The sequence below is a fragment of the Neohoeflea coraliihabitans genome (assembly GCF_019334345.1).
Classification (GTDB): domain Bacteria; phylum Pseudomonadota; class Alphaproteobacteria; order Rhizobiales; family Rhizobiaceae; genus Pseudohoeflea; species Pseudohoeflea coraliihabitans.
Window position 1 is genome coordinate 512,306 of record NZ_JAHWQX010000001.1, and the last position, 57,671, is coordinate 569,976.

The following is a 57,671-nucleotide window of genomic DNA, read 5'->3' on the forward strand; positions in this document are numbered from 1 at the left end:
AGGCCGCAGATGATCGAGATCAGCGTCGTCTTGCCGGCGCCGTTCGGTCCGAGCAGCGCCAGGATCTCACCCTCTTCGATGCTCAGATTGACATCATCGAGGGCGCGGAAGCCGCCATCATAGACTTTCGAGACGTTCTCGACCTGGATGATGGAAGCCATAAAGTACCGGGGATTGTCGTTTGTCGGGGGGCGAATGCAGCGCCAATGTAACCGCTCGCCGGCGCGAAGCAAAGCACGATCGCAACAGCCGGGCCATGCGCCGCGAATTACCAGAAATCGGCATGCGGCGCGCCATCGCGCAACTCGTCAATCCGCCGCCGGGTGGCCGGCGTGACGCCCTCGGGCAAGGCATCGGGCGCGAAGAACCGTGCCTCGATGATTTCCCGGTCGGGCATCTTTTCGCGGATCTGCCGCACCGCGCACCGATAGAAGACGACATGGTCGCGCCGCGACATGCGCGCATTGAAGAACACCGCCAGCATCTCCGGTTCTCCGACAATCTCGAGGCACCCTTCCTCCAGAAGCTCCCGCCGCAGCGCCGCTTGGGCTGTCTGGCCGCGCTCGACGCCGCCGCCGGGCATGTGCCAGCCTCCCACATAGGAATGGCGCACGAGGAAGATCCGCCCCTGCGCGTCAAAGCACGCGGCCCGCACACCCAGCGTCATGCCGCGCGAGACGAAGAACCATCGATGCAGCACGAAGGTCAGCAAGCGTGCCCCCAGGCTGCGCTTCTCCGCCGGTGCCGACGCTGCATGTTGAGCGCTATCGCTCATATCTCCGGAAGACGCCGCTTGCCGCACGCCCGGCCCCCCGCTATGTGACGAAGCATGTTTCGGCTGGTTCATATCTCCGACGTTCATCTTGGTCCTCTTCCCCGCATCTCGCTGGCCGAATTGGCATCCAAGCGGATCACCGGTTACGTCAACTGGCGGCGCAACCGCCGCAAGCACATGTTCGGCACGACGCTCGAGGAACTGATCGAGGCGCTGGCTGAAACCGAACTCGATCATGTCGCCATTACCGGCGACCTCGTCAACCTCGCCACCAGTACCGAGATCGAGACGGTCACCAAGTGGCTTGAGACCAATTTCCTGCCCGAACGCACGACGCTGGTGCCCGGCAATCACGATGCCTATGTCCCCGGCGCGCTGAAACATGCGGTGAAGGCCTGGCGCCCCTGGTTGCTGTCGGGCGCTGAAGCGGAGCACAAAAAGCCGCTGTTTCCCTCGCTGACCGTGCGTGACAATGTCGCCCTGATCGGCATCTCCAGCGCCAATGCGTCGCTGCCCTTTCTTGCCACCGGCGATCTCAGCGCCAAGCAGGCGCGCCGCGCCGGCAGACTGCTCGCCGAAGCGGGCGAAAAAGGCCAGTTCCGCGTGGTTCTGATCCATCATCCGCCGGTCGAGGGCGCCGCCAGCTGGCACAAGCGCCTGAAGGGCATCAGGCGCTTCCGCCGGATGATCCGCAAGAACGGCGCCGAGCTCGTGTTGCACGGCCATACCCATCTCAATTCTCTCTACCACATCACCGTACCCGGAGGGGCGGAGGTGCCGGTTGTCGGCATCGCCTCGGCCAGCCAGTCGCCGGGGGCCCGCAAGCCGGCCGCCGCCTTCAATCTGTTCGAGATTTCAGGCAGTCCCGGCGCCTGGGAGCTGCGCCATCGCCGCTATTCGCTCGCGGAAAACGGCGTTGCCGTCGTGGAGAACACCACGGATCCGCGTACCGGCAGCGCCGATCCGCTGCTGCGCTGAGCATGTCCGCACCCCGCCACGGCGCCGATGCCGCCGGCCGTGTCAGCCAGTGCCGGATTGCCCGGCACGCATCGCATTGAGCAGGTCGGCAACGTCTTGGGGACATTCTTCCGGCAGCATGTGGCCGGCACCGGGCAGCAGGGTCACGCGGAAACTCGCCGGCAGCGTCTCGCGTTCCGGACAGGGCAGAACGCCATCGGCGGTGCCCCACAAGACTGCAACCGGCATCGCCAATGCGTCCAGTTGCGCGCGCGGCAGCACCCCCTGGCCGCGCTCGGGCCCGTCCGGAAACATCGCCGCGTAGGTCGCCTGCAGCGCTTCCAGCGCCCCTGGCCGACGTCGCCGCTCCACCTCGGCGGCCACGCCCGCTTGCGGCCATGCGACATTGCCTCCGGCCATGGCGGTCAACAGGGACTTCAGCGTCTCGCCGTCATCGGCCCGGGCAAACTGCTCCAGCAGCACGGCGTCGATCTCCGGCGCCATGCCGCCGGGCGCAATCAGGCTCAGCGAGACCACAGCCTCCGGCGCCCGCAGTGCAATCAGCGCCGCCACGGCGCCGCCCATCGAATGCCCTGCGAGGTGAAAGCGCTCGATCCCCTCCGCCGTCAGGGCCGCGAGGATCGCCTTGGCCATGCGGCCGGCACCGCCCGCGCCATCCGCGTTCAGCGACTCGCCGTGCCCCGGCAGATCGAACAGCACCAGTCCGCCATCGTCGCCAAGCAGCGGCAGGACGCGGTCCCACATCTGCATCGAGCCGCCAAAACCATGCAGGAGCACCAGGGGAACCCCCTGGGGCGTCCCCCTGCGGCAGAAATACGGCGCTGTCATAAACTCTCCTTCCACCGGCAATCACAAACTCTGTCATGTCCGGTGCAGCAACGAAACCCGGGGAAAATCGGGAGCTGTTGGCCCCCGACGCGCCCGGCGCCCGCCTGTCAGCCGGCTGACTGCCGTGCCAGGTAGAGATTGGCAGCCGAGATGATCGCCGCCAGCGACGCTGCCACGATATTGGTGTCGATGCCGACACCGAACAATTTGCCGGCCGGCGTTTCCATCTCCACATAGCTGATGGCCGCCGCGTTCGACCCGTGCTGCAGCGAGTGCTCGGAATAGTTGGCGACCGTCAGTTCAATTCCGAGATAGGCCGACAGGCCGTTGACGAATCCATCGATCGGGCCGGTGCCGCGCCCTTCGATCCGCACGCTCTTGCCGCCATCGGTGATCTCCGCTTCGACCATCCGCATCTGCTTGTTGCCCGCATCCGTATGCGACGTGTGCTCCGAAAACCGCAACCGCGCCTCCGGCTGATCGACATAACGTTCGATGAAGCGCTCATAGATCCGCTGCGAGGACAGCTCCTTGCCCTCCTCGTCGGTGATCCTCTGAATGTCTTCGCGAAATTCCGCCTGCAGCGCCCGCGGCAGCGACAGGCCGTAATCCTCCTGCATCAGATAGGCGATACCGCCCTTGCCGGACTGCGAATTGATGCGGATGATCGCCTCGTAGCTGCGCCCGACATCCTGCGGATCGATCGGCAGATACGGCACTTCCCAGTGCGGATCATTGGCCTTGCGGATCGACTTCATGCCCTTGTTGATGGCGTCCTGATGCGATCCGGAGAATGCCGTATAGACCAGTTCGCCGACATAGGGATGCCGCTCGGGAATCGCCATCTGGTTGGAATACTCATAGACCGCCTTCATGCGCTCGATGTCCGAACAATCGAGCTGCGGATCGACCCCTTGCGTGTACATGTTCAGCGCCATCGTCACGATGTCGACATTGCCGGTACGTTCGCCATTGCCGAACAGCGTGCCTTCAACCCGGTCGGCACCGGCCATCAGGCCCATTTCCGCCGCCGCGATGCCGGTGCCGCGGTCATTGTGCGGATGCAGCGAGATGATCAGATTGTCGCGCTGGTCGAGATTGCGGCACATCCACTCGATCTGGTCGGCATAGATGTTCGGCGTCGACATCTCGACGGTCGACGGCAGGTTGATGATCAGCTTGTCTTCAGCCGTCGGCTGAATGACCTCGATCACGGCATTGCAGATCTCCGCCGCCACCTCCAGTTCGGTACCCGTGAAACTTTCCGGCGAATACTGGAAGCGATAGCCGCCACCGGCCTTGGCCGCCATGTCGGTGATCATTTTCGCGGCATCGACGGCAATCTGCTTGATCCCCTCGACATCCTTGCCGAACACCACCCGGCGCTGCAATTCCGAGGTCGAATTGTAAAAATGCACGATCGGACGATGCGCCCCCTCGAGCGCCTCGAAGGTCCGGGTGATCAGTTCGGGCCGGCACTGCACCAGGACCTGCAGCGAGACATCTTCCGGCACATTGCCGTCCTCGACGCACCAGCGCGCGAAGTCGAAATCGGTCTGCGAGGCGGAGGGGAAACCGATCTCGATCTCCTTGAACCCCATTTCCAGCAACAGCTGGAACATTCGCGCCTTGCGCTCGTGTCCCATCGGATCGACCAGCGCCTGGTTGCCGTCACGCAGATCCACCGAGCACCAGATCGGCGCGTTTTCGATCTGCCGGGCCGGCCATGTCCGGTCATGCAGACCGACCGGCGGATAGGCGCGGTACTTGGCGCTGGCGGTCGGCATGCCGCGCCCTTCACTCATGGATCGTTGGGTCATCTCTTCTCTCGCTTTCGCTTCCGGGCCGGAGCCGCGCCTGCGGCTCGATCACGCCTCGGATTAAGGAACAATATTGGGAACGTGGCTTGCGAGGAGCTTGCACCTGCGGCACTTCGACCGCCGGACGCTCCTCAACGGGCCCGGCGATCGCCGCTAAGCGAGAGAAGAAGCAGGCCGCCGGGAAGAGCGCGCGCGGCTGCCACGGCCTGGGCGGCACGGGCAGCTGGGGCGGTCAATATGGCGACTGCGATCGTCAACATGGCAAAAAGTGATAGTTCAAACCGCCTGCCTGCGCAAGCCGCAAGCCGCAAGCCGGTCAGCGCCGGTGAAGCGCGGTCCTCTGCGCCCGCCGCGCCAATTCATCGGCGGTGGCGTGGGCAGGCGAGTTCAGCTGTCGAGCACCGAGGGGTTGGTGGTGATCGTGTAACGCAGCCCATCCGGGTGATATTCGATCTGCGCCGTACCGGAAAAATGCGCCGCGACATTGTCCTCGATCAGCCGCCTGCCGAATCCGGTCTGCGCCGGCGGGGTGACCGGCGGCCCTCCCGCCTCGCGCCAGACAAACGAGAATGCCTCTGCGTCGCGCCCCCACGAAATGTCGATGACCCCATCTTCCGTGGACAAGGCCCCGTATTTGATGGAGTTGGTCATGAGTTCATTGAGCGCCAGCGCCAGGGACAAGGCCTTGCGCCCCTGCATATGGATCTCCGGCCCGGCAGCATGAACGCGCTCGGCGGCGCCCAGCCGGTCGACCACCATATTCGTCACCAACTGCCGGATGGTTGCATCGGGATGCAGCTCCGAAAGCAGCAGTTCCTGCGCCTTGCCGAGCGTTTCGAGCCGCCCTTCAAACACCTCGAGCCGGTCTCCGATGCCGGGTACCGTCTTGAAGGTCTGCCGCGCCAGCGTCGAGACCACCGCCACCAGATTGCGCATGCGGTGATGCAGTTCGGCGTTGATCGCGACCTCGTCGCGCTGCGCGCGGACCGTCTCGGTGGTCTCGATAACCGTGTCCATGAAGCCGCGAACCACACCCTCGCCATCACGGATCGGACTGTAGCAGAAGGTAAAGAACGCCTCTTCGTCGTGCCCGCGCCGGTTGATGACCAGCGGGAAATTCTCGATGAAGGTGGCCTCTCCCGCGAACGCCTTGTCGGCAATCGGGCCGATCGTCGGCCAGGCTTCCTGCCAGATCTCGCGGAATGAACGGCCGATCGCCGCCGGCTTGTCGCCCAGCAACGGCTTGAAGGCGTCATTGTGCAGGGTCGTCAGCGCCGGCCCCCAGACGATGGCCTTCGGGAAATGTGAGCCGAGCATCAGCCCGACGGCGATGTTCAGCGCCTCCGGCCAGGCTTCAACCGGCCCGAGCGGGCTCTGCGCCCAGTCGAAGTGGCGAATGGCTTCACCAGCCTCGCCGCCGTCTCTGAGAAACGCCGGATGTGTCGCGCCCATTGCTGTTAAAGCTCCTGTTGACCGGCCCTCACAATACCCGTCGCCTCAGGCACATCTATTAACAATGACAGGCCAGGAGAACTATTTTTCATCCTTGTTTTGCCTAAAAACAACCTAGGAAACACTGCGTGCGGATTCTAACGAAAAAAGGCTCCCGGATCGCTCCGGAAGCCTTGTCATTCAGATTGCGCAGATCCGATCAGGCGGAAGCGACTGCCGGCCGCTGCCCACCGTTCTGACCACCGGATTTGCGGCGCTTCGGACGACGGTTCAGCTTGTTGCCGGGCGCGCCATGCGCCGCGCGGCCACCCTCGCCTGTGCCTGCGTTCGCCTCACCTGGCTTGCGCGGACCGCCTGGACGGCGATGCTTGTGCGGCCCCTTGTTGCCGCCGGCATTGTTGCCGGGGCGGCCATTGCCGCGGCCACCGCCGTTGCGTCCCTTCGGACCGCGACCCTGACGGGGCGCCGGCATGTCGGCTTCAGCGGCAAGATCATCGGACTGCAGGCCTTCCGGCGCCGGTAGCACCGGCACCGACAGCTTGATCAGCCGTTCGATGTCGCGCAGCTGCGACCGCTCGTCCGGCGCGCACAGGCTGATCGCCTCGCCCGAAGCACCGGCCCGGGCCGTCCGCCCGATGCGGTGGATATACACTTCCGGCACATCCGGCAGGTCATGATTGACCACCAGGCTGACACCGGGGACATCGATACCGCGTGCTGCGATGTCCGTGGCAATAAGCACCGGGATCGAACCGCGGCGAAAGCCTTCCAGCGCCCGCTCGCGCTGGCCCTGCGACTTGTTGCCATGGATCGCTGAAGAGCGGATTCCGGCCGCTTCCAGCCGCTGCACGACCTTGTTGGCGCCATGCTTGGTGCGTGTGAAGACGATCACCCGATTGCCGTCATGCGCCTCGATGACCTTCGTCAGGGCCGTCGTCTTCGCACGGTTGGAAATGTGAATGACGCCCTGCTCGATGCGATCGGCCGTGCGCGTCGCAGGCACGACTGAAATTTCCACCGGCTCACGCAGATATTTCTGCGACAATTGCCGGATTTCCTTCGGCATCGTCGCCGAGAACAGCATCGTCTGGCGCCGTTGCGGCAGCATGCCGAACACCCGGCGGATGGCCGGCATGAAACCGATATCCAGCATCTGGTCGGCTTCATCGAGCACGATCAGATGCGTCTCGTCGAGCGAGACGGCGTTCTGCCGGATCAGGTCTTCCAGCCGCCCGGGCGTGGCAATGAGGATGTCGGCGCCGCCGGCAAGAAATTTCATCTGCGGACGGATCGACACACCGCCGACCGCCAGAACGCTCCGCAGTTTCAGTCGCCGCGAGAAGTCACGGATGCTCTTGTGGATCTGCGAGGCCAGTTCGCGCGTCGGCGACAGGATCAGCGCCCGCGTCTTGCACGGCGCGGCGCGGCCGCCGCTCGACAGCTTTTCGAGGATCGGCAGCGAAAAGGCCGCCGTCTTGCCGGTGCCGGTCTGCGCCAGGCCCACCAGATCGTGGCCGGCGAGCGCCGTCGGGATCGCCTGCTCCTGAATCGGAGTCGGCGTTGTGATGGAGAGCGCGGTCAGCGCGTCGAGGATCGGCCGTGACAGGCCGAGTGTATCAAAGGACATGCGTATCTTTCCTTGGGGGAAGGCACAGCTACGCATTCGACTGCGTCACAGCTTCGCCTCGCCCGAAACGGGGTTACCCCGGCTGCCGGCATGGCAGTCGGTGATTTCGGGTTGGCGCACCGCCGCTGGATACGCGTCAATTTCATCGTGGAATGCGGGGGAAGTCAGAACACGCGGGCAAGGATCATCGTTTGATCAAGGTAGCGCGTGCAGCGGCCGAGTTGGCCCCCATCCGGTCTGCCGCCATAAGCCTGACATTGACACCGAAGTCAAGCTGCATTCCGCACATCTCCCCCGCGTCACGTGCATGGCTGCCCCAACACGGTCGCCGCAACCCGCTGTTTGCCCGTGGTTTTCTCCCATTCTGCCGCAATTGGGGCGCGGTGCAGCTCTACACCGCGCGCGTCAAACCACCGTCAATGCGCAGGTTCTGCCCCGTCATATATGCGCCTTCCTTCGAGGCCAGCCAGGAAATCAGCGACGAGACCTCATCCGCATGACCGTAGCGGCCCATGGGGATACGCGCTTTCCGGTCCTCGGTTTCCGGCAGGCTGTCGATAAAGCCCGGCAGCACATTGTTGATGCGGATATTGTCGCCGGCATATTTGTCGGCATAAAGCTTGCTGAACGCCGCCAGGCCGGCACGAAATACGCCGGAGGTGGGAAACAGCGGATCCGGCTCGAACGCGGCGAAGGTCGAGATATTGATGATCGCGCCGCCACCCTGCTTCTGCATGATCGGCGTGACGAGCCGCGTCGGCCGCACGACATTCATCAGATAGACTTCCATGCCGCGATGCCAGTCCTCATCCGAGATCTCCAGGACGGGACCCTTGGGCCCATGCCCGGCGGAGTTGACCAGAACATCGATCCGTCCCCAGCGCTCTCTGGCGCCATCGACCAGCGCCTGCAGGTCCTTGGGCTCAAGATTGGAACCGGTGACGCCGAAGCCGCCGAGCTCATTGCCGAGCGCCTCGCCCTTGCCCGACGAGGACAGGACGCCGACCTTGAAGCCGTCAGCGGCCAGCCGCCGCGCCGCATCGGCACCCATGCCGCTGCCGCCAGCCGTGATGAGAGCTACTTTTTCTGCTGACATGCGATGTCTCCTTTGCACGTTTCATGGCAAGACATATCCGGTATCATCCGCAAAACCCAACCATGTTTTCATCACGTTGATTGTAGAAAAATTACTGCCATGAATCAGCCACTGCCATCGTTGAATGCCTTGCGGGCCTTCGAAGCCGCCGGCCGAAATCTCACTTTTCGCGCCGCTGCCGCGGAACTTGGCGTCACCCAGGGCGCAGTTGCCCAGCAGGTGCGTGCCCTCGAAGCCACCCTCGGCGTGCCACTGTTCAAGCGCCACGCCAAGGGACTGGCGTTGACGACGGCCGGGCGCGGCTATCATGGCCGAATTGGCGAGGCGTTTGCGACCATCCGTGAAGCCACCGCAATGCTGCAGCCGGGTATCGACCGGGTCATGATCAGCGTCACCCCGACCTTTGCCGCCAAGTGGCTGATTCCGAATTTGCCCGCCTTCAGCGCCGCGCATCCGGAGATCGATCTCCGGGTCCTGGCCACAGAGAGCCGCTCGAGCTTTCACGGGGACGGCATCGATCTCGCCATCCGCCAGGGCAGCCCGCCCTTCGGCGCCAGCCTGCACAGCCATCTGATGTTTCGCAACACGATCATCGCCGTCGCCGCACCAGCCTTGCTGACGGGAAAGGCACCGATGACCGCCGAAGCGCTGGAAAGTCTCCCGCGTCTGCATGACGGCCATGATCTGTGGCCCCGGTTTTCTGCCCGGCTGGGCCTTTCGCCGCACGATTCCGAGCGCACCGCACGCGGCATGCGCTTCAATCAGACGGCCCTGACCATCGACGCGGCGCTCGCCGGCCAGGGCGTCGCACTCGCCAGCCGTTTTCTCGTCGAGCGCGATCTCAACGCCGGCCAGCTCGTGCAGCTCACACAGGAGAGCCTGACCGAGGAAACCGCTTTTTACCTGATCCTGCGGCGTGGCCCGCAACGCAGCGAGGCGATCGAGAAGGTTGTTGCCTGGCTTCTGGCCAGGGCGGCGCCGGATGCATGATCGGGCTGGCGCGGCTACAGAACCACGCCCTCGTCCTTTGCCTTGTGTCCGGGTTCAACATGAATGGTCACCTTGACACCGGGAACCTCGCGCCGCAGCACATTTTCCAGCCGGTCACAGATCTGGTGCGACGTCTCGACCGTCATGTCACCATCGACCACCAGGTGGAACTCGACGAACGAGGCATAACCGGCGCGGCGTGACTTGATGTCATGCGCTTCGATCGCCCCGGTCGCATGCGCGGCGATCAGCTGGCGGATGCGCTCTTCCTCATCCGGCGCAACGGCGCCATCCATCAGCCCGGCCACCGACGATCCGATCACCTTCCAGCCCTGCCACAGGACATTGCCGGCCACCAGCAGCGCCAGGATCGGGTCGAGAATCGGCACATCGAGCCACAGAGCCAGCACCAGACCGACGATCACGCCTCCGGAACTGATCACGTCGGTGAGGATATGGCGGCCATCAGCTTCCAGCGCCGGTGAGCGGAAGGCGCGCCCCTCACGGATCAGCACCATGGCCCAGACGCCGTTGATCAGCCCCGCAAAGATGTTGACGGCGATGCCTTCCACCGGGGCCGTGATCAGCCCGGGTGACACAAGCGCCGCAACAGCCTCACGCACGATCAGCAAGGCCGCAAGCACAATGAGAACGCCTTCGATGACGGCGGAAAAATACTCGGCCTTGTGGTGCCCGAACGGATGATCGGCATCCGCCGGCTTCTGCGCATAGCTGACCGCCACGAACGCCACCATCGCCGCGATCACGTTGACGATCGATTCCAGGGCGTCCGAGAAAAGCGCCACAGACCCGGTCAGTTGCCAGGCGATGAATTTCAGACCCATGACCGCAAGCGCCAGCGGAATCGACCAGAAGGCCAGCCGGCGCACCGTTGTCTCGCGCGAAGTCATGCCGCCTCACTTTCCGGCTCGAAACAGGGCCCTCAGGCGGCCTTGATGTCCTTGCGACGCGCCAGATGCGCCACGACATTCTCGATCATCCGCATTCCGGCATCCTGCCCCAGCGTCATGATCGATTCGGGATGGAATTGCACCGCCGCGATTGGCAATTCGCCGTGTTCGATCGCCATGATCACGCCATCGTCCGTCTCGGCGGTGACGCGAAACTCGCGTGGCAATGTCGCATTGTCGGCGAAGATCGAGTGATAACGCCCGACGGTCACCTCGTTCGGCAAGCCGGAAAAGATGATGCCATTGCGCGCCACCTTGATGCGTGATGGCTTGCCATGCATCGGCAGCGCCAATTCGCGCAGATCGCCGCCGAAACTCTCGGTCAGCGCCTGCAGGCCGAGGCAAACGCCGAACAGCGGCAGGTCCTTCTCGCGCGCCGTGGCGATGGTTCGCGCACAGTCGAAATCCTTCGGACTGCCCGGTCCCGGCGACAGCACCACCAGATCGGGTGCCAGCCGGTCGATGAGCGCAGCATCGATCGGACCGCGAACCGTCGTCACGCGCGCCCCGGTCTGGCGGAAATAGTTGGCCAGCGTGTGCACGAAACTGTCTTCGTGATCGACCAAGAGGATGTTTATCCCCTCCCCGACCGCGGCGCTGGCACGCCCCGCGACATCGGCATTGCCGCGGCCCGCATCGCGGATCGCCGACAGCATCGCCGAGGCTTTCAGCTCGGTCTCGGCTTCTTCGTCCTCCGGCACTGAATCGTAGAGCAATGTCGCACCGGCGCGCACTTCGGCAATGCCGTCCTTGACGCGGATGGTGCGCAGCGTCAGCCCGGTATTCATGTCCCCATTGAAATTGACCATGCCGATGGCGCCGCCATACCAGGCACGCGGGCTCTTCTCGTTGTTCTCGAGAAAACGCATCGCCCATAATTTCGGGGCACCGGTCACGGTCACCGCCCAGGTGTGCGACAGAAAGGCGTCGAACGCGTCCATGCCGTCGCGCAGCCGGCCCTCGATGTGGTCGACCGTGTGGATCAGCCGCGAATACATCTCGATCTGACGCCGCCCGATCACTTTCACCGAGCCCGGCTCACAGACCCGGCTCTTGTCGTTGCGGTCGACATCGGAGCACATCGTCAGTTCCGACTCGTCCTTTTTCGAGTTCAGCAATTTGAGGATCTGTTCGGAATCGGAGATCGCATCATCACCGCGCTTGATCGTCCCGGAAATCGGGCAGGTCTCGACGCGCCGGCCGTTGACCCGCACGAACATCTCCGGTGACGCACCGATCAGATATTCCTGTTCACCCAGATTGATGAAGAACGAATAGGGCGATGGATTGATGGCCTTCAGCCGCCGCGAAATGTCCGACGGCTTGCTCTCGCAACGCTCGAAGAACGTCTGGCCGGGAACCACCTCAAACAGATCGCCGCGCTTGAAATGCTCCTTGGCGCGCCGCACCAGTTCGGCATATTCGCCCGGTGTGTGATCGCCCTTTGGCGGCAGCGTATCGCTCGGCCGGAACGGCGCTTCCGGCAGCGTGCCGTCCTGGCCTTCGGTCGACACATCTCCGAGCGCAAAATCGTAGCGGTCGATCCACGCTTCCGCCGAATAGTGATCGACCACCAGGATCTCATCCGGCAGGTAAAGCACCAGATCGCGCTGCGTCTCAGGCCGCTTCAGCTTGAAAGGCACCGGGTCGAACTGGAAGGTCAGGTCATAGCCGAAGGCGCCATACAGCCCGATATTGCCGTCTTCCGCGGAATAAAACAGATCGACAAGCACGCGCAGCACCGAAAACACGGTCGGCGCCTTCGAGCGCTCCTCTTCCGTCAGCCCGCCCTTCGGTTCGGCGATCGTGATCTCGATCCGCCGTGCCGCGCAAGCGGTGACGCGAAAATCAGCATGGCCTTCAAGCCGGGGCGCCAGCATGGCAATCAGCGCCGCACCGCGGTCGTTATACGCCTCGATGGTCAAGGCGCGGCCATGCGAGGTGATGCCGAGCGGCGGATCGACGATCGCCGTATCCCAGCGGGTGTAGCGGCCCGGATATTCGTAGTTCGACGAGAACACCGCGCCGCGCCGGCTGTCGAGCGCATCGATATAGCTCGATATCGCCTCGCCGTAGGCGGTTGGCCGGCGCCGTCGGGTGACCGTGACACCGCCGCGCGTCTGATAGCGCTCGCCGCCGTCCTGCAATTGTTCGGTTCCCATTTCGCTCTCCGCTTCACCCGCCCGGATCGCGGCGGATACGAAAAAGCCGCCTGGAACGATCCCGGGCGGCTTGTTGATCTCATGCAAACATGCGTGGTCAGCGCCGCCGGATGCGGATCCACCACCAGATGATGCTCTGAGAAATTTCGCTCATGGCCCCTCTTACCGCGCGCCACCAGGCGGCGCAAGCATGAAAGCCATGTGCCGCAAGCGCGGTAGAAACCGCAATCCGTGCCGGCGCTGCATGGCCGGTTTTGCGACACCGAAACCGCCTCCGCGTCCGCCGCGCATGACCAATTTGTAACCTTGCTTCCATTTTTCGGAAAGGACGGTTAGGCCAGTCTTTTACTGCAAAATGCTTTTTTCAACGAAGGAATTGCCATGACCATCCAAGATTTCAGGCTCAAATTCATTCCCGCCGCGGCCGCCCTTTTCGGCTTGATCGTCGCCCCGACCATTGCCCTGGCTGCCAAGGGCTCGGCCCGCATCACCAAGAGTGGCGGCAGCATCTGTCTGGCCTCCGACGGACTTCCCGACCATGGCACCGGCCGTTTTCCCAACCGCAACAATCCGCACGCCATGCGCGCCCAGAACATCAGGGTCTGCGTTCCCGCCAACCCGCAAAAGACCGGCCACGCCCAGACCCTGCGCGGCTCGATCGGTTTCGCGCTGAACGGCGTCATGATCCAGCCGGGCACCGCCGACTATTACGATCCGCGATCGCCGCGCAAACATTCGCGCAACGGCAACCGCAACTGGAAACTCGATGGCATGGGCGCCGGACGGCAGCTCGGTCTCGATACCAACAATGCGCATGTCGATCATCGCGGCCTGTACCACTATCACGGCAAGCCGACGGGCTTTCTCTCCCAGGCCAGTTCATCCCTGATCGGCTTTGCCGCCGACGGCTTCGAGATCCACTATGTCGGCGGTGCGGCCCGCTCGGGCTATACGCTCAAGCCCGGCCAGCGCGATGGCGGACCGGGCGGACGCCACGACGGCACCTATGTGCAGGACTGGCGCTTCACCGGTGGACCGGACACGCTCGACAAGTGCAATGGCGGCACCTTCGGCGGCAAGTTCGTCTATTTTCTCACCGACACCTACCCCTATTATCCGCCATGCCTGTGGGGCAAGGTTGAGCGCGGTTTCCGTTGACACACACACCGCTGCGAGGTCCGGCAACCCCGGGCCTTGTCGGCGGGATCTGGCGCCAGAATGCTAGCCGTCGCCGATGGCGATCAGACTGGCATTGCCGCCCGATGCCGCCGTGTTGACCGAGACCACCTGCTCGACCGCGAAGCGGGAGAGATAGTTCGGCCCCCCGGCCTTGAACCCGGTTCCTGAAAGGCCCGATCCGCCGAAAGGCTGCGTGCCGACGACCGCCCCGATGATGTTGCGGTTGACATAGACATTGCCCGTGTCGAGCCGGTCGACCACCTTGCGCACGGTGGCCTCGATCCGCGTGTGCACCCCGAGCGTCAGGCCGAAACCGGTGGCATCGATCGCGTCGAGCACCTTGTCGAGCTCCTTTGCCTTCCAGCGCACCACGTGCAGCACCGGGCCGAAAATTTCGCGTTCCAGGCTTTGCGGTCGCTTCAGTTCGACAATCGTGGGCGCGAAAAACGTGCCGCGATTGGGCACCTCGCCCTGATAGATGACGCGCTCGCGGCTGCGCATCCGGTCCACATGCGCCGCAAGCATGGTTCGCTGCTCCTCGTCGATCACCGGCCCGACATCGGTCGAAAGCTGCATCGGATCGCCCAGCTTCAGCTCCCGCGCCGCGCCAGCGATCATCTCCAGCATGCGGTCGGCAACATCCTCCTGCAGATAAAGCAGCCGCAAGGCTGAACAGCGCTGTCCGGCCGAGCGAAAGGCTGACATCACGACATCATCGGCCACCTGTTCGGGCAGCGCCGTGCCATCGACGATCATGGCGTTGAGCCCGCCGGTTTCGGCAATGAACGGCACGATCGGGCCGTCCTTCGCCGCCAGGGTCCGGTTGATCGCCCGTGCGGTCTCGGTCGAGCCGATAAAGGCAATGCCGCCGATACGCGGATGCGCGCTCAGCGCCGCGCCGACATCGCCCTCGCCCGGCAGATACAGCAGCGCGTCCTCGGGGATCCCGGCGGCATGCAGAAGCCGCACCGCCTCATGCGCAATCAACGGCGTCTGCTCGGCCGGCTTGGCAATCACCGCATTGCCCATCGCCAGTGCCGCGCTGACCTGCCCGAGGAAGATCGCCAGTGGAAAGTTCCACGGAGAGATACAGGCAAACACCCCGCGCCCCCGCCAGCCGAGACGGTTTTCCTCGCCGGTCGGGCCCGGCAGGATCTGCAGCCCGGCGCACATCTTGCGTGCCTGCGCCGCGTAGTAGCGCAGGAAATCCACGGCTTCGCGCACCTCGGCAAGTCCATCATCGAGCGTCTTGCCGGCTTCGCGCGCCAAGAGCACCATGAAACGATGGCGCTCTGCCTCCAGCCGGTCGGCCGCCTGTTCCAAAGCCTCTGCCCGCACAGCCACCGGCGTTCTTGACCAATTGGTAAAGCCTTTCAACGCCGTTGCCATGGCTGCATCGACATCTTCAGGACGAGCGAAGACGACACTGCCAAGATCGAGCTCCGGATCGTGCGGCGCCGCCAATTTCCGTGCCGGTCCGGCGCTCTTCAACCCCGGCACCAGCGGCCGCGCATCGACGCGCGCCGTGTTTTCTTGCATGGCCTCTAACAGCGCCGCCACGGCGCCGCGGTCACCGAATTCCAAACCGGCCGAATTGCGCCGTTCGCCGTAAATCTCCAGGGGCAGAGGAATGTAACCGTTGCGCGCCGATCGGCCATCCGCCAGTCCGAGCTTGTCGGCCGGACGCACGAGCAGATCGCTGATCGGAATGTCGCGATCGCCGGCAACCGCCACGAACGAGGAATTGGCTCCGTTTTCCAACAGGCGCCGCACCAGATAGGCCAGCAGATCGCGATAGCCGCCGACCGGCGCATAGATGCGGCAGGCAACCCGCGCCTTGCCGGCCATCAGGCTGGCATACAGCGCCTCGCCCATTCCGTGCAGACGCTGGAATTCGTAGCCCTCGGCGCCGCCGGCCATCTCGAGGATCGTCGCCACGGTGAGAGCATTGTGGGTCGCAAATTGCGGATACAGCACGGCGCGCATGTCCAGAAGCTTGCGGGCGCAGACCAGATAGCTCAGATCGGTGGCCGGCTTGCGTGTGAACACCGGATAGTCATCGAGGCCGCGCTCTTGCGCCCGCTTGACCTCGGTGTCCCAGTAGGCGCCCTTGACCAGACGCACCATCATCTTGCGGTCAAGCCGCCGGCACAGATCGCCGACATGATCGATCAGCTGCGGCGCGCGCTTCTGATAGGCCTGGATGGCGAGGCCGAAACCGTCCCAGCCGGCCAGCGAAGGATCGGCGAACACCCGGTCGATGACATCGACGGACAGTTCCAGCCGGTCCGCCTCCTCGGCATCGATGGTGAAATTCAGATCATGCGCCTTGGCCATCTGCGCCAGTTCGATGACATCGCCGACCAGACGGTCGACCACCTCGTCGCGATGCGTGGCGATATAGCGCGGATGCAGGGCCGACAATTTCACCGAAATGCCCGGCCTGTCGGGCAGCGCCTTGCCGGAATTCAACTTTGCCGCCGCCTTGCCGATCGCCGCAATGGCATTTGCATACGACTTGAAATAGTGCTGCGCATCGGCGCGGGTCCGCGCCCCCTCGCCGAGCATGTCGAAGGAATGGCGATAGCCCCGCGCTTCGTTCTTCGCCGCGCGCGACAAGGCTTCCGAGATCGTCTCGCCGAGCACGAAGTGATGGCCGAGAAACCGCATCGCCTGGCGCGTCGCCGTGCGCACGGTCGGCATCCCCATCCGCTTGACCAGACCACGCATCACCCCTTCCGGGGTCTCGCCCGGCGAAATGACCCGCGCCGACAGTCCCAGCGCCCAGGCCGAGGCCGAGACGAACCAGGTATCGCCATGCGCTTCGTGCTCGCTCCAGTGTCCTTCCCTCAGCTTGTCCTCGATCAGCTTGTCCTGCGTGACCGCATCGGGCACCCGCAGCAATGCCTCGGCGAGCACCATCAGCGCCAGCCCCTCGCGTGTCGACAGGCCGTATTCGCGCAGGAAATCCTCGACCCCGCCGATCGACCCGGCACCATCGCGGATCGCCTCGATCATCTGCGTCGCACGCCGATCGATAGCGGCGTTCTGGCTGTCGGTGAAATCCATCTGCGCCGCCAGCTCGGCGATCAGCCGGTCATCGTCCGGCGCATAGGGGGCATGAAACGGAGCAATGGCTGTCATGGAGAACTCCCTGGGACGGCTGTGATTTCAACCGTTGATCTGCCTAGGATAACCGAAATGGATTTGCAAAATTCACTATTTATGATTATATCTTTAGTGATTTTCTCTAGAAACTTAGGAAATATTGGGTATGAGAAAGGGCATTGATCGACTGGACCGCAAGATCCTGCGCGCCCTACAGGATGACGGTAGGCTTTCGAACCTGCAATTGGCCGAGCATGTCAGCCTGTCGCCAACCGCCACCGCCGAACGTCTCAAACGCTTGACGCGTGACGGCTACATCCTCGGCTATCAGGCCTGTCTGTCGCCCGAAAAGCTTGACCGCGGCATGCTGGTTTATGTTGAGGTCAAGCTTGACCGGACCACGCCCGATGTTTTCGAAAGCTTCGCGGCCGCCGTCCGCCGCTCCGCCGACGTGATGGAGTGCCACATGGTCGCCGGTGGATTTGACTATCTGGTCAAGGCGCGCGTGCAGGGCATGGAAACCTACAGAGCCTTCCTGTCCGACGTCATCCTGTCTCTGCCGGGCGTGCGCGAAACGCATACCTACCCGGTGATGGAAGAGATCAAGAACACCGATAAGCTGCCGGTTTGACCGCCATCTAATGGAAGCGGAGCAAAAACCAGTCGAATATTACTGAAAAGTGTGATATTCGATTTTTCGAAGCAGCTTGACGCGGCGGCCCAAGAGGATGTTGTATCTTACAAAGGACCCTTGCGGCCCGCTGGACCTTCGGTCACGCAGCATTCGGATGGCATTGGAACAACGTTTATTGCGGCACGAAACGGCGGATAAAGGGCGCCGGCCGGCACAACCAGACACAACCGGTCACCACCTTTCCGGCTACCGCTTCCGGACCTGAAAAATTCCGAGCGCTCGACCAACGCGGCGCCGCTGATGGGGGACGTTCAGTGATAGTACGCTTCGAACATGATGACGATCGGCGTTTACCCCAGGATCTCGACCATATTCGGATGAGCGGCGACGAACTGTTTGAACTTGTCTGTGCCCACCAGAAATACGGGTTCTGGCGCGCCGAGCTCGATACCGGCTCCGTCTACTGGTCATTCGACATCTACGATATCTACGGCATGGAATATTCGACGGGCCCGGTGAATCTGCTCAAGGCCAATCAGGCGATCCATCCCGACGACCTGCCCTATATGCTCGAATTGATGGAACGCACGGCCCAGGAGCGAACTGGCCATCATTTCATTGTGCGCCTGAAGACGGCCAGTGGCCGCTACACCTATGTCCGCTCCGTCGGTCGCTTTCGCGTCACCGAAGAAGGCCGCGAAGAACTGTATGGCATATTCATCCAGTTTCACGATCGCGTGCCGCTGGTCGGCATCACCGGTCAGCCCCATTTGCCGAACCTTCGTCCCGTCGCCTTATAAGACCGTCAGACCTGCTCGAAAATGCCGCTGCTAGCGGTCGAGAATGTCGCGCATTTCCACCAGGTTGGAGCGCACCCGCAGCAGATAGAACCCCATTGTTGCCAGATGCGACGGCATGATCCAGCTTGCCTCGTTGCCGTTCGACACGATGGCTGGCGTCATGTCGAGAGCACTGCGCAACTGCCTGTTGGCGCGATCCCAGACACTGACGATGCGGCGATCATCATAGACCTCGCGAAAGTCCGACTGCGTGGCCTGCAGGATGCCGTAATAGGCGTAGAGCTGCCCATAGGTGAACCAGAAGCGATCGTCGGCGCGCGGGTCGAACCAGCCGAGATCACTCGCCTCCATCTGCGCCCGCAGGATGTCCGAGGTCGAACCGATATCGCCGGAAATCCGGTCGAGAAACTGCAAGAGATTGTCGGCGCGCGCGTCGAAATCACCCTGACAGGCGGCGAGCTCGGCATTGAAACCCGCCAGTGCCCGCATCGCCTGACGCTGCCGCTCCGGTGTCGAGGGCTGGATGAAGGGGGGCGTGAAGGTCAGCCACCAGGCGTCTTCGTCATAGGACGTCGCCTGGCGCGCATCCTGCAAATTCTGGTTGATCTGCGAGGTGCCGCGCACCCGCCCGAGCCGGTCGACCAGTTCCACTGTGGTGCGCCGCACCACCTGGTTGATGCCGAGCTGGAAGGCGGCCTTATTGTCGAGAAACGGCGTATATTTCCAGTCGAGCCCGAACAGCCCGGCCTTCGACAGCGGGTGGGAGGGCACCCACGTATTCACGTTGACATTGAAATCGATCAGATCGTGCGTCACCTCGACGATCGCCGAGCTTGCGCATTGGCCGCTGTCGCCGGTCACCGGTTCGCCCGGCGAGGCGGGCCGTTCGGCAAAGGCATAGGAGGCGGGATAATCGGGATCCCAACCGGTCCAGCGCTCCGCCACGAACAGGAAGTGACCATAGCCGACGACAAGAGCCGCCAGCAGCACAAGGACCGGCAATCGGACCATCCAGCCACGCCGGCGATACCAGCGGCCAAGCGCCACGAATGGCCACGCCAGGACGGCGACCACCCAACCGATCCCCCGGCCAATGGCATGAAAGACGCGCTCGAAAAACGCGATGATCGGGTCAAGCATTCTCGTTCGCTCCGTCAAGGCCGTATAGGCGCGCCCGCAGCGCCCGCTTGTTGGGAAGGTAGGCGTTCACGAGCCAGCTCACAACATGCGCACGAAAATTCTCCGGGTAGCCTGCATAGGTTTCGTAAAAACCCTGCTTGTCGAACATGAAGCGGCTGGCGAAATCGAAGGGCGCCAGGCGCGCCAGCAGCCGGTTGACCAGCCATTTGTCGTCATGCTCGGGATTGGCCCGCACGAGGAGCAGGCGGCGCTCCGGTGCGATCTCGTCAAGCCGGACAATGCCATCGCGCGCCACCTCGTTCAGGGCTTGCTGAAAAAACGGATACAGCCCGTCCTCGGCGACCGCAGCCGCATGCCGCTGCACATAGGTCTGCAGCCAGACCGCATCCTTGCCGTCAAGCTCGATCTCCGGCGCCGTCCGTCCAATCAGCGCCCGCACCGCCATTTCCGCCCGATGCGCCAGCAGGCCGGAACGCTCGACCCAGGACGCCTGCGGCACCTGGATACGCTTGCTGCGCGCCAAAAAATCGAAAATGCGCTGATGGTCGCGGATATCGATATAGCTGACCTCCCAGGGACGTGAACGCCGGAAGCCGGGCGCCTCGCGGTCGCCGATCACCACCATGCTCCGCGCGTCGCGAAACAGGAACACGCCGCCGAAATGGTCGGCCCAGAACGACCGGTGCGGAAACACCAGCTGATCGGGAACCAGCCGGTTGTGCCTTATGTCGCCGGTCTCCTGCGCCAGCGCCACCATGCGCGCCAGCATCGCCTCGTCGCGCCAGGCCTCGGCGCTTGTTTCAAGCCGGTCCACCAGCGTGCGCAATTCTGCCGCCTTGCCGGTCAGGTCATCGGCCGACAGGACCCGGAACCGCACCTCCTCGATGCGCAGCAGGTCCTCGATGTCCTCCACCTGCGTGACATCTTCCTCGATCTCGCCGTACAGGGCATCCTTGATCGTTACCGCCGAGATGACCCGGCGATTGGCCTCGAAGAAGGCATGCATCAGCCCCGCCGTATTCGAAAATCGCGTGTGAACGACCGGCAGCCCCTCCTGTTCGGGGGTCAGGATGATGAAGCGGCGGTTGACGCCATTCGGATCGAGATAATCGCGGTCGCCGAGTGCTGCGGCGATCTCCGGTGAAAAACCGGTCATGTCGATGGAAAATCGCTCAAGTCCGGTTGGCGCCACACCGAACGCCGACAGCGCCTTGTTGTAGCGCGCGATCAGATGCGGCGCCTCGACCGCATGCAGCCGGCCGTAAATCAGCGCCTGTTCCGCCAGCCGTTTCATCCGCCCATCCCGTCGTTCATTGCCAGCGTCCGTCGCGTTTCATCGCCTCGATCTTTGCGGCCGCCTGCTGGCGTTGCCGCTCACGCCGGACGATCTCCTCGACCGCGGCGCTGTCGGCGCGGTCGCTGTAGCGGAATTCCGAATCCGCATAGCGATGGATCTCCTGCATCACCATTTCGAGGGTAAAGGGCGTCCGCAACTCCGAGATCATCGCCAGCTTGTCATCATAGCTCTTGCGCAGGAACGCATCCGGCGTTTCAAACCAGGCATCCGGCAGATCGATATCCATCGTCCGCATCTTGATCGCATCGGTGATGTTCTTGATCGCCCGGCCGGTAAAACGCGGCTCCGCCTGTTTGATCATGTGCAGATAGATGCCGAGATCGCGCAGGGTCCTTGCCGGCCCGTGCGTCGCGGTGAAGCGCTCCCAGACAGCCTGCAGCCGCGCCTCATCGGGCCGGTCGTGGTCCGCGAAGGCGCGCCTCACCGCCTGCCGGATCTGCTGTCCTTCGAAAAGCGCATGATCGCCGAGCGGAATGGCATGGTTGTCGCCCGCCAGCAGCGCGAAAATATCGATATAGTCGGCTTCGCTCTGCGGCCCGTCGATCAGCCAGCGCGCTCCTGCCCGCTGGCGCAGCGCATCATCGACATTCTCCGGATAGTTCGAGAACATGCCGAACAGACAATTGCCGCGCACCACGGTTCCCGCCCCGGCAAAGGCCTCCATCAGCACCGCCGTCACCTCCTGCTGGCCTGCCGAGGCCCGGTCATCGGACCGCTTTGCCGCTACCTGGTCGATATCGTCGATCGTGCCGAAACCGATCGCCCGCGGATTGACGACATTGTCGATGAACGCCTTGCAGTTCTGTCCGGATTTTCCCTGGTAGGACGAGATCTGGTCGACGCCGAAATTCTCGTAATGGAACGGGTAGCCGGCCATCTGACAATAGTCATTGATCAACCCGGCCATCATCTGGATCAGGATCGTCTTGCCCGTCCCCGGCGCACCATCGCCGATGAAGGTGAAGACAAAACCGCCCAGTTCGACGAACGGATTCAGTTGCCGCTCGAAATCATAGGCGACGATCATCCGGGCCAGGCGCATTGCCTGATGCTTGGCGAGATGATTGCCGATGATCTCCTCTGGCTTCTTGAAGTCCATCACCAGCGGCCGGCGACGCTGCCCGGGAGCCACCTCGAATCCGTCAAGCGTGAAATCATCGCTTTCCAGCCGGATATGCGCCTGCGCAAAGGAGGCCAGCGCCGCAAAGCGGCCCCGCCGCACCAGCAGCGCATCGATCGCCTCGCGCGCAAAGGCCCGTGTCCGCGCCACCATCACCGCATCATCGCCGGCGCCGTCGATCGTGGCATCGAGCCCGGCCAGCAGCGCTTTCAACGCATCCTGCGGTGTATCGAACGCAAGGTCCGGCTCTTCATCGGCGTTTAGCGGTTCACTCTCGCCATCGACCGTCTGCAGCAGATAGGCGGCAAAACTGAAGGCGGCGACATAGCTCGAGGCGGAAAGCAGCGCATGAAACCGCGCCGCATCATCACCCTGCAAGGGCTGGCTGCGATTGCGCGCCTGCAAATCCTCGAGATGGCTCTGGCGGGCAAACTGATCGGCCACCGCCAGCGCCACCGCCACGCCACGCCGAACACGGTAGACCAGCGTGTGCCGTGCCGGCGACAGCAGCGGATCGTCGGGCGTCAGGGCCGCGACCGTCTTCGCGAACTCGATCTCGCGCGTGCGCCGCATCCCGCCGGTCGCCACCGTCGAGACAAAGCGCCGTCCGGTCCCGGCCAGCGGCGTTGAACGACCGCCGCCCTCTGCGGTCAACAGGACGAAACGGGTAATGAGCGCCTGTGCGGTCTGCCGATGCGCATCGACATCGTCTTCCGAAAGCGCGGTCAGGCCGGTGCTCTGGCTCACTCTCTCATACCTCGCTGATCACCTGATTGCCGGAAATGACATGCACCCTGTAATCGTCGAAGACGCGTTTTGCTTCGCCTTCCGCATACAGGGCCTGATAGGCGTCATGCGGCACCAGCGCGTGCTTCTCGTAGCCGCTGACCCCTTGCCGCACCGCTTCGAGATTGGCGGTGTCGATAAAATACTCCTCCGCCGCCGGCGTGTCGCTCCACAGTCCACGCTTGGCCGGCCGCTCCGCCTGGGAAAACACCTCCTGGATGGTCCAGGTCAGCACCCAGCGATTGTCCGGCGCGCGCACCCGCGTCAGGATCTCGCTCACCCGGTCGCCGATTTCCGTCAGCCCGGCGCCGTAAAACGGACCGAGCACGACGCGGCGCAGCTGTTTCGGGTGCAGCTCCGGGAAGTCCTGGTCAATATTCTGCGCAATCGTCGCCGGCGACAGCGAATAGGCGCCGTGGCGTTCCGCGGAGGCATCGAAATCCCGGGCCAGGCGCGGGTTCAAAAGCCCGCCGACCGGCAGCGGTATATCCACCGCCTCGTTAAGCTGGCCGTCTTCCGTGACCAGCATCCGGGCGATATCCGGGCTCGAATCCTCGATGCTCGCCATGTAGATCATCGGCAACATCTGGCTGCCATCGTAAACGCCCCAATGCACCACGTAAAAAGGCCGCTGCGTCTTCGGATTGACCGAAACCCGGATCGTCTCCGGCAGCACGAACGGCGAGAACACCGCGCCATCGTCGAGGCTTTCGAGATAAAGCCGCTCGGCCATCTGTTTTTTCAGCGCGCCGGGATAGGCCTTGTGCCGCAAGATGAAATCGGCCATCTCGCGGCGCAGCGCCGGTGCATCGGGCAGGCTCGCCAGCCGCGCCGCCGCCCCGGCCCGGTCGCTCTCCAGTTCAAGCAGCGTCTGATAGACGGGAAAACCGCTCTCGGCGCGCGCGATGCGAAAGCGTTCGGCAAAGCCGAGACGGTTCTCCCACGCCGCGAAGCTGGCTTCGAGCCGCGCCACGTAACCGGCCACCACGCCGGCCACCAGCGAATGCTTGTAGAGCGGCGAGCCGGCGTCGGCGAGATAGACCCGCAGGCCGGCCAGCGCCGCCCGCATCGACGCGAAATATGCGGTCGCGGCATCCGGTCCCGGCGGCATCAAAGGTCTCCGCGCTTCACTTGACGTATTTTGCGGCGTTGTGCTTCTCCATCACCTCGCCGAACCGGCGCGCAAAGGCATCATCGGCCAGTTGCTTGCGCCGCTGGATGTCGCGGGTCGAGGTCATGTTCTTCTCATGCATCTCGAGAAGATCGCCGATGTGCTGCTGCGCCGCCGCGCCGATGCCCGCCATCGTTTCCTCGGCGGCGGTATCGACCTGGCTGCCCAAGGTGTTGATCTTGTGCGCCACATCCTGCTGCGCGGCGGTTTTCAGGGAATCCTCGAGCGCCTTGTACAAAACGATGCGCTGTTCGGTGTCGATCGACAGCTTGTTGATCAGCGTGGCCTGGGCCGCGATCTGATTGTTCAGCGAATCGACAAATGTCTGGAACATCGAGGTGTAGCGTTCCAACGTCTGGCTCTCGGCCAGCAACTCCTGCTCGCGCGCCTGCATCTCGTTATATTTCGTCGCCAGATCGGCCCGTTCGCTCTCGAGATCGGTGCGGGTCTTCTGGTCCGTCGATGCCGCGATTCGGTTCTCGACATCGAGCAGCATCGGGTTCAGTTCGGTGATCCGCTTTTGCGTTTCCTCGAGCCGGGTCATCGCCGCCTTGCGCCGCTCGAGCACCTTGACGAGGCTGGCTTCGGAGGTCGCATAGCGGCTTTCCAGCACCGACTTCTGGTCCTTCAGGATGCCGACAATGGCATCCGACTTGGCCAGAAGCTCCTGCAAATTGCCGGCCAGCGACATGTTGCGCACGCGGTCGTTGCGCATGCGCTGGGCCCGGGATTTCGAGAACACCGAGACAAATTTCTCGACCCCCGTATAGCCTTTCATGCTCTCGAACTCGGCGCCGAACACGTTGGTCGCGTCTTCCAGGCCGATGATCAGATCGGCGATATTTGCTTCCATCACCTTCTGCTGCTGCAGAACGTCCTCGATGCGGGCATTCTCGATATCAAATTCGGCGTCGCCGAGCTTGGCATCACTTGTCGCCAGCTTGTCGAGAAGAATACTCGACTGCTCGATCTTGTTCTGCACGTCACTGACGACGCGCCTCGAATTGGCAATCTCGGTATCAAAGCCGGAAAGGCGCGCCATGGTCTCATCCTTCTGCGGTCGGGCTCAGGTCACCGAAGTTTGGTACACCAGCCTTTCCGCCGAGACCAGTCTCATCGCTGCAATGCCCTGGATACGGCCCTCGCCCGCAAACCGGCCGAACGCCCGCATCCGGTCCTACTCGGCAGCCGAAGGATCTTTCAGATAGGCGATGATGTTGGCCAGATCCTCGTCCTTCTTCAACCCGGCAAACGCCATCTTGGTCTTCGGAACGACATCCCTCGGCTTGCGCAGATAGGCAGCCAGCGCCTCTTCCGTCCACTCCGGTTGGGTCTGCGCATACTCGGTCATCGCCGTCGAATATTGGTAATCCTCAAGCGCTGCCACCGGCCGGCCGACAATATCGACCAGATGCGGACCGACCTTGTTCTTTTCCACGTCGACCAGATGACAAGCCTGGCATTTTCGAAACACCTTGGCGCCGGCGACCGCATCGCCCGCGGCAAGCTCCTGCGCCCCCGCAACCGGCGGCACCGCGAACGCCGGCACCAACAGGGCCGCGGCCAGTGCGAGCGGCCACCCGCTTCTGATGCGTGAGAATGCGATGCGTGTCATGAAAATCTCCCTTGTCTGAGCTTGTTCAGGCGGTTCGGCGGCGCCGCAGCGGCCGTGATCCTGTAAGATGGCGCAACGCTGCGACGAGAACAGCCCTCTCACTGCGCCGCCGTGTCGATTGCGCCAACCGGCCAGCGCCCCATGCTCTCTTCCCAGTGGCGCCGGCACAGCGAGACATATTTGTCATTGCCGCCGACCTCGATCTGCGCGCCCTCATGCAGGGTTGTGCCGTTCTCATCCATCCGCACGACCATTGTCGCCTTGCGGCCGCAGTGGCAGATGGTGCGCACCTCGCGCAACAGGTCGGCAATCGCCAGCAGCGCTGCCGAGCCGGGAAACAGCCTGCCCTGGAAATCGGTGCGCAATCCATAGGCCATCACCGGCGTCGACAGCCGGTCGGCCACCCGTGCCAGCTGCCAGACCTGCGCTTCCGTCAGAAACTGCGCCTCGTCGATGAACACGCAGGCAATGGTACTCTCGGTGAGCAGGCGCTCGATGATCTCGAAAAGATCATCCTCGGCGCGAAAAGGCAGCGCCTCATCCGAAAGGCCGATGCGCGAGCCGATGCGGCCGCTGCCGGCGCGGTCATCGAACGCCGCGTTGAACAGCACCGTCCGCATGCCGCGCTCGCGATAATTGTACGAGGCCTGCAACAACAGCGTCGACTTGCCGGCATTCATTGTGGAGTAGTGAAAATAGAGCTTCGCCACGATGCCCCGCCTCCGCGTCTTCAGACCCTGCTACATGCCGCGCTTTGGCCGACATTTCCAGCGCCCGGCCGCCCTTTCAACAGCTTGCTGGCAACACCTCGGCGTTGTCCCGCATCGGCCACCGATCGAATTTTCCCTCACGCGCTTGAGTTTGCGGCGCAAGGATGGTTGTTTCCTCCATCCAACAGGGAGAACAAACATCATGAAAACAATCGCTCTCGCCCTTGCCGCTTCTCTGCTTGCCGGCACCAGCGCTTTCGCCGCCGAACCGGAAAGCTGCCAGACGGTGCGTTTTTCTGATGTCGGCTGGACCGACATCACCGCCACCACCTCCACTGCTTCGGTCGTGCTTGATGCGCTCGGCTATGAGACCGAAATCGAAGTGTTGTCGGTGCCCGTCACCTACACCTCGCTGAAAAACAAGGACATCGATGTGTTCCTCGGCAACTGGATGCCGACGATGGAGGCCGACATTGCCCCCTTCCGCGAAGACGGCTCGGTTGAAACCGTTCGCGAGAACCTCGAAGGTGCCAAATACACCCTGGCGACCAACGCCGCCGGCGCCGCGCTCGGCATCAAGTCCTTCGAGGATATCGCCAAGCATCGCGACGCGCTCGACGGCAAGATCTACGGCATCGAGGCCGGCAATGACGGCAACCGGCTGATCCTCGACATGATCGAGAACGACACATTCGGCCTGAAGGATTTCGAAGTCGTCGAATCCTCCGAACAGGGCATGTTGGCGCAGGTCGCGCGGGCGTCCAAGAGCGACGAGGCGGTGGTCTTCCTCGGCTGGGAGCCGCACCCGATGAACGCCAATTTCGAGCTGACCTATCTCGCCGGCGGTGATGACGTCTTCGGCGCCGATTACGGCGGCGCCACCGTCTACACCAATGTGCGCGCCGGTTATGTCGATGAATGCCCGAATGTCGGCAAATTCCTGTCGAACCTGAAGTTCTCGCTGCCGATGGAAAACGAGATCATGGGCGCCATTCTCAATGACGGCGAGGACGGCGAGGATGCCGCCACCGCGTGGCTGAAGGAAAACCCGCAGGTTCTCGAGGACTGGCTTGCCGGTGTCACCACCTTTGATGGCGGCGACGCCATGGCCGCCGTCAAGGCCGATCTCGGCCTCTGATCGGGGAAACTGATCGGATCCGGCGCATCGCCGGGTCCGCTCACCTCGCATGCGGCATTAGCAGGAAGGCGCATTTCTGGTGGAATGGCTTGAAGCCTATCAGATTCCGGTCGGCCGCGGGGCCCGGCTCTTTGTCGACTGGCTGACCGATGAATTCGGCTGGGTGTTTGACGGCATCTCGACCATCATCGGCGCCCTGATCGATGCTCTTCTCTGGGCTTTGGAGACACCGCACCCGCTGATTGTCATTGCCGCCTTCTGCCTGCTCACCTGGCTGCTCCGGCGCGACATCGTGCCCGTGCTGATGACCGCCGTCGGCCTGCTGTTCATCATCAACCAGGGCTATTGGGAGGAGACCGCCGAGACGCTGGCGCTGGTGATTGCCGCCACCGCCGTGTGCATGCTGATCGGCGTGCCGCTCGGCATCGCCGCCGCCCGGCGCAAATGGCTGTATTCGATCCTGCGTCCGGTCCTCGACCTGATGCAGACCATCCCGACCTTCGTCTATCTCATTCCGGCACTGATCCTGTTCGGCCTCGGCATGGTGCCCGGGCTGATCGCCACGGTGATTTTCGCCATTCCCGCCCCCGTGCGGCTGACCCGGCTCGGCATTGCGGCAACTCCCAAGGCGCTGACCGAAGCCGCGCTCGCCTTCGGCGCCACGCGGCGGCAGGTGCTGACCAAGATCGAACTGCCCTATGCCCTGCCGCAGATCATGGCCGGCCTCACCCAGACCATCATGCTGTCCTTGTCGATGGTCGTCATCTCGGCGCTGGTCGGCGCCGACGGTCTTGGAAAGCCGGTGATCCGCGCCCTGAACACCGTCAACATCGCCAAGGGTTTCGAGGCCGGGCTGTGCATCGTCATCCTGGCCATCGTTCTCGATCGCATGTTCCGCACCGGTTCGGGAGATGAGACATGACCCCGGTGGTCTCGATCCGCGATTGTGACATCATTTTCGGCGACCGCTGGAAGGAAGCCGCGGCGATGCTCGACCGCGGCGGTACACGCGAGGAGATCGCCGCCGAAACCGAGGCGGTGCTCGGCGTCGCCGGCGCCTCCATCGACGTCAATCATGGCGAGATTCTCGTCCTGATGGGGTTGTCCGGCTCGGGAAAATCCACCCTGCTGCGCGCCGTCAACGGTCTGGCTCCGGTGCGCCGCGGCACGATCGAGGTGCATTGCGGCGACGAGGTCACCAACCCCTACGCCTGCAGCGCAACGCAATTGCGCCAGTTGCGCGCCGATCATGTCTCGATGGTCTTTCAGCAGTTCGGCCTCTTGCCCTGGCGAACGGTCGCCGACAATGTCGGTTTCGGTCTCGAACTCGCCGGTATCCGCCTCAAGGAGCGCCGGACGCGCGTCGCCGAGCAGCTTGAACTGGTCGGTCTTGCCGACTGGGCCGACCGCCGGGTCGGTGAACTGTCCGGCGGCATGCAGCAACGCGTCGGTCTCGCCCGTGCCTTTGCCACCGGCGCACCGATCCTGCTCATGGACGAACCGTTCTCGGCTCTCGATCCGCTGATCCGCGCCCGCCTGCAGGATGAACTGCTCGAATTCCAGGCCAAGCTGAACAAGACCATCCTGTTCGTCAGCCACGATCTCGATGAGGCCTTTCGCATCGGCAACCGCATTGCCATCATGGAGGCCGGCCATATCGTCCAGTGCGGCACACCGCGCCAGATCGTCGATAATCCTGCCAACGACTATGTCGCCGATTTCGTCGCCGGCATGAATCCGATCGCCATGCTGACCGCCGAGGACGTCATGGCGCCGGTCACGCAAGGGACAGGCGGGCTGCCGCAGGATCGGGTGACGGCCACCGTCAAACGCCAGACGCCGCTCGCCGAGGTGATGGACGCCCTGTCGCGGCGCCCCGGGACCATCGGCGTGATCGAGGGCGGACGCGTCGCCGGTTCGATCACCGCTCAGGATATTGTCAGCGGCTTGACACGTCATCGTCGAGGGTGAACAAGACCGCCCATCACAAGAGCTGAATAATCCAGGAGAGAACCATGAAGGCTGAAGGCAAGGCCGCGATCGTCACCGGCGGTGGGTCCGGACTGGGAGCGGCAACGGCGCGCCGGCTCGCGGCGGCGGGCGCCAATGTGGCTCTTCTTGACGTCAATCTCGAGCAGGCCGAAGCGGTTGCGTCAGAGATTGGCGGCATGGCGATCGAATGCGATGTCTCCAGCGCCGAGGCCGCCGAGGCCGCGATCGCACAGGCCGCGGATGTGCATGGCGAGGCCCGCATCCTGGTCAATTGCGCCGGCATTGCTCCGGCGGCGCGTGTCGTCGGCCGCGAGGGACCGCATGATCTCGCCCTGTTTCGCAAGGTGATCGAGGTCAACCTGATTGGCAGCTTCAACATGCTGCGCCTGGTCGGCGACCGCGCATCGCGCCTTGAACCGCTCGAGGACGGCGAGCGCGCGATTCTCATCTCGACCGCCTCCGTTGCCGCATTCGACGGCCAGATCGGCCAGGCCGCCTATTCGGCCTCCAAGGGCGGCGTGCATGCCATGGCGCTGCCGATCGCCCGCGAACTGGCGCGCTACGGCATTCGCGTCAACACCATCGCGCCGGGGATCTTCGGAACGCCGATGCTGCTGGGCATGCCGCAGGAGGTGCAGGACAGCCTCGCCACCTCGGTCCCCTTCCCCTCGCGCCTCGGCAAGCCCGAGGAGTATGCCGATCTTGCCATGCACATGGTCGAGAATGTCATGCTCAACGGTGAGACCGTGCGCCTCGACGGCGCCATCCGCATGGCGCCGAAATAAGGCGCGCAAATTGGGAACACGGATGATTGCTGACCGGTTTTCTGAGAAAATGGCTCGATGGCCAAGGAAGAAAACCCCGCGATAGCGCAAGGCGACACACCCCCTCGGGTCAAACCGAGGCTGAAATCTGCTCCTAGAATTCGGCAGCTCTATTGGTGCGATCTGCCGAAAGACGCCCAGCTCCCCGAATTCTGGAAGCGACGGCCGGTTATCATCCTGTCAAAGAATGCTACGCTTTACGGCGCCGTGACAGTGATCCCTTGCTCCACGCAGGCCCAGCCAAACCCGAAGCTGGCTTTCGCCTTGCGCACGACCATCGACGGCAGGGCCGCATGGGCCGTATGTGACAAACCCATGACCGTGGCCGTGAGCCGCCTCGTGGCGACCCATGGCGCCATCGTTCGCATACCACAGGACGAATTCGACGAGATGCTGGCCGTGGTCCTCGACCTCCTGCCCAAACCCCCTGCCCCAGACCAATCCGACACTTAAAGGCAGGCCATCGGGGAGACCCGAACTTGATTTCTGAAGCCAGATTGGTTATATGAGAAACACTTACGGCGCCCTGCAAAGGGTAGTCCGCTGTCCCGAAAGGGGCACTACTGACCAAGGGAGCTTCGGCTCCCTTTGGCTTTTCTAGGCACATGGATATTTGACGGCTTAAGGTCGAGACCCAAGCGGGCTACAACGCGGATCGCGCAGGGTCGGGGGCCCCGGGCACAAGGGCATTGCATGGCGGAGAAACCGGAGACCATCCGCACCACCGACGATGAGGCGCGGCAGCTCGGCCGCAACCTGATCCGCCAGGCGCGCTCGGCAGCAATGGCCGTCCTCGACCCCGGCTCCGGCGATCCAATGGCGAGCCGCGTTCTGACCGGCACCGACATTGACGGCTGTCCGGTCATCCTGATTTCTGCCCTGGCGCCGCACATGGCCGCCCTGCGTGCCGACCCGCGCGCCTCGCTGCTGTTCGGACTGCCCGGCAAGGGCGATCCGCTCGCCCATCCGCGCATCACCGTCAAGGCCGAGGCATGCGAGATCCGGGCTGACGCTGCGCCCGAAGCACAAGGCGAACAGGCGGGCGAAAGCGCGCGCGCCCGCATTCGCCGCCGTTTCCTTGCCCGCCAGCCAAAAGCGGCGCTGTATGCCGACTTCCCGGATTTCGCGTTCTTCCGCCTGCAGCCGGTTTCCGCCAGCCTCAATGGCGGCTTTGGCCGCGCCTACCAGCTCTGCGCGTCCGATCTGCTGATCGCATCGCCGGCCAGCTCGGATCTTGCGGCCATGGAAGCCGGCGCGGTCGCGCATATGAACAGCGACCATCCGGATGCCGCCGACACCTATGCCCGCGCTTTTGCAAAATCGAACAAGTCCGGCTGGAAGGTCATCGGCATGGACTGCGCCGGGCTTGATCTGGCCTTGGGCGATGCCATTCTGCGGGTCGATTTCGACAAGCCGCTCGAAGATGCCGCGCAATTGCGGACTGCCGTCGTCAGCCTGCTGACGCGGGCCCGCCAGCTTCTGTCCTGATCTGGGTGCCGGTACCGATTTAGGTATGGGTGACGGGCGCCGCGCCAGGGCGGCACCCGTCAAGCGACAGCGGGTCGCCCCGTTGTGCCGCCGGTCACCGGTGAATTAACGCCAGAAAGCTTGCTCAAGCCTTGCGTCGCGCGCTCGGGGGTCCCGACCCTAGCCGGGCTGATCCGCCGTATCGGCGAGAAACTGTGCCACGAAAACCAGCGCCGCATTCCAGTTGATGGCGATCTCGTTGGTGGAGAACGATCCCGGATCGTCGACATAGCAGGCCTGCGGCGCGCAACCGCCGAGTTTCGCCTCGGCGATATCATCGGCCGGCTGGCTGTTCGGGCCGCCGGCCAGAGCGCCGTCGGGCGGTGGTGGGTAGGCCGGGTCGGTGGCATGCGCGAACATCAGCGCGTGCTGGCGGCGCGCATAAGTGCTGCCATGGCCGGTGACATAGGACAGGCCGAGCGCGTTGCGACCGAGAATGTAATCCATGCTCTCGCGCACCGCCTGCAGATAGCGCCGCTCGCCGCTCAGATCATAGGCGGCCGCCACGACCGCCATGTTCTGCAGCACCGAATGGTTCGACCCCCAGCCATAGATGCCGCTGTCCGGGTGATACATCAATCCGAACCCCTCGCCGGCCTGGGTTGCAAGCAGCCGGTCCGCCGCATCGATCACGGAGCCACGGATATCCGCCAGCTCAGCCTTCGGCAACGCGGAAGGCACCGTCGCCAGCTGCAATCGCGCCAGCCCGGCGACATCGCGCCAATTGAAACCATCGGAAGAAAACACCGGCCCCTGCCAATGCGGCGAGGCCTTCAGCTTTGCATGCCATTCGGCGCCGCCGGTCGTCAGATAAAGCTCCGCTGCCGCCCAGTAGAATTCGTCGGAGACATCATCATCGGCATAATCGCCGCCGCCGAAACTGCCATCCGTCAGTGGCGCCAGAAGTTCCGGATGCGCCTCGGCGGCGCGATAGGCCCGCTGCGCAGCGCCAAGCAGACGGGCGGCATAGGCTGAATCGTAGCGCGCAAACAGCCGCGCGCCCTGCGCCGCGGCAGCAGCCAGGTTCAGCGTTGCCGCCGTTGACGGACGATGCAGCACCCGCCGCTCGCGATCCCGATGCGGCAGGATCGGCCCCAAGGTCCAGCGCTCTCCATGCACCTTGTGATGCGCCATGCCGGCGAGCGGCTCTCCTTCCGGCACCTGCATCGCCAGCAGGAAATCCAGCTCCCAGCGCGCCTCGTCAAGAAGGTCGGGGATGGCATTGCCGGCTTCCGGGATGGCCAGTTCGGCATCGGCCACTGCCGCCGAGGTTTTTGGCCCGTGCGAGGTTTTCGGCCCGTGATTGAGCGCCCGCTCATAGGTCGCCATCAGCTGCGCCGCGGCAATCCCGCCATTGACAACATATTTGCCGAAATCACCGGCATCATACCAGCCGCCGCTGACATCGAGCCGGTAGGCGCAGCTCCACGCCGCACCGTAGACCTTGAGGGCTGTCTCCGATGCGAGGCAGGGCACATCCGTGTCGCCGCGATTGGCGCCGCGTCCCAGATGGCCGGCCGGACGCTCATAGGCGGCGCCCGCCAGCGCCCCATCGATCGCGATCCCCGAGCGCAGCTTGTAGAAATAGGCGGCCGCATCCTGCGCCAGGCGGTCATAAAGGCGCCGATCCACCGCAAAGGGCGGGCTCTCGGCATCCCCGACGCGCAGACGGTAACTCGGACCACTGTCCGCAAATTCGGAAAAGTCGATGATGTGCAAGGGCAGTTCGGAGGCAAGATCAAAGCCGAAGGGCCGTGTCCGGCCGAAAGCCACGACCCGCTGTTCCGCATCGATCAACTGCCAGTCAAGCGCCGCGTCCGCCTTGCTGACCAGGCTGGCGCGTTTCGGCCCCTTGGGCAGATAGCCAAGCTGATTGACCCGCAGAGCGGAGGGCCGCCAGCTGGCGTCATCCGGCGCTTTCTCCCCGGTCACCAGCGAGACGCGCGAGAAACAGATTTCCCATGGCTCCGCCTTGCCGCCGAGCTGGAACACGACCTGCGCATCGGCCAGCGCCGCTGCCGCCGTGAAACGCGTCGTGGCAATCAGCGGCCCGTCCCCGGCACCCGCCGGCGCCAGCGTGCGCAGCAACTGACCCACCGGTGTCCACGGCGCCACGCTGTCCTGCACATAGGCCCGAACCGGCCCGCCCTCGGCAGATCGCGCGGTAAAGGAGAAGCGATAATGCGTGTCGCGCCGGATCGGCACCCCGTTGAAGCCGATGATTGCATCCCACGGATCGGCCGTACCCCCCGGGACGCTGGCGCAGACCGACCCGGAGCCGCGTTCGAGCTGCACGCCGTTAGTTGCCCACCATGCCCTGCCCGCCTGTTCGAGCAGCGGATCGTCAAGAACCTCGCCGGCAGGCGCCATTGTTGCGCCAGCGAGCAGGCAAACCATCAAGCCAAGAAGTCGAGCCCAGTGTGCTGGCATGTGCATGTCCCATTCCTCAGCGCTCCGAGCAGCGCTCGAACGCGGCGCCCATGCTGCCGCCTGCCCGTGAAGGAAGCTTTAAGTGCGGCTCTGATAAAAAATTTGACCTTTTGATAAAATCGTCTCAAACTGCCTTACCAACCGGCAGAAAGACCGGACCGGGAGAACATCCCGACCTTGAAAAGGGGAACCGATGACGATGATGCCTGACACCCGCCCTGTCCAGGACAGCCGGATTTCGGCTGCTGACCGTTCGGACAATTTTTCCGATCTGCATCCGCCGCTTGACCGCCACGAAGCGCTGGTCGAGGCGGACCGCTGCTATTTCTGCTTTGACGCGCCGTGCATGACCGCCTGCCCGACCTCGATCGACATCCCGCTGTTCATTCGCGAGATCCAGGCCGAGAATCCGGTCGGCGCCGCCAGAACAATCTTCGAGCAGAACATCTTCGGCGGCATGTGCGCCCGCGTCTGTCCGACCGAAACCTTGTGCGAGGAAGTCTGCGTGCGTGAGGTGGCCGAGGGCAAGCCGGTCAAGATCGGTCTGCTGCAGCGCTATGCCACCGACACCTACATGGCGCGCGCCACCACGCATCCCTTTGCCCGCGCCGCATCCACCGGCAAGAAGATCGCCGTCGTCGGCGCCGGTCCCGCCGGCCTGTCCTGCGCCCACCGCCTGGCCACCCTCGGTCACGACATCACCGTCTATGATGCCCGCCCCAAACCGGGTGGCCTGAACGAATACGGCATCGCCGCCTACAAGACCGTCGACAACTTTGCCCAGCGCGAAGTCGACTTCATCCTCAAGATCGGCGGCATCGAACTCGTCCAGGGCCAGGTTCTCGGCCGCGACGTGCAGATCGACAAGCTTGTCGACGACTTCGACGCGGTCTTCCTCGGCATCGGCCTGCCCGACACCAATGATCTTGGCCTCGAAGGCGAAGACGCCGCCGGTTGCATCGACGCCGTCGATTACATCGCCCGCCTGCGTCAGGCCGGCGATCTCGGCGCACTGGATGTCGGCCGCAACATCGTGGTCATCGGCGGCGGCATGACCGCCATCGACATCGCCGTCCAGACCCGGCTGCTTGGTGCCGAAAACGTCACCATCGTCTACCGGCGTGGCAAGGAGAACATGAACGCCTCGGTCTACGAGCAGGAACTGGCCCAGACCAACGGCGTCGTCATCCGCCACTGGACCCGGCCGGTCGGCCTGACCCGGGGTGACGATGGAGCGATCAACGGCATCGGGATCGAAAAGACAGGCCTCGCCGACGGACGGCTGGTCGGCACCGGCGAGACCATGACGCTGCCCGCCGACCAGGTGTTCAAGGCCATCGGCCAGAAATTTGATCCTGCTCCGCTCGGCGCCCTTGGCATCGCGCTGGAGGCCGGCCGCATCCGCGCCGACGCGACGCGCCGCACCTCGCATGACAAGGTCTGGGCCGGCGGCGACTGCGTGGCCGGCGGCGAGGACCTGACGGTCGCCTCGGTCGAGGATGGCAAGATCGCCGCAATGAGCATTCACGCCGCCTTGATGGGATAATGGAGACGAAAAATGGCTGATATTTCCGCAAATTTCCTCGGCATCCGCTCCCCCAACCCGTTCTGGCTCGCTTCGGCGCCGCCGACCGACAAGGCCTACAATGTCGAGCGCGCCTTCGAGGCCGGTTGGGGCGGGGTCGTCTGGAAGACGCTCGGCGAAGCCGGACCGCCGGTGGTCAACGTCAACGGACCGCGCTACGGCGCCATCTGGGGACCCGACCGGCGGCTTCTCGGTCTCAACAATATCGAGCTGATCACCGACCGCGATCTCGAGGTCAATCTGCGCGAGATGACCGAGGTCAAGAAGCGCTGGCCCGACCGCGCCCTGATTGCATCGATCATGGTGCCCTGCGACGAAGAGAGCTGGAAGGCGATCCTGCCGCGTGTCGAGGAAACCGGCGCCGACGGCATCGAGCTGAACTTCGGCTGCCCGCATGGCATGAGCGAACGCGGCATGGGCTCGGCCGTCGGTCAGGTGCCGGAATACATTCAGATGGTCGCCGAATGGTGCAAGAAGTATTCCCGCCTGCCGGTGATCGTCAAACTGACACCGAACATCACCGACATCCGCTATCCGGCCCGCGCCGCCCATGCCGGTGGTGCCGATGCCGTTTCGCTGATCAACACCATCTCCTCGATCGTTTCGGTTGATCTCGACAATTTCTCGCCCAACCCGTCGATCGACGGCAAGGGCTCGCATGGCGGCTATTGCGGCCCGGCGGTCAAGCCGATCGCCCTCAACATGGTGGCGGAGATTGCCCGCGACCCGCAGACCGCAGGCATGCCGATTTCCGGCATTGGCGGCGTCACCACCTGGCGTGATGCGGCTGAATTCATCGCTCTCGGCTGCGGCAACGTCCAGGTGTGCACGGCGGCGATGACCTACGGCTTCAAGATGGTCCAGGAGATGATCTCGGGCCTCTCCGACTGGATGGACGAAAAGGGCTACACCTCGATCGAGGATTTTCGCGGCCGTGCCGTGCCGAATGTCACCGACTGGCAGTATCTCAACCTGAATTACTACACCAAGGCGCGCATCGACCAGGATCTGTGCATCAAGTGCGGCCGGTGCCACATCGCCTGCGAGGACACCTCGCACCAGGCCATCACCCACACCGTCAATGGCGCGCGTCATTTCGAGGTCATTGATGAGGAATGCGTCGGCTGCAACCTGTGCGTCAATGTCTGTCCGGTCGAGGATTGCATCACCATGGTCGAACTGACCGCCGGCACCGATCCGCGCACCGGATGCCCCGTCGATGCCGATTATGCCAACTGGACGAGCCATCCGAACAACCCGGCAACGCGCGAGGCAGCCGAGTAGAGAACGCGCGCACCGACGGGGAAAGTTGCCGCGGGCACGCGGCTGATTGAGCGCTGAGCCGGCTGCAAGGGCGTACTGGTCCGCCCCGCCCTAGGCCGGATCGCGACCACCGTCCGGCTGCAAGGCCGGGCGGTCGGGGTCGCCAGGCAACGGCATGCTTTGACGGAACAGCTCCGCGGTTTCCCTTTAAGTTTTTTTCGGGCAGGAAGGTGATCCTGCACCCAAGGGAGACCCGCATGGCTGAACAATCTGGCGTTCCTCACTCAAACGGTCCGGATCTGTCTGGAAAAGTCGCGCTCGTCACCGGCGCCAGCCGCGGCATTGGCGAAGCCACCGCCCGCCACCTCGCCGCCTGCGGCGCCAGCGTCGTACTCGCCGCCCGCTCGACCGGCGACATCGAACGCATCGCCGCCGAGATTGGCGACAAGGCCGCGGCGATCGCCTGCGATGTTGCCGCCTTTGACAAAGTGGCCGACGCCGTCAGCCACGCCGTCCAGCGCTTCGGCGGTCTTGATATCCTGGTCAACAATGCCGGTGTCGTCGACCCGGTGGCGCGCATTGGCGAGTCCGACCCCGACGCCTGGGGCCGCGCCGTGGATATCAACCTCAAGGGGGTTTATCACGGCATTCGTGCCGCCATTCCCGCCATGCGCCAGCGCGGCGGCGGCGTCATCATCAATATTTCCTCCGGCGCCGCCACCAGTGTGCTCGAGGGGTGGAGCCATTATTGCGCCACCAAGGCCGCGGTGCTGATGCTCACCCGCGCCGTCCATCTCGAACATGCGGGCGAAAATATCCGCTGTGTCGGCCTGTCCCCCGGCACGGTCGCCACCGACATGCAGAAGGTGATCAAGGCCTCGGGGGTCAATCCGGTCAGCAAGCTCGAATGGTCCGACCATATTCCGCCCGAATGGCCGGCACGCGCCATCGGCTTTCTGTGCACCGCAGCCGGGCGCTCTTATGATGGCGGCGACATGTCGCTGCGCTCAGCGGACGCCCGTCGCGCCGTCGGACTGCCGGTCCCGGACTAGGGACCTGGCCCTAGAGCTGGTCCGGACCGACCCGGATCACCCGCTTGCCGAAATTCTCGCCGCGCAGCAGGCCGATGAACGCTTGTGGCGCGGCCTCCAGACCGTCGATCATTTCTTCGCGGTAGCTGATCCGGCCCGCGCCGATCCATCCGGTCATCGCCTTGGCGAATTCCGGATACAGATGGCTGAAATTCTGGAAAATGATAAAGCCGCGCACCGTCAGCTGCTTGCGCAGGATCTGCCCCATGAGCCAGTTCATGCGGTCCGGCCCATCCGGCAGAGCTGTGGCATTGTACTGTGAGACCAGCCCGCAGACCGGCACGCGCGCCTCGCGGTTGAGAAGCGGAATCACCGCATCGAGCACCTTGCCGCCGACATTCTCGAAATAAATGTCGATGCCATCCGGGCACGCCTCTTTCAGCCGGCCCTTGAGATCGTCAGCCTTGTGATCAAGGCAGGCATCGAACCCCAATTCATCAACGCCATAGGCGCATTTCTCTTGACCGCCGGCGATGCCGACGACGCGGCAGCCGAGAATTTTTCCGATCTGCCCGACTGTCGCGCCCACCGGACCGGTCGCCGCGGCAACAACCAGCGTTTCCCCGGTTTTCGGGGCACCGATCTGCGTCAATCCGGCCCAGGCGGTAAATCCCGGCATGCCGAGAATACCCAGCGCCCAGGACGGGTGTTCCGGTGTCGCTCCAAGCTTCACCAGTTCCTTCCCATCGGAAATGGCATAATCCTGCCAACCGTTGAAACTGACCACCCAGTCCCCCTCGGCAAACCCGTCATGGCGGCTCTCGACCACCCGCGCCACCGTACCGCCGACCATCGTTTCGCCGACCTCCACCGGCGCCGCGTAGGATGGCGCGTCGCTCATGCGGCCACGCATATAGGGATCAAGCGACAGAAACACGGTGCGCAGCAGGATCTCGCCTTCGCCGGGCTCGGGTCGCGCCGCTTCCTCCAGCCGCAGCGTGTCGGCGTCCGGCTCGCCCTGCGGCCGTTGCGCCAGCACGAAACGGCGGTTGCTGTCATGTGTCTGTGTCATGTCTTCTCCAAAGGGGCCGGCATCACTCGTCGCCGAGTACCCGAATTTTCGGTTGTGGCGCGACCCCTTGCGGATCCCGCGGTTTCAGGCCATCGAGAAACAGGGTCTCGAGAAAGCGCGCAGCATCGTCAAAGCGGCCTTCGCCGCCTCGTTTCGGACCCAGCACGGCACGCACCTGCACGTCGAAATCGGCATAGTGCTGCGTCGTCGACCAGATCGCGAAGATCAGATGTCGCGGGTCGGCCCGGTTCAGGCGGCCAGCCGCCATCCAGTCTGAGATAACCTCCGCCTTTTCATCGACAAGGTCGCGCAGGCGCGTTTCAAGCACTTTGTGGATGCGCGGTGCACCCTGCAGCATCTCATTGGCAAACAGGCGGCTTTCGCGCGGATAATCGCGCGCCATCTCAAGCTTGCGCCGAATGTAACCGCGCAATTCCGGCAGCGGATCACCCTCCTGGTCAAGCTCGATCAGCGGCTTCAGCCAGGTGTCGAGCAGCCGGTCGATCAGCGTCTGGTAAATGTCCTGCTTGCGGCGGAAATAATAGAGCAGATTGGGCTTTGACATGCCCGCGCCGTCAGCAATCTGGTCGATCGTCGCGCCGCGATACCCATGCCGCGAGAACACCTCGAGCGCTGCATCGAGGATGCGCGCCTTGTTCTCCGTTTGAATGCGCGTCTTGCGCTCGACCGGTGCCTTTGCCATCAGCCTGCATTGCTCCGTGCCGCGCCCCGGTCATCCTGCCGCATCACCCGCCCCTTTCCTCGCATCAATGGCCCTTGACCGCACCAATCGCCCTGATAGAGTTTGATCAAACAGTCAAGTTTTTCGTAGCACAGCTTGGTCAGAGTGACCAACAGCGCCTCATTTCTCAGCTGCCGATACGGCGCATCGCTCAAGGAGACGACCATGTCCAACCGGCTGCAAGCAACCCCCAATGATCTGCGCGCTTTCTGGATGCCTTTCACGGCCAACCGCCAGTTCAAGAAAGACCCGCGCATGCTGGTCGCCGCCAAGGACATGCACTTCACCGCCGCCGACGGCCGGCAGATCCTCGACGGCACCGCCGGACTGTGGTGCGTCAATGCCGGCCACTGCCGCCCGCGCATCACCGAGGCGATCAGCCAGCAGGCCGGCGAGCTTGATTACGCCCCGGCCTTCCAGATGGGCCATCCGAAAGCCTTTGAGCTGGCCAACCGGCTGATCGACATCGCGCCGGACAACATGGGGCACGTGCTGTTCACCAATTCCGGCTCCGAATCCGTCGACACGGCGCTGAAGGTGGCGCTCGCCTATCAGCGCGCCAAGGGCGAAGGCTCACGTTTCCGCCTGATCGGCCGCGAACGCGGCTATCACGGCGTCAATTTCGGCGGCATCTCGGTCGGCGGCATCGTGCCCAACCGCAAGATGTTCGGCACCCTTCTGACCGGCGTCGATCATCTGCCGCACACGCATCTGCCGGAAAAGAACGCCTTCACCCGCGGCGTGCCCGAGCATGGCGCCGACCTTGCTGACGAGCTGAACCGCATCATCGCCCTGCACGATGCCTCGACCATCGCCGCCGTCATCGTCGAGCCGGTCGCCGGATCCACCGGTGTCCTGATCCCCCCGCAAGGCTATCTCAAGCGCCTGCGCGAGATCTGCACGCAGCATGGCATCCTGTTGATCTTCGACGAGGTGATCACCGGCTTCGGCCGTCTCGGCAGCGCCTTCGGAGCGGACCATTTCGACGTCAAGCCCGACATCATGATCACCGCCAAGGGTCTGACAAACGGCGTCGTGCCGATGGGCGCCGTATTCGTCACGCCGGAGATTCACGACGCCTTCATGCACGGTCCGGAAAACCTGATCGAATTCTTCCACGGCTATACCTATTCCGGCAATCCGCTTGCCGCCGCCGCCGCCCTGGCGACGCTGGAAACCTACAAGGAAGAACAGCTCTTCGAGCGCGCCAATGAGCTGGCGCCCTATTGGCAGGACGCGCTGCATTCGCTGAAGGACTGCCGCAATGTCATCGACATCCGCAATATCGGCCTCGTCGGTGCCATTGAACTGGAACCGATCGCCGGGCAGCCGACAAAGCGCGCCTTTGACTGTTTCCTGCGCGCCTGGGAGAAGGGCTGCCTGATCCGCACCACCGGCGACATTATCGCCCTGTCACCGCCTCTGATCGTCGAAAAGGGCCAGATCGACCAATTGGTCGACACCCTCCGCGACGTTCTCCAGGAGGTCGACTGAGCCACTTATTTTTCATTACGAAACAGGAGTATCCGATGGCCGCACCCGCTGCAAACATGAGAATCAACGCTGACAGGCTGTGGGACTCGCTGATGAAAATGGCCGAGATCGGCCCGGGCGTGGCCGGCGGCAACAACCGCCAGACCCTGACCGACGAGGACGGCGAAGGCCGCAAACTGTTTCAGAAGTGGTGCGAGGACGCGGGCCTCGAGATGGGTGTCGACACCATGGGCAACATGTTCATGCGCCGCGAGGGCACCGACCCCGACGCGCTACCGGTCTATGTCGGCTCGCATCTCGACACCCAGCCGACCGGCGGCAAATATGACGGCGTGCTGGGCGTGCTTGGCGGTCTCGAATGCATCCGCACCCTCAATGACCTCGGCATCAAGACCAAACATCCGATCGTGGTCACCAACTGGACCAATGAGGAAGGCACGCGCTTCGCGCCGGCCATGCTCGCCTCCGGCGTTTTTGCCGGCATTCACGAACAGGACTGGGCCTATCAGCGCCAGGACGCCAAGGGCAAGACCTTCGGCGACGAGCTGACACGCATCGGCTGGCGCGGCGAGGAAGAGGTGGGCGCCCGCAAGATGAAGGCGTTCTTCGAGCTGCACATCGAGCAGGGGCCGATCCTCGAGGCCGAGGGCAAGGATATCGGCGTCGTCACCCATGGCCAGGGCCTGTCATGGACCCAGGTGACGATCACCGGCAAGGAGGCGCACACCGGTTCGACCCCGATGCCGATGCGCCGCAATGCCGGGCTCGGCATGGCCAAGGTGCTGCAACTCGTCGACGAGATCGCCTGGAGCCACAAGCCGGACGCGGTCGGCGCCGCCGGACACATCGATGTCTATCCCAATTCACGCAACGTCATTCCCGGCAAGGTCGTCTTCACCGTCGATTTCCGCTCGCCCAACCTTTCCGTCATCGAAGACATGGAACAACGCCTCAAGGACGGCGCCCAGAAGATCTGCGACGAGATGGAGCTCTCGATCGAATTCGAGAAGGTCGGTGGCTTCGATCCCGTCGAGTTCGATGCCGGCTGCGTCACGGCCATCCGCGATGCCGCCGAGCGTCTCGGTTACGCGCACCGCGACCTGATCTCCGGCGCCGGCCATGATGCCTGCTGGATCAATCGTGTTGCGCCGACCGCCATGGTCATGTGCCCCTGCGTCGACGGCCTGTCGCACAACGAGGCCGAGGAGATCTCGAAGGAATGGGCCGCCGCCGGCGCCGAAGTGCTGATGCATGCGGTGGTCGAGACAGCACAGATCGTGGAATAGGAGATCCGCGCCGCCATCGGCGCAGCAAAAACGATAAGGGCCGCGACAGACGGCCGGAACTGCCAGAGGACGAACACCATGCCAAGCACCATCATCAAGAACGGCACCATTGTCACCGCCGATCTGACCTACAAGGCCGACATCAGGATCGAGGACGGCGTCATCGCCGAGATCGGCGCCGGCCTGTCGGGCGAGACGGAACTCGACGCCTCCGGCTGCTACGTCATGCCCGGCGGCATCGACCCGCATGTGCATCTCGAAATGCCGTTCATGGGCACCTATTCCTCCGATGATTTCGAAAGCGGCACCCGCGCCGCGCTCGCCGGCGGCACCACCATGGTGGTCGATTTCTGCCTGCCCAATCCCGAACAGTCGCTGCTCGAGGCCTTGCAGCGCTGGGACAACAAGTCGACCCGCGCCCACTGCGACTATTCCTTCCACATGGCGATCACCTGGTGGGGCGAGCAGGTGTTCAACGAGATGGAACAGGTGGTGCGCGACAAGGGCATCAACACCTTCAAGCATTTCATGGCCTACAAGGGCGCCCTGATGGTGCAGGACGACGAGATGTACGCCTCCTTCCAGCGCTGCGCCGAACTCGGGGCGATGCCGCTGGTGCATGCCGAGAACGGCGATGTCGTCGCCGATCTGTCGGCCAAGCTGCTCGCCGCCGGCAACAACGGACCCGAGGCGCATGCCTATTCCCGCCCGCCGCAGGTCGAGGGCGAGGCCACCAACCGCGCCATCATGATCGCCGACATGGCCGGCGTGCCGCTGTATGTCGTGCACACCTCCTGCGAGCAGTCGCACGAAGCCATCCGCCGCGCCCGCCAGAACGGCATGCGCGTCTTCGGCGAGCCGCTGATCCAGCACCTGACCCTTGATGAGAGCGAGTATTTCGACAAGGACTGGGACCACGCGGCGCGGCGCGTGATGAGCCCGCCCTTCCGCAACAAGGCGCACCAGGATTCGCTCTGGGCCGGGCTGCAGTCCGGCTCGCTGCAGGTGGTGGCCACCGACCATTGCGCCTTCACCACCGAGCAGAAGCGCAACGGTATCGACGATTTCACCAAGATCCCCAACGGCACCGGCGGGCTCGAAGACCGCATGCCGATGTTGTGGACCTATGGCGTCGCCACCGGCCGGCTAACCATGAACGAATTCGTGGCCGTCACCTCGACCAATATTGCCAAGATCCTCAATGTCTACCCGAAGAAGGGCGCCATTCTCGTCGGCGCCGATGCCGATATCGTCGTCTGGGATCCGGAGAAGAAAAAGACCATCTCCGCCAAGAGCCAGCAGTCGGCCATCGATTACAACGTCTTCGAGGGCAAGACGGTCAAGGGGCTGCCGCGCTACACCCTGACGCGTGGCCGGGTGGCGGTCGATGATGGCGCCATTCAGCCCGAGGAAGGCTGGGGCCAGTTCGTCAAGCGCGAACCCTTCGGCGCCGTCAACAAGGCCCTGTCCACATGGAAGGAGCTGACCGCGCCGCGCAAGGTCGAACGTTCCGGCATTCCCGCCAGCGGCGTGTGATGCCTGCCGCCCCGCCGCCCATCGACGGCGTTCTGGAAGCCGCGCTGTATGTCGAGGATCTCGACGCGGCAAAGCGCTTCTATGGCGATCTGCTCGGCCTGCAACTGATCACCGAGGTCGAGGGCCGCCACGTCTTTTACCGCTGCGGCGCCACCATCGTCCTGCTGTTTCGCGCCGCCGCCACCCGGCAGCCGACCAGCAATGACAGGCTGCCCGTGCCGCCGCATGGTGCCGAAGGCGACGGTCATCTGTGTTTCGCAGCCGACGCGTCGGCACTCGATGCCTGGCATGCCGCGCTGACGGCGGCCGGGATCGAAATCGAAGCCGATTTCTGCTGGCCGAACGGCGCCCGCTCGATCTATGTCCGCGATCCCGATGGCAACTCCATCGAGTTCGCCGAGCCGAAATTGTGGGGTCCCGACACGTGAGCCTGACCGGTCCGCATCGCAACCCTCCCGCTTTCGAAAAGCCCTTGAAAACAATCAGGGAAATACAAGAGCCATTGCCTTTCCACCGCCTTTGGGTGCAGGGTAAGAGACCACAAAAAAACAAGCGTTTTGACAACGGGGAAGCTGCACAATCAGCATGAATATTGCGCCGCACACATCCGCCTCGAATGGCAGCTCGGTTCCGCAGGGTTCGTCCACCCAGGACGACGCTTCGGATCGCAAAGTCATCTCGACCCGCAATCTCGATCTCACATTTCCCACCGCCGACGGATCCGTCCAGGCGCTCTCCGACATCACGCTCGACATCGACAGGGGCGAGTTCGTCTCGCTGATCGGCCCCTCCGGCTGCGGCAAGACCACGCTCCTGCGGGTCATCGCCGATCTCGAAAAGCCGACGGGCGGCAGCATCGAGGTCAATGGCACGACACCCGAAGGGGCCCGCCAGGACGGCGCCTATGGCTACGTTTTCCAGCAGGCGGCCTTGTTTCCCTGGCGCACCATCGAGGCCAATGTCGCTTTGCCGCTGGAGGTCATGGGGCTGAAAGCCGAGGAGCGCGCGCGCCGCGTCCGCTCCAATCTCGAACTGGTCAATCTCATCGGCTTCGAGAAGAAGTTCCCATGGCAACTGTCCGGCGGCATGCAGCAGCGCGCCTCGATCGCCCGCGCCCTGGCCGTTGAACCGGACATGCTGTTGATGGACGAGCCGTTCGGTGCGCTTGACGAGATCGTGCGCGACCATCTCAACGAGGAACTGCTCAAGCTTTGGGCGACCACCGGCAAGACCGTCGTCTTCGTCACCCACTCGATCCCCGAAGCCGTCTATCTCTCCACCCGCATCGTCGTCATGAGCCCGCGTCCCGGGCGCATCCACGAGATCATCGATTGCGATCTAGGCGCCGACCGGCCGCTGGAAATCCGCGAGTCGCCGCAGTTCCTCAAGATCGCCCATCGCGTCCGCCAGGGGCTGGCCGCCGGCCATGCTCCCGAAGCGTGAGGTGAGAGGATGACCCGGAGACGCTCCTTTACAATCGCATCTTTCCTTGCCGCGGCAGCCCGGCGAAAGGGCCGGCCATGAGCGCTGCCGCCAGCCATCTGACCGGTCGCTTCATCCCGGTCTTCAGCATCCTGCTGGTCATCCTCTTTGCCTGGTATATCGGCGCGGTGGCGCTCAATGCCCCCTTCCAGCACGATCTAGAAAAGCGCACCGGAAACGTCACCACCGGCGTCGCCTTCATCGAAAAGACCCTCTCGCAGCCGAAACCGACCATGCCGGCGCCGCACCAGGTGGCTCAGGCGCTCTGGAAAGGCACCTTTGGCGTCAAGCCCTGGTCGCGCCGCAGCCTCGTCTATCATTCCTGGGTGACGCTGTCGGCCACCCTGCTCGGTTTCGCCATGGGCACACTGCTCGGCGTCGTCATCGCCATTTCGATCGTGCATGTGCCGGCCCTCGACAAGTCCTTCCTGCCGTGGATCATCACCTCGCAGACAATCCCGATCCTCGCTGTCGCGCCGATGATCATCGTGCTGCTCGCCGCCATCGGCGTCACCGGGCTTTTGCCGAAGGCGCTGATCTCCACCTATCTGTCGTTCTTTCCGGTCGCCGTCGGCATGGTCAAGGGCCTGCGCTCGCCCGATATCCTGCATCTCGATCTGATGCGCACCTATTCGGCCACGGCGGCGCAGACCCTCTGGAAGCTGCGCATACCCGCCTCGGTGCCGTTCTTCTTCGCCTCGATCAAGGTGGCCATTGCCGCCTCACTGATCGGGGCCATTGTCGGGGAACTGCCGACCGGGGCAGTCGCCGGCATCGGCTCGAAGCTCTTGGCCGGCTCCTACTACAGCCAGACCATTGACATCTTCGCGGCCCTGATCGCCGGCTCGATCTGCGCCATCCTGCTCGTCACCCTCGTCGATGTCGTCGGTCGCTTCACCCACAGACAGATGGGAGGCAAGGCCTGATGCATGCCGATGCGCCCACCCGCCTGGCTCCCAACTGGCAGGCGCTCCTGGCCTTCCTCGCAGCCCTCGCCAGCCTGTTCTCCGCCCTCGCCGCCACCCCGTTCACCGCCACGATGGATGGCACTGCCGCGCTGATGGTCGCCGCCCTGCTGGTCGGCGCTGCCGCGCTGTCGAACCTGCGCCTGTCGGCGGCGCTCGAATCCGCGATCCTCGCCATCGGCAGCTTCGGGGCGGCCTGGCTGCTGCTTGGCGGTCTCAATGAGGCGTTTGGCACCGCCACCCTGGGTTACTGGCTGGCTCTCCTCGCCGCCTGGCTGCTCGGCTGGCGACTGGTCTCGGTGCTGTCCGGCGACGGCGTCAAGACCGGCACCAGCCGTCTCATCGCTCTCATCGTTCCGGCCATTTTCGGGCTCTGGATCCTGATTTTCTGGGAAGCGCTGACCCGCGGCGCCGGCGTGCCCTTCGTGCTGCTGCCGCCGCCCTCGGCGATCGGCCTGCGCATTGCCGCCGCCACCGATATCCTCGCCGCCGACTTCGTCCAGACAGTCGTCAAAGCCGTCTTGATCGGCTATCTGATCGGCTGCCTGACCGGCTTTCTTGTCGCCATCCTCGCCGACCGCTACCGGTTTTTCGCCAATGGCCTGCTGCCGATCGGCAACATGGTCTCCGCCCTGCCGATGATCGGCATTGCGCCGATCATGGTCATCTGGTTCGGCTTTGACTGGCACTCGAAGGCCGCTGTCGTCGTGGTGATGACCTTCTTCCCGATGCTGGTGAACACGCTTGCCGGCCTCGCCGCCACCGGCCACATGGAGCGCGATCTGATGCGCACCTATGGCGCCAGCCACTGGCAGGTCCTCGGCAAATTGCGCCTGCCGGTGGCCATGCCCTTCATCTTCAACGCCCTGAAGATCAATTCGACTCTGGCCCTGATCGGTGCCATCGTCGCCGAATTCTTCGGCACGCCGGTGGTCGGCATGGGCTTTCGCATTTCGACCGAGGTCGGTCGGATGAACCTCGACATGGTCTGGGCGGAAATCGCCCTCGCCGCCATTGTCGGGTCGTTGTTCTACGGCCTGCTTGCCCTTCTTGAGCGGGCCGTGACGTTCTGGCACCCGAGTTATCGGCAATGATTGCCGGGGCCATCTTCCAGAGGAGAATGAAAATGAAAAAGACAATCGGCATGACACTCGCAGCCTTCGCGGTCGCTGCGATGGCAACGACGGCGCAGGCCGCCGACGAGGTGACACTGCAGCTCAAATGGGTCGCCCAGGCACAGTTTGCCGGCTACTTCGTCGCCAAGGACAAGGGTTTTTACGAGGAAGCCGATCTCGACGTCGAGATCAAGCCCGGTGGCCCCGACATCGCCCCCGAACAGGTGATCGCCGGCGGCGGCGCCGATGTCATCGTCGACTGGATGGGGGGCGCCCTGGCCGCCCGTGAAAAGGGCGTCGGCCTCGTCAACATCGCCCAGCCCTTCAAGAAGGCCGGCATGCAGCTCGTCTGCCCGAAGGATGGTCCGGTGCAGTCGACCGACGATTTCCCCGGCCATACGCTCGGCGTCTGGTTCTTCGGCAACGAGTATCCGTTTTACGCCTGGATGAACAAGCTCGGCATTTCCACCGAAGGCGGTGACGACGGCGTCACCGTTCTCAAGCAGAGCTTCGACGTGCAGCCGCTGATCCAGAAACAGGCCGACTGCATCTCGGTGATGACCTACAACGAGTATTGGCAGCTGATCGATGCCGGCTACCAGGAAGACGATCTGATCGTCTTCAACTATACCGAAATGGGTGCCGACCTGCTTGAGGACGGACTTTACGCGCTCGAAGAGGATCTTGAAGATCCGGAATTCGTCGACAAGATGGTCCGCTTCGTGTCCGCCTCGATGAAGGGCTGGAAATATGCCATCGAGAACCCCGAGGAAGCCGCTGAGATCGTCATGGAAAATGGCGGCCAGGACGAAAATCACCAGAAGCGCATGATGGGCGAGGTTGCCAAGCTGATCGGCGAGCCCGACGCCAAGCTGATCGAGGCCGCCTATGAGCGCACCGCCAAGGCGCTTCTCGATCAGGGCATCATCGAGAACGAGCCGGAAGGCGCCTGGACGACCGTCGTGACCGACAAGGTTTCGGTCGAATAATCCAGTCAGGACGCGAAAATCAGCCTGCCGGCAGCAATGCCGGCAGGTTTGCTGTATCAAGAGGGCGACCTCGAGGGGCCACATCAAGGGGGATGACATGAGCAATCGGCTGGACGATCGCATCGAGCAGGGCCAGGGCAATGCCCCCGCCGACATCGTTCTCAAGGGCGGGCGGCTCTTCGACCTTGTCACCGGCGAATTGCGCGATGGCGACATCGCCCTGTGCGGCGACCGCATCGTCGGCACGCTCGAAACCTATTCCGGCGTTGAGGAAATCGACATTTCGGGGCGCATCGTCGTGCCGGGCTTCATCGACACGCATCTGCACATCGAATCCTCGCTGGTCACCCCGCATGAATTCGACCGCTGCGTCCTGCCGCGCGGCATCACCACCGCCATCTGCGATCCGCACGAGATTGCCAATGTGCTCGGCGCCACCGGCATCCGCTATTTTCTCGAGTGCTCCGAGCACACGCTGATGGACATCCGCGTGCAGCTGTCGAGCTGTGTTCCCGCCACGCATCTGGAAACCGCCGGCGCCCGCCTGGATACCGATGATCTCTTGCCGTTCCGCGATCATCCCCAGGTGATCGGCCTGGCGGAATTCATGAATTTCCCGGGTGTGCTGGCCCGTGACCCCGTTTGCATGGCCAAGCTGGAGGCCTTTCAGGGCGGCCATATCGATGGCCATGCGCCGCTGCTGCGTGGCCTTGGTCTGAACGGCTATCTCGCCGCCGGCATCGCCACCGACCACGAAACGACCAGCGCTGACGAAGCACTCGAAAAACTGTCAAAGGGCATGCATGTGCTGGTGCGCGAAGGCTCCGTCTCGCGCGACCTCGACGCCCTGATCCCGCTGATCACCGAACGTCATTCCCCATTTCTCGCCTTGTGCACCGACGATCGCAATCCGCTTGATATCGCCGAGCACGGGCATCTCGATTACATGATCCGGCACGCCATCTCAAAGGGTGTCGATCCGCTCGCCATCTATCGCGCCGCCTCGATCTCCGGCGCCCGCGCCTTCGGGCTGCGCGACCGTGGCCTCGTCGCCCCCGGCTGGCGCGCCGATCTGGTCGTCCTCGACAGCCTCGCCGATTGCAATGCCGAAATGGTGTTCTGTGCCGGCCGCCGCGTCACTGCCGATCTGTTCTCCAGCCGCCGGCCGGTCGCGCCGGTCGGGCTTGCCAGCGTCAAGGCGCCAGAAGTGACGGCCGAGACCTTCGTCGTGCGCAAGAATGCCACCACCACGCCGGTGATCGGTGTCCTGCCCGGCAAGATCATCACCGAGCGCCGCGATTTCGATCTGCCGGTCAATGGCGGCGAGAAAACCGTCGATCTCGAGCGTGACATTCTCAAGGTGTCGGTCATCGAGCGCCACGGCCGAAACGGCAATATCGCTGTCGGTTTCGTGCAGGGATTTGGCTTGCAGCGTGGCGCCATCGCCTCGACCGTCGGCCATGACAGCCACAATCTCTGCGTCATCGGCGCCGATGAGACCTCGATGGCCACGGCTGCCAATCGCATGGCCGACCTTGGCGGCGGGTTCGTCGTCGCCGACGGCACCGAGATTGTTGCCGAGATCGCCTTGCCGATTGCCGGGCTGATGAGCCTTGAACCCTATGAGGCCGTGCGCGACAAGCTGCGGCCCCTGCGCGCCGCCGCCAAGGCGCTCGGCAGCACCCTCGACGAGCCGTTTCTGCAACTCGCCTTCCTGCCCTTGCCGGTCATTCCGCATCTGAAGATTTCCGACCGCGGCATGGTCGATGTCGATGCCTTCGAGATCATCGAAGCGTAAGCAGTTGCTAACGTAAGGATCAGGCGGCCGGCTGGTCTTCGGTCAGGCCAAGCAGGAAATTGATTGACGGCCGCGCCTTGACCAGATCATCGATTGAATACTCGGCAAGCACGGCGAAAAACGCGCCCAGCGCCTTGCGCAGCGCCGAGTTCAGCGCGCAGGAATCGATCAGCGGGCAGTCGGCGAACTCGCTCTCGAAACATTCCGCCATGGCGAAATTGTCTTCCGTAACGGTCACTACATCGACCAGCGAAATGTCGCCGGCGGCCTGGCCGAGCCGGATGCCGCCATTGCGGCCGCGCACGGTTTCCACCAGCCCGGCCTTGGTCAGCGGCTGCAGGATCTTGAACAGGAACAATTCCGAGACCGAATAGGCCTTGGCGATGTCCGCGATGCGGCTCAATTGACCTTCGTTGGCGGCGCAATACATCAGTATCCGGATCGCGTAATTGGTCTGCCGTGTCAGCCGCATTGAGATGCTCCGTCAATCAACCATAAAGGATTGCCAGGTAATTTAGAATGATTCCATGAAAAGTGAACCCATTCATTCAAGTTTTTTCCCTCCGGCCTGACAACGCCAGGAAACGAAGCCGCGAAAAGGGCATCATGGAAGACGAATTCGAGACCCGCAATGGCTTTCCGCGCTCCGCCGCGAGCCTTGCCAATTGGCGCACCCAGCCCTTCAGCCGCTGGGCGTTTCGCAACACCGCCGAACTGATCCCTTCGGCCCGCATTGCCACCGCGACGCCGCGCCCGCTGCCCGCCGTGCAGCGCAATGCCGAGATCATGAGCCGCCCGATCGGTGCTGCCAATGAGACGGTGGCCTGGTTTCTGGCGCGCAGCCAGACCGACAGTTTCCTGATGGCACGCGACGGCCGGATCGTCGCCGAATGGCATGCCGCCGGGGTTGACCGCGGCGACCCGCACCTTCTCTTCTCGATCACCAAGTCGATCACCGCGCTGATCTTTGCCATTCTCGAGGAGCGCGGCCTTGTCGACCCGGCGCTCAGTGTCGGCATGATCCTGCCCGAAACGCGACGCAGCGCCTATGGGGACGCCACCTTGCGCGATCTCCTCGACATGCGCGTCAGCATCGATTTCGACGAGCAATACCTCTCACAGGGCGATTATGCGCGCTACCGCCGGGCGATGCTGTGGAATCCGCCGCTGTCCAGCGGCGCGGACGAGAACCTGTTCGCTCTGCTTTGCGATCTCAAAAAGGCCGACGCGCCGCATGGCGGGGCCCATTATTACTGCTCGCCGAACAGCGACATGCTCGGCGCGGTGATCGAGAAATCCGCTGGACGACGGGTCTCCGATCTTGTCTCCGATCTGCTCTGGAAGCCGCTTCAGGCGCATGCCGATGCGTTTCTGACGGTCGACAATCTCGGCGCGCCGCGCACCGCCGGCGGCATGTCCTGCCGCCCGCACGATCTTCTGGCGGTCGGCGAGCTGCTTTTGAACGACGGGACCGCTGCGGGCGCACGTATCCTGCCGCAACGCTGGATCGACGACATGCGGCACAATGGCGATGCGCACGCCTGGGCCGATGGCAATCAGGCCGACTTCCTGCCCGAGGGCCGCTACCGCAGCCAGTGGTACCAGGTCGGTGGCGACAGCGAGGCCTATCTTGCCGTCGGCATCCACGGCCAGTTTCTCTATATCGACCCGCCGAGCCGTACGGTCGTCGTCAAGCTGGCGTCCCAGGATGAACCCCAGGATGACAGCCTCGATCGCGAGAACCTTGCCCTGTTTCGCCGCTTGTGCGCCTGAAAGCGGCTGAACCGCGCTTCTACTCGAAGACGATGCTCGGTGCCGGGCGGCGGCTGGTCTCGTAGCGCGCCATCTCGTCCAGCAGACGACCGGCAATCTCCAGGTAGCGCTGTGCATGCACACCGCCGGGATCGCTGGCGACCACCGGCGCTCCGGCATCCGATGTCTCGCGGATCGGCAGCGCCAGCGGAACCTCGCCAAGGAACGGCACGCCGATCCGCTCGGCTTCCTTGCGCGCCCCGCCATGCCCAAAAATGTCGTGCTGGCTGCCGCAGTCGGGGCAGATGAAATGACTCATATTCTCGATCAGCCCGAGCAGCGGCACCTCGACCTTGCGGAACATGTTGATGCCCTTGCGCGCATCGAGCAGTGCCAGATCCTGCGGCGTCGAGACGATCACCGCGCCGGCCAGCGGCACCTGCTGCGCCATGGTCAGCTGCGCGTCGCCGGTGCCGGGAGGCATGTCGACCACGAGCACATCGAGTTCGCCCCACGCCACCTCGCGCAGCATCTGCGTCAGGGCCGAAATGACCATCGGCCCGCGCCAGATCATCGGTGTGTCCTCTTCGACCAGGAACCCCATCGACATCACCTTCAGACCGAACTTCTCCATCGGTTTGAGAACCCGGCCCTCAAGCTGCTCGGGACGCCCCGATATCCCGGTCAGGCGCGGCAGCGACGGGCCGTAGATATCGGCGTCCAATATGCCGACCCGCTGGCCTTTCTCCGCCAGCGCCAACGCCAGATTGACCGCGGTCGTCGATTTGCCGACCCCCCCCTTGCCCGAGGCCACGGCGATGATCTTCGCGACACCCGGCACCTCCGTCTTGGCGCGTTGTCCACGCGGTCCGCCCCGCGGCGCACCGGGCCCGCCACCCGGCGCAGCACCGGGGGCAGCCCCGGCCGGCCCGGACGGTCTTGGCGGCGGTGATGCGGCAGCCGACCCCGCAGCCCGCGCCGCCGTCAGCGCCACCATCGCGCTTTCAACGCCGGGAATCGTCAGCGCCGCCTTTTCAGCTGCAAGCCGCATCGGCTCGAGATCACGCGCCCGCTCGGCAGGCACCGTCAGCGAGAAATAGACCTTGTTCTCAGCCACGAAAATGTCGGACACCAGGCCTTGATCGACAATATTCCCATCAAGATCCGGGCCCTGCACGGTGCGCAATTTTGCGACGACGTCGTCCTTGGTAAAACTCAAGATAAGCTCCAGCGTGAGATTCGATTGTTCTAGACATAATGGCTTCCAGCGTCCGATCCAATGGGCGGCTCACGCCGCCGGGCGTCGCAGCACCAGCGCCGGCACAATGAATGTCAGCATCAACAGCCGCGAAATGTGATGCGCGGCCACGAAAGTCGGGTCGACCCCGAGCAGCACCGACATTGCCGACATCGTTTCAACTCCGCCCGGCGCGAAGGCAATCAGCACTGCGGTCAGCGGCAGGCCACTTGCGGCCGAGGCCGCCAGCGCGAAGACAAACGCGAGCATCACCGATACGAGCGTCACCGCGATTCCGGCCCCGATACAGCGCCGCAGCTCCGCAAAACTGACGCCTGAGAACCGGCTGCCGATCAGCGTTCCGAGAACGATGAACGCAACCGTGGTCACCGCCGGCGGCATGTTTCCGGTCACCATGGTGCTGCCATGCAGGAGCAACGACACCCCAAGACCGCCCATCAAGTATGCGGCTGGCAGGCGCACGCGGTGCAAGCCCCATCCGGCAAGCCCGGCAGCGGCAAGCACCAGCACGAACTGCAAGGGCGCCAGAGGGGCCGGTGCGGCCATCTCTGCAGCGGACGGCAACGGTGCGATCACCAGCGCCGCCACCGGGACGGCGATGGTCAGGGACAGAACCCGGAAGCTCTGGATGATGCTGACTGCCGCCAGATCGGCCTGCATCCCCTCACTCAGACCGAGCACATAACCGAGATGGCCCGGCGAGGCGCTCAGTAAGGCGGTCGTGCGGTCCATGTGCCAGAAGCGTTCCAGCATGATGCGCGTCACCAGCAGGATCGTCACCAGCAACACCGCCAGCAAGACCAGCGTCACCGGCCAGCGTGTCGCCGCAGAAAGCACATCCGGCGTGACGCTCTGGCCCATCGTGACACCCAGCACGATGAAAGTCAGATCACGCGTCCAGCGCCCAACCGCCACGCGTACACCTGCCAAAGCCGCAACTGCCGCCGCGATCGCCGGTCCGATCAGAAACGGCGCCGGCGCCCCGAGGAGAAAGGCGAGGCCGCCGCCCATCGCTCCGATGATCAGCGCGGCAAGATGCGAACGAAAAGACGAGGACATGAACACCCTGGGAATGGGCTTTCCGATCGGCTGGGAGACCGGAACAGCCACGCGCGGCACATGCGCGCGACTATAGGGGCGCGATGTAGCGCCGTCGAGCGCGGCACGAGCCAGACGAGAACGCGGTCGGTTCGTTCGGCTGCGGCGCTGGCCTAGATGAGGAGACTGGCGATCCCCGCCAGCGCCGGCAGCGCCTGCACGTAAAAGATACGCCGCGAGACGGTCGCCGCGCCATAGATGCCCGCCAGGCTGACACACACCAGGAAGAACAGCGCCACATGCGACTGCCAGACCGGGTTCGATATGATGATCGACCACACCAGCCCGAAAGCGAGAAACCCGTTGTACAGCCCCTGGTTCGCCGCCAGCTGCTTGGTCTGGCTGAACAGCTCCGCCGGCAGCGTGCGGAACACTTTCGGCCCGCGGCGCTCCCAGGCAAACATCTCCAGCCAGACGATATAGAAGTGGATGAGGGCAACAATGGCCACCAGCGACAGGCTGACAACGGACATGGTGATATCCCGCAGGCAAGAATTCAGTGAAATGCCCGATAATCGCCGGGCAGCACGCCGCGCAGCTTGCCCCCTCGTCCCGGCTGCCGCAACGCCCGACTGCGCTTTTCCCCGAGACTCTGGAGCCTGCGCCCGCCAACGCTGATTGACCGCATCGGAAAGCACTGTGTTATATAGCCGCGTGAAAAGACATTTCGCTTCGGCCCCGTCCGGCCCTTCCCACAAGGATCCGTGGATGGACCTCTCCCCGCCCCTGCGCACCGCGCTGCGTATCCTCGCCATCGCCATCGGTCTTGCCTCCGGCCCGGCGGCCGCCGAGAAGACGCTCGTGGCGGTCGCCGCCAACTTCACCGCACCGGCTGAGGACATTGCCGCCGCCTTCGCCGCCGCCAGCGGGCACCAGGCCGTCTTGAGTTACGGCGCCACCGGGCAGCTCTTCGCCCAGATCATGCAGGGCGCGCCCTATGAGGTCTTCCTTGCCGCCGATGCGGAGAGGCCCGCGCGCGCCCTCGCCGAGGGACTGGCGGTCGCGGGCAGCGGCTTCACCTATGCGGTCGGACGACTCGCCTTGTACGGGCGCGAACCGGGCACTGCCACGGGGCCCGACTCCCTGCACTTGGGCCCGGGCGAACGCATCGCCATTGCCAATCCCGATCTTGCCCCCTATGGCCGCGCCGCCATCGAGGTGATGCAGGCGCTCGATCTGGAAGACCGATTGCGCCCGACCTTCGTCATCGGCACGACGATTGCCCAGGCCTTCCAGTTCGTCGAGACCGGCAATACGGCCATAGGCTTTGTCGCCCTGGCGCAGGTCATCGGGCGCAGCGAGGGCAATTACTGGCCGGTTCCGGCCAGCCTTCACGCGCCGATCCGCCAGGATGCCGTGTTGCTTGCCGCCGGCAAGGACAACCCGGCTGCGCGCGTCTTTCTCGATTTCCTCCGCTCCGAGGCAGCGCACAAGATCATCGCAGCCTATGGCTACGATGCCGCCATGGCGGAGTAGGCACAGATGCCAGCCTTGAGCCCGGAGATCTGGAGCGCCATCCGCCTGACCGTGCAACTGGCGGCGCTGACAACCTTGATCCTGATCATTTTCGGCACGCCGATCGCCTGGTGGCTGGCACGCTCCCCGCGCTGGTACAAGGAGGTTGTCGGCACGCTGGTCGCACTGCCCCTGGTCCTGCCACCGACAGTCCTCGGCTTCTACCTGCTTCTCGCTCTCGGGCCGGACGGGCCGGGCGGGCTGCTGGCACAAAGCTGGGGCGCCCGCACGCTCGCCTTCACATTCGAGGGACTGGTCATCGGCTCGGTGATCTATTCCCTGCCGTTCGTCGTCCAGCCCATTCGCAACGCCTTCGAAGCGATGGGCGATCGGCCGCTCGAAGTGGCTGCCACCCTGCGCGCCTCCCCGGCCCGCGCCTTCTGGACCGTCGCCCTGCCGCTCGCCCGTCCCGGTCTTCTCACCGGCGCCGTCCTCGGCTTTGCCCATACGGTCGGCGAGTTCGGCGTTGTCCTGATGATCGGCGGCAACATCCCGGGCGAAACCAAGGTCCTGTCCGTGGCGATCTATGATTTCGTCGAAACGCTGCGCTGGCGCGAGGCCAATATCCTTGCATTCGGCATGGTGGTCTTCGCTTTTCTCGTCATCCTGTCGGTGACGCTGCTCGACAGACGCCTGCGCCGGAGGGCGAAATGAGCGGCGATATCATAGAGGCGGCGTTCGAGGACCGCTTCGAGCGCTTCACGCTTAACGCCGCCTTCACGGCCCCGAACCGCGGCATCACGGCGCTTTTCGGCCCTTCGGGATGCGGCAAGACCACCGTTCTGCGCTGCCTTGCCGGGCTGGAGCGGGTGCGCAACGGCCGGTGCCGCATTGGCGGCGAGACCTGGCAAACGCCAGACACATTCATCCCGCCGCACCGCCGCGCCATCGGCTATGTCTTTCAGGAGCCGAGCCTGTTTCCGCACCTCACGGTGCGCGGCAACCTGCTGTTCGCCCGCCGCGGTCAGCCACCCGCAGGCGCCGCCGAGACCGCGGCCTTCGACGATCTTGTCAGCCTGTTGCGCCTCGAGCCGCTGATCGACCGCAACCCTGAGCGCCTGTCCGGCGGTGAGCGTCAGCGCGTTGCCCTCGCCCGGGCGCTGCTGTCGAGACCGCGTGTGCTTTTAATGGATGAGCCGCTGTCGGCGCTCGACCAGGAGGCGCGCGAGGAAATCCTGCCGTTTCTCGAACGCCTGCACAGGACGCTCGATATCCCCGTCATCTATGTCACCCACGACCTGCAGGAGATCGAGCGCCTGGCCGACTGGCTGGTGCTGCTTGAAAGGGGCCGGGTGATCGCCTCGGCACCGCTCGACAGGGTTCTGGGCGATCCTGCCCTGCCGCTCGCAAGGCGCCGCGACGCCAGTGTCGCCCTCGATGCGCAACTGGCCGGCTTTGATGCCGCCTACGGCCTTCTCGAACTGCGCATTGCCGGCGCCACCCTGCGGGTGCCTGGCACG

At 63.9% G+C, this 57,671-nt stretch carries 51 protein-coding genes (2 of these 51 running past the window's edge); 27 read left to right on the forward strand and 24 right to left on the reverse strand.

The features are described from left to right. Positions 1-161, reverse strand: the 5' portion of a protein-coding gene (locus tag KY465_RS02440) for an ABC transporter ATP-binding protein (protein WP_219158076.1). Its footprint begins 778 nt before the window's first position; 161 of the gene's 939 nt are visible here — the first part of the coding sequence; its start codon is at positions 159-161; the stop codon falls past the left edge of the window. Positions 162-268: 107 nt separating this feature from the next. Beyond that, entirely contained in the window at positions 269-775 is a 507-nt protein-coding gene (locus KY465_RS02445) for an NUDIX domain-containing protein (protein WP_219158078.1), read from the reverse strand. Between the two features lie 54 nt (positions 776-829). On the opposite strand from KY465_RS02445, the gene KY465_RS02450 reads away from it, so the two are divergent. Continuing rightward, positions 830-1,753, forward strand: coding sequence for a metallophosphoesterase family protein (locus tag KY465_RS02450; RefSeq protein WP_219158080.1), 924 nt, complete (start codon positions 830-832; stop codon positions 1,751-1,753). A gap of 42 nt (positions 1,754-1,795) precedes the next feature. Here KY465_RS02450 and KY465_RS02455 read toward each other — a convergent pair whose 3' ends face one another. The 5 genes from KY465_RS02455 to KY465_RS02475 all read right to left on the reverse strand — a co-directional run bounded on the left by KY465_RS02455 (position 1,796) and on the right by KY465_RS02475 (position 8,576). Continuing rightward, a complete protein-coding gene (locus KY465_RS02455) occupies positions 1,796-2,581 on the reverse strand; it encodes an alpha/beta fold hydrolase (protein WP_219158082.1) in 786 nt (261 codons plus the stop codon). A 107-nt stretch (positions 2,582-2,688) separates the two neighbouring features. Further along, positions 2,689-4,401 carry a 2-isopropylmalate synthase gene (leuA, locus tag KY465_RS02460; protein ID WP_219158084.1) on the reverse strand — a complete coding sequence of 571 codons (1,713 nt, stop codon included), beginning with the start codon at positions 4,399-4,401 and terminating at the stop codon, positions 2,689-2,691. Positions 4,402-4,788: 387 nt separating this feature from the next. Continuing rightward, positions 4,789-5,853, reverse strand: a complete 1,065-nt coding sequence (locus tag KY465_RS02465) for a sensor histidine kinase (protein WP_219158086.1) — start codon at positions 5,851-5,853, stop codon at positions 4,789-4,791. A gap of 199 nt (positions 5,854-6,052) precedes the next feature. Continuing rightward, positions 6,053-7,480, reverse strand: coding sequence for a DEAD/DEAH box helicase (locus KY465_RS02470; protein ID WP_219158088.1), 1,428 nt, complete (start codon positions 7,478-7,480; stop codon positions 6,053-6,055). A 391-nt stretch (positions 7,481-7,871) separates the two neighbouring features. Then, on the reverse strand, positions 7,872-8,576 hold the full coding sequence (locus tag KY465_RS02475) for an SDR family oxidoreductase (protein ID WP_219158090.1): 705 nt from the start codon (positions 8,574-8,576) through the stop codon (positions 7,872-7,874). Positions 8,577-8,675: 99 nt separating this feature from the next. Here KY465_RS02475 and KY465_RS02480 point away from each other — a divergent pair, with 99 nt between their 5' ends. Beyond that, the gene (locus KY465_RS02480; protein WP_219158092.1) at positions 8,676-9,566 is read left to right on the forward strand and encodes a LysR substrate-binding domain-containing protein; all 891 of its coding nucleotides are present in this window, start codon (positions 8,676-8,678) and stop codon (positions 9,564-9,566) included. 14 nt (positions 9,567-9,580) lie between these two features. Here KY465_RS02480 and KY465_RS02485 read toward each other — a convergent pair whose 3' ends face one another. Together KY465_RS02485 and KY465_RS02490 are read right to left on the reverse strand one after the other, a co-directional pair. After that, positions 9,581-10,477, reverse strand: a complete 897-nt coding sequence (locus KY465_RS02485) for a cation diffusion facilitator family transporter (RefSeq protein WP_219158094.1) — start codon at positions 10,475-10,477, stop codon at positions 9,581-9,583. 32 nt (positions 10,478-10,509) lie between these two features. Then, positions 10,510-12,699, reverse strand: a complete 2,190-nt coding sequence (locus KY465_RS02490; RefSeq protein WP_219158096.1) for an anthranilate synthase — start codon at positions 12,697-12,699, stop codon at positions 10,510-10,512. 381 nt (positions 12,700-13,080) lie between these two features. On the opposite strand from KY465_RS02490, the gene KY465_RS02495 reads away from it, so the two are divergent. Continuing rightward, a complete protein-coding gene (locus tag KY465_RS02495) occupies positions 13,081-13,857 on the forward strand; it encodes a YHYH protein (protein WP_219158098.1) in 777 nt (258 codons plus the stop codon). A gap of 63 nt (positions 13,858-13,920) precedes the next feature. On the opposite strand, the gene putA is transcribed toward KY465_RS02495, so the two are convergent. Continuing rightward, on the reverse strand, positions 13,921-17,022 hold the full coding sequence (putA, locus tag KY465_RS02500) for a bifunctional proline dehydrogenase/L-glutamate gamma-semialdehyde dehydrogenase PutA (protein WP_219158100.1): 3,102 nt from the start codon (positions 17,020-17,022) through the stop codon (positions 13,921-13,923). A gap of 130 nt (positions 17,023-17,152) precedes the next feature. Between putA and KY465_RS02505 the strand changes: the two genes are divergently transcribed. Both KY465_RS02505 and KY465_RS02510 read left to right on the forward strand, forming a co-directional pair. Beyond that, positions 17,153-17,617 carry an Lrp/AsnC ligand binding domain-containing protein gene (locus tag KY465_RS02505; protein WP_219158102.1) on the forward strand — a complete coding sequence of 155 codons (465 nt, stop codon included), beginning with the start codon at positions 17,153-17,155 and terminating at the stop codon, positions 17,615-17,617. A gap of 317 nt (positions 17,618-17,934) precedes the next feature. After that, a complete protein-coding gene (locus KY465_RS02510; RefSeq protein WP_219158104.1) occupies positions 17,935-18,420 on the forward strand; it encodes a PAS domain-containing protein in 486 nt (161 codons plus the stop codon). 30 nt (positions 18,421-18,450) lie between these two features. Here KY465_RS02510 and KY465_RS02515 read toward each other — a convergent pair whose 3' ends face one another. The 7 genes from KY465_RS02515 to KY465_RS02545 all read right to left on the reverse strand — a co-directional run bounded on the left by KY465_RS02515 (position 18,451) and on the right by KY465_RS02545 (position 26,319). Further along, on the reverse strand, positions 18,451-19,560 hold the full coding sequence (locus tag KY465_RS02515; RefSeq protein WP_219158106.1) for a DUF2333 family protein: 1,110 nt from the start codon (positions 19,558-19,560) through the stop codon (positions 18,451-18,453). Then, a complete protein-coding gene (locus KY465_RS02520) occupies positions 19,553-20,854 on the reverse strand; it encodes a DUF6638 family protein (protein ID WP_219158108.1) in 1,302 nt (433 codons plus the stop codon). The genes KY465_RS02515 and KY465_RS02520 overlap by 8 nt, the downstream gene beginning before the upstream one ends. A gap of 16 nt (positions 20,855-20,870) precedes the next feature. Further along, complete coding sequence (locus tag KY465_RS02525; RefSeq protein WP_219158110.1) at positions 20,871-22,784, reverse strand: AAA family ATPase; 1,914 nt, start codon at positions 22,782-22,784, stop codon at positions 20,871-20,873. A 4-nt stretch (positions 22,785-22,788) separates the two neighbouring features. Continuing rightward, positions 22,789-23,934: a hypothetical protein gene (locus KY465_RS02530; protein ID WP_219158112.1), complete on the reverse strand. Its 1,146-nt coding sequence runs from the start codon at positions 23,932-23,934 to the stop codon at positions 22,789-22,791. A 16-nt stretch (positions 23,935-23,950) separates the two neighbouring features. Beyond that, positions 23,951-25,036, reverse strand: coding sequence for a hypothetical protein (locus tag KY465_RS02535; RefSeq protein ID WP_219158114.1), 1,086 nt, complete (start codon positions 25,034-25,036; stop codon positions 23,951-23,953). A 135-nt stretch (positions 25,037-25,171) separates the two neighbouring features. Next, positions 25,172-25,609 (reverse strand): c-type cytochrome, encoded by a 438-nt coding sequence (locus KY465_RS02540; RefSeq protein ID WP_219158116.1) that lies wholly within the window; start codon positions 25,607-25,609, stop codon positions 25,172-25,174. Between the two features lie 98 nt (positions 25,610-25,707). Then, on the reverse strand, positions 25,708-26,319 hold the full coding sequence (locus KY465_RS02545) for a thymidine kinase (protein WP_219158118.1): 612 nt from the start codon (positions 26,317-26,319) through the stop codon (positions 25,708-25,710). A 202-nt stretch (positions 26,320-26,521) separates the two neighbouring features. On the opposite strand from KY465_RS02545, the gene KY465_RS02550 reads away from it, so the two are divergent. The 6 genes from KY465_RS02550 to KY465_RS02575 all read left to right on the forward strand — a co-directional run bounded on the left by KY465_RS02550 (position 26,522) and on the right by KY465_RS02575 (position 31,761). Next, positions 26,522-27,457: a choline ABC transporter substrate-binding protein gene (locus tag KY465_RS02550; protein WP_219158120.1), complete on the forward strand. Its 936-nt coding sequence runs from the start codon at positions 26,522-26,524 to the stop codon at positions 27,455-27,457. Between the two features lie 79 nt (positions 27,458-27,536). After that, on the forward strand, positions 27,537-28,379 hold the full coding sequence (gene choW, locus KY465_RS02555) for a choline ABC transporter permease subunit (RefSeq protein WP_219158122.1): 843 nt from the start codon (positions 27,537-27,539) through the stop codon (positions 28,377-28,379). Next, positions 28,376-29,428 (forward strand): choline ABC transporter ATP-binding protein, encoded by a 1,053-nt coding sequence (choV, locus tag KY465_RS02560; protein WP_219158125.1) that lies wholly within the window; start codon positions 28,376-28,378, stop codon positions 29,426-29,428. The genes choW and choV overlap by 4 nt, the downstream gene beginning before the upstream one ends. Positions 29,429-29,472: 44 nt before the next feature. Further along, positions 29,473-30,234, forward strand: coding sequence for an SDR family NAD(P)-dependent oxidoreductase (locus KY465_RS02565; protein WP_219158127.1), 762 nt, complete (start codon positions 29,473-29,475; stop codon positions 30,232-30,234). Between the two features lie 57 nt (positions 30,235-30,291). Further along, positions 30,292-30,726, forward strand: coding sequence for a type II toxin-antitoxin system PemK/MazF family toxin (locus tag KY465_RS02570; RefSeq protein WP_219158129.1), 435 nt, complete (start codon positions 30,292-30,294; stop codon positions 30,724-30,726). Between the two features lie 240 nt (positions 30,727-30,966). Beyond that, positions 30,967-31,761, forward strand: a complete 795-nt coding sequence (locus KY465_RS02575; protein ID WP_219158131.1) for a HugZ family pyridoxamine 5'-phosphate oxidase — start codon at positions 30,967-30,969, stop codon at positions 31,759-31,761. A gap of 159 nt (positions 31,762-31,920) precedes the next feature. Here KY465_RS02575 and KY465_RS02580 read toward each other — a convergent pair whose 3' ends face one another. Beyond that, positions 31,921-34,236 carry a glycoside hydrolase family 9 protein gene (locus tag KY465_RS02580; RefSeq protein WP_219158133.1) on the reverse strand — a complete coding sequence of 772 codons (2,316 nt, stop codon included), beginning with the start codon at positions 34,234-34,236 and terminating at the stop codon, positions 31,921-31,923. 187 nt (positions 34,237-34,423) lie between these two features. Between KY465_RS02580 and KY465_RS02585 the strand changes: the two genes are divergently transcribed. The 3 genes from KY465_RS02585 (at position 34,424) to KY465_RS02595 (ending at position 38,130) form a co-directional block, all read left to right on the forward strand. Then, complete coding sequence (locus KY465_RS02585) at positions 34,424-35,776, forward strand: NAD(P)-dependent oxidoreductase (protein ID WP_255561390.1); 1,353 nt, start codon at positions 34,424-34,426, stop codon at positions 35,774-35,776. Positions 35,777-35,788: 12 nt separating this feature from the next. After that, entirely contained in the window at positions 35,789-37,099 is a 1,311-nt protein-coding gene (gene preA / locus KY465_RS02590; protein ID WP_219158135.1) for an NAD-dependent dihydropyrimidine dehydrogenase subunit PreA, read from the forward strand. Positions 37,100-37,335: 236 nt separating this feature from the next. Further along, complete coding sequence (locus KY465_RS02595) at positions 37,336-38,130, forward strand: SDR family oxidoreductase (RefSeq protein ID WP_219158137.1); 795 nt, start codon at positions 37,336-37,338, stop codon at positions 38,128-38,130. 10 nt (positions 38,131-38,140) lie between these two features. Here KY465_RS02595 and KY465_RS02600 read toward each other — a convergent pair whose 3' ends face one another. Together KY465_RS02600 and KY465_RS02605 are read right to left on the reverse strand one after the other, a co-directional pair. After that, the gene (locus KY465_RS02600; RefSeq protein WP_219158139.1) at positions 38,141-39,181 is read right to left on the reverse strand and encodes an NADP-dependent oxidoreductase; all 1,041 of its coding nucleotides are present in this window, start codon (positions 39,179-39,181) and stop codon (positions 38,141-38,143) included. Positions 39,182-39,203: 22 nt separating this feature from the next. Further along, positions 39,204-39,884 carry a TetR family transcriptional regulator C-terminal domain-containing protein gene (locus KY465_RS02605; RefSeq protein ID WP_219158141.1) on the reverse strand — a complete coding sequence of 227 codons (681 nt, stop codon included), beginning with the start codon at positions 39,882-39,884 and terminating at the stop codon, positions 39,204-39,206. Positions 39,885-40,088: 204 nt separating this feature from the next. Between KY465_RS02605 and aptA the strand changes: the two genes are divergently transcribed. The 9 genes from aptA (at position 40,089) to ade (ending at position 50,588) form a co-directional block, all read left to right on the forward strand. Next, entirely contained in the window at positions 40,089-41,417 is a 1,329-nt protein-coding gene (gene aptA, locus KY465_RS02610; protein ID WP_219158144.1) for an omega-aminotransferase AptA, read from the forward strand. Between the two features lie 35 nt (positions 41,418-41,452). Further along, on the forward strand, positions 41,453-42,703 hold the full coding sequence (locus KY465_RS02615) for a Zn-dependent hydrolase (RefSeq protein WP_219158146.1): 1,251 nt from the start codon (positions 41,453-41,455) through the stop codon (positions 42,701-42,703). Positions 42,704-42,718: 15 nt separating this feature from the next. Beyond that, positions 42,719-44,239, forward strand: coding sequence for a dihydropyrimidinase (hydA, locus tag KY465_RS02620; RefSeq protein WP_219200743.1), 1,521 nt, complete (start codon positions 42,719-42,721; stop codon positions 44,237-44,239). Further along, the gene (locus KY465_RS02625) at positions 44,239-44,667 is read left to right on the forward strand and encodes a VOC family protein (RefSeq protein ID WP_219158148.1); all 429 of its coding nucleotides are present in this window, start codon (positions 44,239-44,241) and stop codon (positions 44,665-44,667) included. Before hydA ends, KY465_RS02625 begins: the two co-directional genes overlap by 1 nt. A 157-nt stretch (positions 44,668-44,824) precedes the next feature. Beyond that, the gene (locus tag KY465_RS02630; RefSeq protein ID WP_219158150.1) at positions 44,825-45,682 is read left to right on the forward strand and encodes an ABC transporter ATP-binding protein; all 858 of its coding nucleotides are present in this window, start codon (positions 44,825-44,827) and stop codon (positions 45,680-45,682) included. Positions 45,683-45,759: 77 nt separating this feature from the next. Further along, positions 45,760-46,647: an ABC transporter permease gene (locus KY465_RS02635; protein ID WP_219158152.1), complete on the forward strand. Its 888-nt coding sequence runs from the start codon at positions 45,760-45,762 to the stop codon at positions 46,645-46,647. Beyond that, complete coding sequence (locus KY465_RS02640) at positions 46,647-47,780, forward strand: ABC transporter permease (protein WP_219158154.1); 1,134 nt, start codon at positions 46,647-46,649, stop codon at positions 47,778-47,780. The genes KY465_RS02635 and KY465_RS02640 overlap by 1 nt, the downstream gene beginning before the upstream one ends. Positions 47,781-47,812: 32 nt before the next feature. After that, on the forward strand, positions 47,813-48,790 hold the full coding sequence (locus KY465_RS02645) for an ABC transporter substrate-binding protein (protein WP_219158156.1): 978 nt from the start codon (positions 47,813-47,815) through the stop codon (positions 48,788-48,790). Positions 48,791-48,887: 97 nt separating this feature from the next. After that, complete coding sequence (gene ade / locus KY465_RS02650) at positions 48,888-50,588, forward strand: adenine deaminase (RefSeq protein WP_219158158.1); 1,701 nt, start codon at positions 48,888-48,890, stop codon at positions 50,586-50,588. Positions 50,589-50,607: 19 nt separating this feature from the next. Here the strand turns inward: ade and rirA are convergent, their stop codons facing one another. Next, positions 50,608-51,060, reverse strand: a complete 453-nt coding sequence (gene rirA, locus KY465_RS02655) for an iron-responsive transcriptional regulator RirA (protein ID WP_219158160.1) — start codon at positions 51,058-51,060, stop codon at positions 50,608-50,610. Between the two features lie 134 nt (positions 51,061-51,194). Here rirA and KY465_RS02660 point away from each other — a divergent pair, with 134 nt between their 5' ends. Next, complete coding sequence (locus KY465_RS02660; protein ID WP_219158162.1) at positions 51,195-52,361, forward strand: serine hydrolase domain-containing protein; 1,167 nt, start codon at positions 51,195-51,197, stop codon at positions 52,359-52,361. Between the two features lie 19 nt (positions 52,362-52,380). On the opposite strand, the gene KY465_RS02665 is transcribed toward KY465_RS02660, so the two are convergent. From KY465_RS02665 to KY465_RS02675, 3 genes are all read right to left on the reverse strand, one after another. Further along, a complete protein-coding gene (locus KY465_RS02665; protein ID WP_219200744.1) occupies positions 52,381-53,562 on the reverse strand; it encodes an Mrp/NBP35 family ATP-binding protein in 1,182 nt (393 codons plus the stop codon). A gap of 66 nt (positions 53,563-53,628) precedes the next feature. Continuing rightward, the gene (locus KY465_RS02670; protein WP_219158164.1) at positions 53,629-54,657 is read right to left on the reverse strand and encodes an AbrB family transcriptional regulator; all 1,029 of its coding nucleotides are present in this window, start codon (positions 54,655-54,657) and stop codon (positions 53,629-53,631) included. A gap of 152 nt (positions 54,658-54,809) precedes the next feature. Then, positions 54,810-55,169 carry a DUF1304 domain-containing protein gene (locus KY465_RS02675; RefSeq protein ID WP_219158166.1) on the reverse strand — a complete coding sequence of 120 codons (360 nt, stop codon included), beginning with the start codon at positions 55,167-55,169 and terminating at the stop codon, positions 54,810-54,812. Between the two features lie 235 nt (positions 55,170-55,404). On the opposite strand from KY465_RS02675, the gene modA reads away from it, so the two are divergent. The 3 genes in view from modA to modC are tightly spaced (at most 6 nt apart) and all read left to right on the forward strand, a layout consistent with a single transcriptional unit that may run on beyond the window. Then, positions 55,405-56,172, forward strand: coding sequence for a molybdate ABC transporter substrate-binding protein (gene modA, locus KY465_RS02680; protein ID WP_219158168.1), 768 nt, complete (start codon positions 55,405-55,407; stop codon positions 56,170-56,172). Positions 56,173-56,178: 6 nt separating this feature from the next. Continuing rightward, on the forward strand, positions 56,179-56,865 hold the full coding sequence (modB, locus tag KY465_RS02685) for a molybdate ABC transporter permease subunit (protein WP_219158170.1): 687 nt from the start codon (positions 56,179-56,181) through the stop codon (positions 56,863-56,865). After that, a protein-coding gene (gene modC / locus KY465_RS02690; RefSeq protein ID WP_219158172.1) for a molybdenum ABC transporter ATP-binding protein crosses the window boundary here: on the forward strand, positions 56,862-57,671 show its 5' portion. 291 nt of this gene lie beyond the right edge of the window; only the first 810 of its 1,101 coding nucleotides appear in the window; its start codon is at positions 56,862-56,864; its stop codon lies off the right edge, out of view. The genes modB and modC overlap by 4 nt, the downstream gene beginning before the upstream one ends.

Bases quoted from the DNA above. Each gene is read 5' to 3' on its own strand.
- KY465_RS02445 (WP_219158078.1), bottom strand. From the start codon at position 775: ATGAGCGATAGCGCTCAACATGCAGCGTCGGCACCGGCGGAGAAGCGC.
- KY465_RS02450 (WP_219158080.1), top strand. From the start codon at position 830: ATGTTTCGGCTGGTTCATATCTCCGACGTTCATCTTGGTCCTCTTCCC.
- KY465_RS02455 (WP_219158082.1), bottom strand. From the start codon at position 2,581: ATGACAGCGCCGTATTTCTGCCGCAGGGGGACGCCCCAGGGGGTTCCC.
- leuA (WP_219158084.1), bottom strand. From the start codon at position 4,401: ATGACCCAACGATCCATGAGTGAAGGGCGCGGCATGCCGACCGCCAGC.
- KY465_RS02465 (WP_219158086.1), bottom strand. From the start codon at position 5,853: ATGGGCGCGACACATCCGGCGTTTCTCAGAGACGGCGGCGAGGCTGGT.
- KY465_RS02470 (WP_219158088.1), bottom strand. From the start codon at position 7,480: ATGTCCTTTGATACACTCGGCCTGTCACGGCCGATCCTCGACGCGCTG.
- KY465_RS02475 (WP_219158090.1), bottom strand. From the start codon at position 8,576: ATGTCAGCAGAAAAAGTAGCTCTCATCACGGCTGGCGGCAGCGGCATG.
- KY465_RS02480 (WP_219158092.1), top strand. From the start codon at position 8,676: ATGAATCAGCCACTGCCATCGTTGAATGCCTTGCGGGCCTTCGAAGCC.
- KY465_RS02485 (WP_219158094.1), bottom strand. From the start codon at position 10,477: ATGACTTCGCGCGAGACAACGGTGCGCCGGCTGGCCTTCTGGTCGATT.
- KY465_RS02490 (WP_219158096.1), bottom strand. From the start codon at position 12,699: ATGGGAACCGAACAATTGCAGGACGGCGGCGAGCGCTATCAGACGCGC.
- KY465_RS02495 (WP_219158098.1), top strand. From the start codon at position 13,081: ATGACCATCCAAGATTTCAGGCTCAAATTCATTCCCGCCGCGGCCGCC.
- putA (WP_219158100.1), bottom strand. From the start codon at position 17,022: ATGACAGCCATTGCTCCGTTTCATGCCCCCTATGCGCCGGACGATGAC.
- KY465_RS02505 (WP_219158102.1), top strand. From the start codon at position 17,153: ATGAGAAAGGGCATTGATCGACTGGACCGCAAGATCCTGCGCGCCCTA.
- KY465_RS02515 (WP_219158106.1), bottom strand. From the start codon at position 19,560: ATGCTTGACCCGATCATCGCGTTTTTCGAGCGCGTCTTTCATGCCATT.
- KY465_RS02520 (WP_219158108.1), bottom strand. From the start codon at position 20,854: ATGAAACGGCTGGCGGAACAGGCGCTGATTTACGGCCGGCTGCATGCG.
- KY465_RS02530 (WP_219158112.1), bottom strand. From the start codon at position 23,934: ATGCCGCCGGGACCGGATGCCGCGACCGCATATTTCGCGTCGATGCGG.
- KY465_RS02535 (WP_219158114.1), bottom strand. From the start codon at position 25,036: ATGGCGCGCCTTTCCGGCTTTGATACCGAGATTGCCAATTCGAGGCGC.
- KY465_RS02540 (WP_219158116.1), bottom strand. From the start codon at position 25,609: ATGACACGCATCGCATTCTCACGCATCAGAAGCGGGTGGCCGCTCGCA.
- KY465_RS02550 (WP_219158120.1), top strand. From the start codon at position 26,522: ATGAAAACAATCGCTCTCGCCCTTGCCGCTTCTCTGCTTGCCGGCACC.
- choV (WP_219158125.1), top strand. From the start codon at position 28,376: ATGACCCCGGTGGTCTCGATCCGCGATTGTGACATCATTTTCGGCGAC.
- KY465_RS02565 (WP_219158127.1), top strand. From the start codon at position 29,473: ATGAAGGCTGAAGGCAAGGCCGCGATCGTCACCGGCGGTGGGTCCGGA.
- KY465_RS02570 (WP_219158129.1), top strand. From the start codon at position 30,292: ATGGCCAAGGAAGAAAACCCCGCGATAGCGCAAGGCGACACACCCCCT.
- KY465_RS02575 (WP_219158131.1), top strand. From the start codon at position 30,967: ATGGCGGAGAAACCGGAGACCATCCGCACCACCGACGATGAGGCGCGG.
- KY465_RS02580 (WP_219158133.1), bottom strand. From the start codon at position 34,236: ATGCACATGCCAGCACACTGGGCTCGACTTCTTGGCTTGATGGTTTGC.
- KY465_RS02585 (WP_255561390.1), top strand. From the start codon at position 34,424: ATGACGATGATGCCTGACACCCGCCCTGTCCAGGACAGCCGGATTTCG.
- preA (WP_219158135.1), top strand. From the start codon at position 35,789: ATGGCTGATATTTCCGCAAATTTCCTCGGCATCCGCTCCCCCAACCCG.
- KY465_RS02595 (WP_219158137.1), top strand. From the start codon at position 37,336: ATGGCTGAACAATCTGGCGTTCCTCACTCAAACGGTCCGGATCTGTCT.
- KY465_RS02600 (WP_219158139.1), bottom strand. From the start codon at position 39,181: ATGACACAGACACATGACAGCAACCGCCGTTTCGTGCTGGCGCAACGG.
- KY465_RS02605 (WP_219158141.1), bottom strand. From the start codon at position 39,884: ATGGCAAAGGCACCGGTCGAGCGCAAGACGCGCATTCAAACGGAGAAC.
- aptA (WP_219158144.1), top strand. From the start codon at position 40,089: ATGTCCAACCGGCTGCAAGCAACCCCCAATGATCTGCGCGCTTTCTGG.
- KY465_RS02615 (WP_219158146.1), top strand. From the start codon at position 41,453: ATGGCCGCACCCGCTGCAAACATGAGAATCAACGCTGACAGGCTGTGG.
- KY465_RS02625 (WP_219158148.1), top strand. From the start codon at position 44,239: ATGCCTGCCGCCCCGCCGCCCATCGACGGCGTTCTGGAAGCCGCGCTG.
- KY465_RS02630 (WP_219158150.1), top strand. From the start codon at position 44,825: ATGAATATTGCGCCGCACACATCCGCCTCGAATGGCAGCTCGGTTCCG.
- KY465_RS02635 (WP_219158152.1), top strand. From the start codon at position 45,760: ATGAGCGCTGCCGCCAGCCATCTGACCGGTCGCTTCATCCCGGTCTTC.
- KY465_RS02640 (WP_219158154.1), top strand. From the start codon at position 46,647: ATGCATGCCGATGCGCCCACCCGCCTGGCTCCCAACTGGCAGGCGCTC.
- KY465_RS02645 (WP_219158156.1), top strand. From the start codon at position 47,813: ATGAAAAAGACAATCGGCATGACACTCGCAGCCTTCGCGGTCGCTGCG.
- ade (WP_219158158.1), top strand. From the start codon at position 48,888: ATGAGCAATCGGCTGGACGATCGCATCGAGCAGGGCCAGGGCAATGCC.
- rirA (WP_219158160.1), bottom strand. From the start codon at position 51,060: ATGCGGCTGACACGGCAGACCAATTACGCGATCCGGATACTGATGTAT.
- KY465_RS02660 (WP_219158162.1), top strand. From the start codon at position 51,195: ATGGAAGACGAATTCGAGACCCGCAATGGCTTTCCGCGCTCCGCCGCG.
- KY465_RS02670 (WP_219158164.1), bottom strand. From the start codon at position 54,657: ATGTCCTCGTCTTTTCGTTCGCATCTTGCCGCGCTGATCATCGGAGCG.
- KY465_RS02675 (WP_219158166.1), bottom strand. From the start codon at position 55,169: ATGTCCGTTGTCAGCCTGTCGCTGGTGGCCATTGTTGCCCTCATCCAC.
- modA (WP_219158168.1), top strand. From the start codon at position 55,405: ATGGACCTCTCCCCGCCCCTGCGCACCGCGCTGCGTATCCTCGCCATC.
- modB (WP_219158170.1), top strand. From the start codon at position 56,179: ATGCCAGCCTTGAGCCCGGAGATCTGGAGCGCCATCCGCCTGACCGTG.